Here is a 57,671-nt window from a genome sequence, read left to right on the forward strand (position 1 = left end):
CCATCGTTTGGTCTTGATTTGGATTCACGTTTATTGATGACTTCTGTCTCCACATAAATCGTGTCACCAGGGAAGACAGGATTCGTAAACTTAACGTATTCAAAACCAAGATTTCCGACTGTTGTTCCCAGGGTCGTATCGTTGACAGTAAGTCCCATCGCTGTTCCAAGGGTAAATAAGCTGTTTACTAAAGGTTTTCCGTACTGTGACTTGGCAGCATATTCTGCATCCAGATGCAATGGTGCCGGGTTCATGGTAAGGGTAGAGAACAAGACATTGTCATAGTCATAAATCGTGCGTCCTGTTTCATGTTTAAAAACTTGTCCGATTTCGTATTCTTCATAGTATAATCCAGCCATATATAACTCTCTCCTTTTTCAATATGCATTCTCTTTAATTAATTTGATCAATTTTATATCATGCCGAAAATACGGGCTCTTTCTACCACTTCCTGGGCAGTCTTCAAGTGGGCGATGTCAATGAAAGTATCTCGATAACGTACTGCTGATGTTCCTTCTGCCTCGGCCTTCTTCATCGCTTCGATTATTCCCTGTGAGAATTCAATTTCTTCACGGGATGGGGAGAAGATTTCGTTCAAAACTGGGACATGTGTGGGATAGATTGTCATGCATCCGGTGAAACCGAGTTGCTTGCTAAAAAGTGCATCCTCCCGAAATCCTTCGAAATCATCAATCTCAGTCCATACTCCTCCGATGACACCCTTAAGACCAGCCGCCCTTATATCAAGCACCCTCTTTGATCGCAAATATAGCGTTTCTGTACCTTCTTTCGTCCAAACAAATCCGACGTTACGTTGGATGTCTCCTCCCTTTGCGTTACCTGCGAATACCGCCTTTACCCTGTTGGATGCTTTACAAATATCGTAACAGTCTCGAATTCCTGCGGCCGTTTCTAAAAGTGGAATAATCTCAATCTTACCCTGTTGGAGTCCCCGCCTCTCCTCTAAGAACGACAGGATGGTGTCTACTTTCTTTATCTGCTCTACAGAATCTGCCTTAGGTATCACTACACCATCGAGGTGCTCATCAGTTATTGCCTCCAAATCAGCATTGTACAAATCTGTTTCAAGATCGTTAATTCGTACATAGACACATTGGTTTTGTTCCTTAAGTGTGCTAAAGCACTCCTTGATAATCTGCCTTGCTTCTTGTTTCTGATTAGGAGGTACCGCATCCTCCAAATCTAAAATTAAAGCATCTGCTTGATATTTTTTCGCTTTTAGAATCCAGTCACGCTTGTTTGCTGGTATAAATAACATTGAGCGAATCGGTTTCATTTTTCATTTCCCCTTTCAGTGTTTCAGTTTCGAAGTATTTTGGGTTCAAGGTTACGATATTACTAGACTTTTTAAACTAGTAAACTCAAAGCGCTTTCATTCTTGATTACCCGACTCCATTTAACTTTTTCCTCTAACATTTATTAATGCAAAATTCATGCCAACAAATATTACTAATAGAAACCTAATTTACTACTATCGAGAAATTTAAATTTAATGTTTTTTTACATTTTTGATGTATTTTCGCATGATAGTGAAGTTTTCCTAAAGAGGATTTAGTCTTAATCCAGCTTCCTACAAATGAATGGTGTCATATGTAAAATCATATAGATGCAAGCTATCACCTCCTTGAAATTTCCCTTAGGTTTCTACATATTCAATCAAAGGGTTCACTCTCCTTACTATTTTTAATAATTTCACTAACTACTTAATTCTTTTGCAATAAACGTGCCAAATTATAAAGCTCCATTTTCACTACAATTTTTTGAAATATTCATACAAAAAATGCAATACTCCATTTAATCTAATGTAAAGTTACATTAATAATGCAGAAATTGGTTCATCACCTAAATAAAGTGAGATAGCTAGAATTACTGGAATTTGACAGATAAACGGTTAGGAAATAATAAGAAAGAGATTGAAGAAAGAAACGATTAGATACATACGGGAGAATTGAACCAACTGAATAGCCATCGATTCCTGCTATTTATGCATCTTTTACATTAAATTGATGTGTTATTTGCTTTGTTTGTTAGAAATGTTGCTTGTTATAATAATAAATAAGCACGACTGTAGTTTTTTAATTACCACAACTCGTGCTTACTTTCTTCCTATCTATAAATCAATTAACGTGTGTAAACTGTATAAGAATCAAAGGATTCATCAGCTTTTTAGATCGCTTTATTACAATTTTCTCCATGGTATGATAACATGAAATCTTTGAAATAGAGTGCAGCTTTTGAAATAAAACCCTCTTTTTTATGAATTAAATAGATTGTTCTCCAAACATTAAAATCGGAAATCGGGATCCTCGCAACATGACTGACATTTTGGATAACTGAATCAGGAGCAAGTGCAACCCCCATGTTTGCTGCAACTAAACCGATAATACTATTAATTTCTAATCCATCATATGCAATATTTAAGTTTATATTTTTTTCTGAAAAATGTGTATCTATTAATTTTCTTAGTTCAGTATCAGAATTGTAATGAATAAAGTCCTCGTTCGTTAGGTCGCTCATTTTAATACTTTTCTTATTTACAAAATGATGATCCAACGAGGTAATTAATACAATTTTTTCTTTGAAAATTGGGTGATAGGCTAAATCGGAAAATGACTTAAATTGTGTTGCAAAGCCAAAATCAATTTCATTGGTTAATAAATCATTTACAATTACCTCTGCGTTATCTTCTCTTAATGTTATAGAATGACCAGGATTCGTCTTTTGAAAATCTATAAGTAACGTGGGAATATAGTGTAATCCAAGGCTATGCACAAATGAAATGGCAATATTTCCAGCATTGGGATGTACAAGTTCTTTTAAGTTTTCTTTTGAGATTTCTACTTGGTTTACAATTTTTTTTGCATCCTCTAAAAAAGCTTTACCGTATCTGTTTAATAAGATTTTTCTATTTTTTCTATCGAATAAAGGGACACCCAACTCACTTTCTAGTGATGTAATGGAACGACTTAAAGCGGATTGAGATAAGGATAGAATCTCAGAAGCCTTTGTCATATGTTCCTGCTCAGCAGCAACGATAAAGTAATGTAATTGTATGATATCCATTTTCTTCCCCCAGGTTCTTTTTAATATATTAATTAGTTATCACTATTTATTTATGCAAATAACGTGCCAAAATTAAATTTTAAAGAAAATTCAACACCTTAAAAAAGTCGGGCTTACTGTTTTGCTATTAGAAATTAGGTTGGAAAAGAAGGGGAGTAAAATAAGAATCCGTGATTTCTTATATTAAGATGGAAGCAACTAAGCAAGTAGCATTTCTTTAGAGGAGTTTACAGATGTAAACGTAATTGATGGTTTGTCCGTGGGATCAATAACAGTGCCATTTTTATCGACTTTTAAACTGCAGATCTTCCTGGTGAAATCTTTCACCTTAAGGTATGGTTTTGTCATCATCATTAATTATCCCTTAATCGCATCCTTTTTTACCGCTTATAAACGTGCATCGGTACCCCTCTCCCTTCTTTAATTTAAGCTGTGATGTAAATAAAAGAATCTTAGTTCGACAGCTAGACACTAAGATTCGGGATTTTGTAATTTTTTAAAGTATTACATTTTTAATGTGACTATACAAATCTATTTTTCTTATTTTCACAGTGGATGTTCTCGGAAATTGCTCCATGAAAATAATCTTATCCGGAACCTTATAGTCCTCGATTTTATTTTTAATAAAATCTTTTAGTTCTTCTTTGGAAATCTTTGATCCCGTACAAAGTCTAATACAGGCACAAGGTATGTCGCCCAATAGTAAATCTTTTAATCCGATAATCGCAACACCAGCAACATTAAGATGAGTGAGGAAAATTTCTCTTGTGGAAAAATATTGTAGGCCCCTTTTTTAATCACTTCATTTTTCCCACCAATTATGCGGATATACCCTGCTTCATCAGTAGTAGCCAAGTCCCCTGAATAAACCCAGCCATCTCTAAATAACTTCTCTTGTTTTTTCAGGCATAGCATAATATCTTTTCATAAGTCCAAAGCTGCGGCAAATTAATTCTCCAACCCCATCAACAATCGCACTTTATTTAATGGGCTGTAACAATTGCAAGATGGACGATATTTTTACGGGTGAGCATGGCACCTTTTGGCTTTCCTTATGTTCCTGAAGTAAGAGTATCGAAAAATGTCATTGTTACAATCACCTCTAACAACTCACAACATTTGTTTATAAAATGGTTTATTTATAATAATAGTACTTATTATTAACGTAGAGTTTCTTTATTTCACCATTTTGTACTAGATATTCCAAATGGGACAATGTTTCAGGAAACGCAAATCGAACTATGATCGACTCAGGTAAATGTCCAAACAATTCCATTGATATATCCAAAGCTGATATGCAATTGTTGGTTCCTTCTTGTTTATTCATTAAGATAGTTTTAACCAGTTCTAGCCTATGACCATGGTGATCAATTATCTCATCCACTCTTTTTTCAAGGTTGGTAATTAATTGCCTATGTCCAGGTAATGTTATAGCCGCCGGAAGACTTCGAATACTTCTTAAAGAAAAAAAGAAATCACTTAATGGGTTGGCAGCAGAGTTGGCAAGGAATGAAATATTAGGAGTAATTTCGGGCAAAACAAGGTCATTTGAAATAAAAACAGCTTCCTCCTCACACCAAAATGTCATTAAACCCTCAGTATGCCCCGGGGACCAAATCGTTTTAAAACGGTAATCTCCCAATTGGATTTCATCCCCATTTGATAATAGTGTAATATCTTTGGGATGTGGTGTGATGTTTAAATAACTACTTTTATAATGATTATCAAGATCCAACACAGCTTTTTCCGGCATACCATATTCCATAAAAAATTGCTTTAACTTTGATGGATAAGATTTATCAAGCCAATTTCGCTCTATAGTTTTTTTCTCTTTATCAAGCAACAGTACTGGGGCTCCGGTTATTTCTTGGAGCCAGCCTGCAGCCCCATAGTGATCAGGATGAAAATGAGTAACAATAATTTTTGATATATCATTGTAATCAATACGTAATTCTTCAAAGACTTTATACCAGGTTTTTTCACTTTGTTGATTATGAAAACCGCAATCCACTATACTCCAACCATCCTGCCCTTTAATAAAATAAATGTTAATAGCTTTAAGGGGAACAGGTATGTCTAAGGAAAGTTTGTATATATTGGGGTATACTTCTTCTATTAATTTTTGCATTTTTAATTCTCCAATCCTCGTTTAGAAAAAGATCCAATCCTGTTTAGGTTAGCTCTTTTCCCCTAAACAGAACTGGGAACAAATTATGAAATATCAACGATATCCTATGTTGCAACTCGGTCTTCCACTTCTTTTGCTTTTGTACCGTCGCTGATCATTGTTAAGCAAAACGGACAACCGCTTCCGGATCCTTATTGATTGCAACGATACCCTTGAGTTCGACATCCCTGCTAAATGCTGGATGGCACCTGAGATACCAATTGCAATAAAAAGGTCGCCTTGATTTGAACCTGAACATTTGGGACATCACCAGATCGTGATTCATCTTTCTCAAGTGGCTCGATATTATTTGGACGAATCGTCGCCAAAACAAGGCCTTTGACTTTCATTTTTTCAAATGTTTTCCCTGCGTAAATTGGAACTGTGAAAACTGCTTCTTCTCCATCCATTTCTAAATTTACCGCATCAGAAACTAAACCAGCCTCTAATTTAACTGCGATTCTTGGGGCTACATCTTTACCTTGGGCAGTATGTCCCATCACTATACCTGCCGGTTTTTCTACATCAAGCACTTGAAGCAATGCTTGTTGATATGCATCTGTTGTATAAACTTGCAAATCAGAATGTTCTACTTTAACAACACGATCTGCCCCATATTGAATCATCTTTTGAGCTTCTTCAACAATTTTTTCTCCAATTAATGCAGCAACTACCTCGCCGCCATCAACCGTTACATTACCAGCTAGAATAATATCAGCATTTTGATCTTTTAAATAAGTTGAAAGAATTTTGGCTGTCCCGTATTGATCTATCTCTTTTGTTCATAAAAACACGTCCCCTTATTAATTATATTCTATTTCGAAGATTCTAAAAAATTAATATAGTATTTTACTATATTAATTTTCTTTCCAACTTATAGGTTGGATCTAAAAGTCCTTTTATGGATGTTCTCATTGTAACATGCTTTATGACAATAAATTTATGCATATTTTACATCAAATTGATGTGTTATTTGCTTTGTTTATTTGATAGGACCATCGTTATAATAAAATGAAAGAAATGCAAAAATATTTCGACTTTAAAAGGGAGTGGGAAGATGGGATATTTAAAGATTGATAGAATAGGACCGGAGGGAGCTATTGTTAATGTTCAATTAGATCGCCCTGAAATGAGAAATGCATTTAACACTGAAATGGCTAGAGAAATTCTTGAGACATTTCAAAACCTAGCAAAATCACATGCAAGAGTGGTGATCGTTTCATCTACTAATTCAAAGGCATTTTGTTCAGGTGCTGATTTAATAGAACGAAATGGTATGACGGAAGAAGAGTGGAAGGAACAACATAAACTATTTGAAGAGGCATTCTATGCCATTTTCGATTTACCACAGCCAACGATCGCCGCAATTGATGGGTATGCTGTAGCCGGCGGTTTTGAGATGGCGCTCAATTGTGATTTTATCATTGCTACAAAAACTTCCACTTTCGGTCTTGCTGAAGCAACACGTGGTATTATGCCAGGTTGTGGTGGGACACGCCTTCTTTCAAAAAGGATTGGAGTACATTTAGCAAAGGAATGGATCTGTACTGGAAAGATGGTTTCTGCAATTGAAGGTAATCAAGCAGGTTTATTAAATCGATTAACAACTACTGATCATTTGCTAGAAGAAGCGACAAAACTTGCTGAATCCCTGGCAAAAAATGCTCCCATAGCTGTTCAGACGATAAAAAAGGCTATTGACGCTTTATACAAAATGGAAGAAAGTCAAGCCAGGGAGCAAGAAATCGTTTTCTACAACCGTTGTATCAATACTGAAGATCGCTTAGAAGGTGTAAGAGCCTTTGTTGAAAAACGTCCACCTGTATTTGTCGGAAGATAAGTTTTATCGAAATGTATAACTTGGCAATTATCTTTGATTAAATCACATAATTTTATATTGGAGGAGAGTTATAAAATGAGTACTAATGAATTACATGATGAACTACGTAAAAGTGTAAAATTTTTTTGCAAAAATTACCCAGATGAATATTGGAGAAAATTAGATGCAACAAATTCATATCCTACAGAATTTGTAGATGAATTGTCAAAAGCAGGCTTTTTAGCTGCATTAATTCCAGAGGAATATGGCGGATCGGGACTATCAATCGTAGAGGCCGCAATTATATTAGAAGAGATTAATCGCTCAGGTGGTAATGCCGGTGCATGTCATGCCCAAATGTACACGATGGAAACTATATTAAATCATGGATCAGTAGAGCAAAAGAAAAAATATTTACCTAAAATTGCAGATGGCTCTTTACGATTACAGGCGTTTGGCGTGACTGAGCCTAGCACTGGTACAGATACTACTCAATTAAAAACAACAGCTGTACGAAAAGGCGACAAATATATCGTAAATGGCCAAAAAGTATTTATCTCACGTGCTGAGCACTCAGATCTTATGCTTCTTCTTTGTCGCACAACACCACTTGATCAAGTACAAAAGAAAACAGAAGGTTTATCCGTACTATTAGTTGATCTTAAGGAAGCAGTTGGAAATGGTATTACAATCCGTCCAATTCGAACAATGATGAACCATGCATCTACAGAACTTTTCATCGAAGATTTGGAAGTACCTGTAGAAAACTTAATCGGTGAGGAAGGAAAAGGCTTCCGCTATATTTTAGACTCAATGAATCCAGAGCGCATCTTAATTGCATCTGAATGTATTGGAGATGGTTATTGGTTTATTGACCGTGCTACAAAGTATGCAAATGACCGAGTTGTCTTCAAACGCCCAATCGGACAAAACCAAGGTATTCAATTCCCTATTGCAAAAGCTTTTATCAACTTGGAAGCTGCAACCTTAATGAGAGATAAAGCAGCAAAATTATTTTCCGAAGGAAAACCATGTGGAAAAGAAGCAAATATGGCTAAACTACTTTGCGCAGATGCTTCATGGGAGGCTGCAAACGTTGCTCTTCAAACACACGGCGGCTTCGGTTTTGCTGAAGAATATGATGTAGAGCGGAAATTTAGAGAAACTAGATTATATCAAGTAGCACCTATTTCTACTAATCTCATTTTATCCTTTGTTGCAGAGCATGTTTTAGGTCTACCTAGATCTTACTAATAAAGATACTAAGAGATTATCAATCTTTTTAAAGTAAATAGTAGTACCCTTAATACTTAGTAAACTGAATCACTTAATATAAATTAAGCGAGAGCACCTAGAAACTCCCCCCAATTTTTATGTTCGCCCAACAGAAGCCGCAGGCTTACCCCAGCCAATAGTGGCTGCTTTCGCTTTTTATAAATTTTAAGAATAAAAACTTTCTAATTTGGAGGTGCACCTTGTTTATTCCACGTAACGTTGAAATTATTGAAGTTGGCCCAAGAGATGGATTACAAAATGAACCGGAACCTATTTCAACCGAATCGAAGAAGGAATTGATTCGTCAACTTTCCGAGACTGGAATCACGCGTATGGAAACGGCTGCTTTTGTAAGCCCGAAATGGGTTCCACAAATGGCTGATGCAAATGAAATTAGCCAATATTGTAATGAACTTGGGATTACGTATATAGCATTAACACCAAATCTAAAAGCACTTGAACGTGCAATTGAAGCCAAAGTACCTCAAATCGCTGTATTTATAGGTGCGAGTACAGCTTTCAACAAAAAAAATATTAATAAATCGACTGATGAGTCTCTTTTAGAAACTGAAAAGATGTTCGAGATTGCGAAAAAACACGGAATCTTTACAAGAGCTTACATCTCTATGTCCTTCTCTTGCCCTTACCAAGGTGAAGTTTCATTTGAAGAGCTGGATTATGTTTGCAAACGTTTCGTAGAGTTAGAGGCAGACGAAATTGATGTTGGTGATACAAATGGGATGGCCAACCCCAAAATAGTCTATGAAAAATTTTCCAAATTAAAAAATCTTTATCAGGACGCAGTCTTTGTTGGCCATTTCCATGATACAAGAAAAATGGCACTTGCGAACACGTTAGCTGCGATGAATGCCGGAATTGACAAGTATGATAGTTCAATCGGTGGGCTTGGCGGTTGTCCGTTTTCACCTGGAGCAACAGGTAACCTGGCGACAGAGGATATTGCTCTAATGCTCTCTGAAATGGGAGTGGAAACGGGTGTAAGTATGGAAAAAATAAATAAAATTGTTCCATATGCAAAATCACTATCAAGTCGTGTTAAATAAAAATTAGCATTGTTAATGTTTACTTAAATGGTAACTTTGTATCATTTTTTAAGAACAAGGTCAGGAGTAACATACTCCTGACCTTTTCCGTTGTGCCACAGATGTGGAATTGTACAAGTGCACCACTTCCTTATTCGCACCCTGCAATGCTTCAAATGTTTTTTTGATAATATGTTCTCTTGACTGTGTTAAAACTTGAATTGTTACATCATCCGGAATCAAATTCTCTTCAATTAATCTACGTATAGAAACAAATTCGGTTTCCGAAGAAGCTGGAAAACCTACTTCGATTTCCTTGAAACCCACTTGTAAAAGCAACTGAAAATATTCTAACTTTTCCCCTAGACTCATCGGCACAATCAAAGCCAGATTTCCATCGCGAAGATCCACACTACACCAGGGAGGAGCTTCTGTAATATACCCCTTCTCTGTCCATTTAAAGCTTTGCACCGGGTGCATAAAGTACCCTCTAGAATACTAATCAATATTTTTCATCCTAATAACCACCTTTTCATTTATATTTGTTAATTTATTTAAGAAATAAAAAAGCCCCGTCTCTAAAAAATATAGAGACGAGGCATTGCTCGCGGTACCACTATAATTGATTAATAATAATATTAACCCACTCATTTTCGGTGGCAATCTCCACCTATCTTCATAACGGTAGAAACCGACACCCCCTACTGTTCACGTTCAGGGAGTAGCTCTCGGATGAGTTCAAAGGTTATAACTACCGATTCTCACCAACCATCTGCTCTCTGACAAGTTTATGAATCCTTTTACTATTTCCAATCGTTTCTTATTAATATTCAATTAAATATTTAATTAAACATGAAGTTATATCCAAAAACTCCATTTGTCAATATTGAATCTACTGAAAATATAGATTACTGTAGACTTTAAAATAACTCTAATATTCAATTCATTCAATTGGAAAACAAGGGCTGAGGAATTACTTGCCGTTGCTCACACTGATTTTCTAGAACAGTTACAATATAAATTTAAAAATGTAACATTCTATTAGAAAGGTTTAAATAAAAGAAAGGTATCTTTCTTCATTTTTACTTCAACTGGAATAATCTCATCTTTGTCTTTTCCTTCTTTAATCGCCGCTGCTGCTTTTTGTTGGCTTGCCAGAGCAAAAAGGTCCTGCTCCTCCCTTGAAATTCCATATCTCTCCGCTACGTATCAGCCGTCATTCCCATTCCAATGTCGCACCAAGTTTCCATTGGCTGTTGGCCGTTTTCCAAATTGGAATCTATTATATACGGGTTTCCTTCTCCAAACCTTGAATTACGTAGATACATAGGTGCACTGCTCATGTTTTCTACACCACCCGCAACAATTATTTCTGCCTGCTTTGTAATTTAATTATTGCACGCCTGAGGCTACCGCTTGCATACCGAAACCGCATAGGCGATTGATGGTAAAAGCTGTTGCACTATCAGGAATGCCGGCACGAATCGCGGCTACTCTAGCCACATTCAAAGACTCTGTGGCTTGTTTTACTTCACCCATAACCACTTCATCTACCATTTCATTTGATATGACAGATCTTCGTATCGCCTCTTTAATAACTATAGCTGCACGATTTCTAAGTTTACTTCTTTTAGTGACCCGCCGAACTTTCCGATTGCAGTTCTAACCTCAGATACAATAACTACGTTTTCCATACCTTTCCCTCCCTTTAGCTATCACAGTAAAAATAGACTGTACCTTGCCGCTCTTCCTTCTTAATGAAACCAGTAGATTCCATATAAGTTAGATTTGTAATCGTTTGTAAAAATGGAGCTGCACTGTAGCGATCCGTTATTTCTTTATTGCCATAGACATTTTGAGAAATTTCATATGCAGTAATTCCTTCTTTAGGAATTAAGCCTTGAATCTGCTGCCATTTTTTAATATAATTAGCCCTTATTTCGGCAATTCGATTAGCAAGATTGCCAATCAGTTCTCCATGACCTGCCATAACGTACAATACGGATTTATTTTCAATACTCTTCAAGGACTCAAAATAATCATTTAAGGAATTTTCTCCTTCTTGTTCTGTTAGGACAATTGTATTAAAAGAATTTACTACATGATCCCCAACAAACAAAATTTGCTGCTCTTGGTTATAAAAACAAAAGTGATCAGGAGTATGACCCGGGGTCCATATGCTTTCAAGTACGAGATCTCCAGCCTGAATTTTCGAATGGTCTTCGAACAAGATGTCGGGCTCAAAGTCGTAATCCTCCAGGCTACGCTGAAAAACTTTTACAGGGACCTTGGGTCCTCCATGCATTCGTAAAAACGAAAATATCGGATTCAGGTTCGAATTTAAAAAATAGGACTGGATTTTTTTTAACTCAATAAAACTTCTTCTAGACAATAATACAGACGCACCAAACTGCTCTTTAAACCACCCTGCTAATCCCCCATGATCCGGATGTGCATGTGTCAGAACGACCTTTTCCACAGGTGTATCATCCGATAAAATTTTTGTCCACACCGCCTTGGCTTCCTCGGTGTTAAAACCCGTATCGATAATTGTATAACCGTTTTGACCTTTAATTAAATAACAATTGACTTCATTCATACCCATCGGAAATGGAATTTTAACTTGATATACTTTATCCGTAATTTTATTCAACATTTCAAGCGACACCTCTCTAAAATTAACGAATTTGCTTTTTTTCTTTTAAATATTTATTTTCAATTTTTGTTTCAATCTGTTGGAGTAAATTCTTGTCTCTCTTAATTTCTATAATATTTTCTAATACCAATTGATTAAAATTGCTGGGTTTCCTTTTTAATCTAACCATATTACCCTCCCTTTCATAATTCCAGTTAAAAAAATTTCTTATTTAATTCAATGCAATAATTGTGCCAAAATAAAAAGAGAGTAAACTCTCTATCTTATTTAAATTATTCTGAATATTAATGCGATAAATCATTACTTTGATGTAAAATTACATCTACCTGATGCACACAAAAAATATGAATCAAACTCATTACTAACTAACAGACTGTATTTTTGTTCATTTTGAATCCATCCCTAGGGCCAACTGTGGTACAAACGCCGGGAATGAAAATACGGTGATCATATCTAATTGGTATAAAAAATAAAAGGAACACAGAGTTAATACTGTGAACCTTTTTCAAAATGAATCCAACCCTCTCTACTTCGTTAGTGCGGAATAGCCTTTTATTCCGCCCCATGCGCCACAGCACATCGCATTTTCAAATCAATTACTTTAATTTCTTAGATTACACCTTTGGGTAAAGCTTCGTCTCCAATTGCACTTATAAAGTAAAGGCTTACAAATTTATCGAATTTCCACACCCTCTCTATTAATAATCTAGAATGTCCTAGAAAAAGGACTATGTAAATGTTTATTATTAGAAAACCTAAAAATTTTCAAAAAATTTTTACACTTGGTAAATAGGGATAATTGGTACCCTAAAATTTAGACATTTTTAAATTCGACCCACCATGAAGTTAATCCAATCAAGGAAGGCTTCAGTTGTCATTTCTACCCGTGACAAGTCCTTTTGAAAGTAATTACATAGCCATTGAAAATGAATCTTGTATTCCTCAATCGTTCTTGGAGCTAAACCTTCATTATTCTTGAACCACATGAACCTTTCAAACATTTCAACCATTGTGAACGACTCTGTGACCTTTCTCGTTGAAGCAACTCTTCCGTGTTTTCTCATTCCTTTACGCATACAAAAAACCTCCAAATTTAATATTTGAAGGCTCTGAACACACACAGTTTTGGCTTCACGGTCTCACACAGTTTCGTTCAAAATGAACAAAAGACTGTGGGGGTGAAAAATTATGTAAAGGATTGAAAATGTTAATTTGGCGGGACTGTGTGAGAATCGAACTCACCAGACCTGGCACGCAGGTCTCAAGCAGTTTTGAAGACTGTGGAGGACACCAGTACCCCATTCAGCCCCGTAATTATTATCTTAAAAAAGGTAACTACTATTTGTAATCATATTACAATGGAATATAGTATTTATCAATAGAGTTGGCCCTTTTGTCATTTTTTCGACAACTTTTGCATCCCCTATAGATGAAGATTCCACCTAGTAAATAAAGCGATTACTTGTCTTTTACCTTGATTACAGACTATAATAAGTAGATGAAAATAGTAATATGTAGGTGATATTAATGCAGCTAACGGGTTGGTTTCTCTGGTTTATTTTACTATGGATTTTTGCCTTTGCTGGTGCTATGGCGATTGGCGGATTTTTTATGTTCCGTAAGTTCTTAAAGAAAATGCCCAAAGAAGATGGCAAATCTGTGATGGACTGGGAAGAATACTATGTGAATCAAACGCGTCATCTATGGAGTGAGGAAGAAAAAACACTTCTAGAAGATTTGGTCAGTCCTGTTCCAGAGCTTTTCCGTGATGTTGCCAGGCATAAAATAGCCGGGAAGATCGGCGAGCTAGCACTTAATGAAAAGGTATCTGTAATTACTGAAGACCTCGTCATCCGCGGTTATATCCAGGCAACGCCAAAAAGAGATCATAAATTTTTACGAAAAAAGCTTTTTGAAAACCGTATTGATGTGGCTCCTTACGAGCACTTATTCTAAACCGTCTATTTGGCGGTTTTTTATTATCCATTCCAATAACAGTTTTGCAAAATGAGTGCTTTTCCTTAAATCCGTATGACCGTGTGGTCTTCATTAGATTCATGATGACAATTTCTAGAATTTAGTTCGGGCTTTTGATCATCATCGCGTTTATGATGACCTTTTCTCTGGCATAATTCCGTACATTTGGTCATCATCACCTTCATGATGACAATTTTCCTGGAATGATCCCGTACTTTTTTGTCATCATCTCCTTCATGATGACAAATTCAACAAATTATTTGTTTACTATTGGTCATCATCCACTATATCCTGACATTTTTCCCAAATTTTCTTCATAACCCCAACCCACCAACAAAATCCCATAAAAAAACACCGATCCAAAAAGAATCAGTGTTCCATACGTGAAATGCCATGAAGCTGCTTATATAGCTTTTTATAATCCAAATACATCGCAATCCGCCAAGGGACAATCATACTAAACGCAAGTAGGAAGAACATTCCGCTTAGTTCACCAAAATCAATCGTGGTGCTTAAAATGGATTTTAAGCCAAGTCTAACGACTAGTAATCCAACTAAAATATAAATAAATGCTTTCGAGCGTTTCAGATATATGTCATTATCACGTATTTCAAATTTAGAGGTTTTTATAAGCAAGATGGAAAAAAGCATCCCCACCATTATTACCTCACCTATTTCTAGTGCAGTTAATCGAAATTGTGGTACCACATACATTAATGCCCCGCTCGACATAAAAACCGGAGGCAGAATGATCTTTAATGCATTTGTAGGTTTCTTTGCAGCTTTCATGCGGACAAATAAAGCAAGTATCCCCATAAAAACCGCTCCTATTGAAGAAACAACAACGAAGTTCATAGGTTACAACCCCTATTTCCTAATTAAGAATTCGAAATACAAAATGAGAAATTCAGATTTTACTATAATAATTCCATGCATAATTATAAATTTTAATGTTTACAGGTATTAGAAACCTGTAAAGCCGCCAAACATACCAGAGAAAATCGTGATGATTTTTGTCATCCAGTCAAAGAAGAGAACAAAGCCCATGACAATCATGATCCAGCCACCGATTTTAACAATTTTCCCACTATTTTTGCGGATCCATTTCATTCTACCAACAAAAAAGGATAGAATTAAGAACGGAATTGCGAATCCAAGTGAGTAGGCAGTCATGTATAAAACACCTGATCCAGGATTAGATGCAGCAAGTAAAATAACCGAAGTTAGAATTGGACCCGTACATGGAGTCCATCCAGCAGCAAAAGCCATTCCAATTAGTATAGACCCAATAAAGCCTGAAGGTCTATGTTTAAATTCTAAACGGCGATCCTTCATCAGAAATTCTGGTTTAAAAATACCGACAATGATTAATCCAAAGAGAACAATGAAGATTGCGCCAAGCTGACGGATTAAATCTTTGTACTCCATGAAAAAGCGGCCAACAAACGATGTCCCAAAGCCTATGGCAATGAAAATTGCTGAAAATCCAATAAGGAAAAAGATAGTATGTAATAGACTGCGCTTCTGTAGCATGGCATTTTCAGTTTTCAGTTCCCCTACAGACATCCCGGTGATATAAGAAAGAAATGCAGGGTAGAGCGGTAAACAGCATGGTGAGATAAAACTTAAAAACCCAGCGCCTAGGGCTAAAAATATATTTACATCCGTCATAATAACACTCCCAGTATAGTCGATACTGTTTCATTTTAACAAAACATTCCCCTAAAAGATAATGGTTAACATGAATATTTTGTGTCTCTAGAAGATTATTAAAATTAACGCTATGAAACATTCAGTGATTCTACCATTTTCCTACTTTATCTGGATATTTTCTTACAAAAACTTTGTATTTAATCCCATTTTAGGTTATACTAGTAAAACATTGGTAGCGAATTTCCTATCAATGTTTTGTTTTCTATTATTGGAGTTTCTCCGGAAAGGACCACGGCTGTGATCAAACAAGACCACATTACACTTATTGAAAAAAAGCGTGCTGAATTAATCCAAGTCGCGGTCACAAACGGCCTGACTTCCTCCATTGCTATTCGCTATAGTCAGGAATTAGACCATCTTTTAAATGAATATAATCGAAAGTATATAAAGAAAGCTCGCCAAGTGGCGAGTCTCTAACTCAAAAATCCTGGCAGATTGCCAGGATTTTTATTATAGATGAAGAAAGTATACGTTCTTGAACTTAGAATACTGTCCAGCTTCAGCACCCTAGCGGCTAGTGTCCTTCGCTCTCCGCCCTTCGATAAGTCAACATCGAATCGCCTACGGCTCTTCGTGTTTCCTTTATCTTGGTTGGAGCGCTCCACAAGGAACGCTCCGGCAGCAAAAGCTTCGCACGAAGGAAAAGCGTTAGCTTTTACGAGGAGGCCATACGCCGCTGACCAGGGTGCTTCCGCTTTTCTTAATGCATAGCATCCTCTAAGCGCTCGACTGCTCCATTTTGTAATAGGAACATTTTATGGTATAGTCCCCCAAGTGCTAATAGCTCTTGGTGTGTGCCTCTTTCTACAATTTCCCCCTGGTGCAAGACGAGAATTAAGTTTGCATCCTGGATTGTCGATAACCGGTGGGCGATGGCAATTGTCGTACGCCCTTTCCTCATTTTCTCAAGGGCTGTTTGAATGGCTTCTTCTGTTTCTGTATCGATATTGGCAGTAGCCTCATCAAGGACGAGAATTTTTGGATTCGCTGCAATCGTCCTTGCAAACGCAATTAATTGCCGCTGACCACTTGAAAAAGTAGAACCTCTCTCCACCACTTTATGATTATAGGAATCTTCCAGTTTTTCAATAAACGTATGCGCTTGAACAAATCGCGCAGCATCCTCCACTTGCTCATCTGTTAAATGATGATTATGCAGCGTGATATTGTCTCTTACGGTCCCATAAAACAAAAACGGATCTTGGAGGACAAGCCCCATTTTTTCTCGTAGTTCATCTTTGGAATAATGGCGAATCGATTGGCCATCAATTAAGATATCGCCCTTCTCATACTCATAAAACCGCATTAATAAATTGATGATCGAGCTTTTCCCACTCCCCGTATGTCCAACGAGTGCAACGGTTTCGCCAGGATGGGCAGTAAAGGATATATTCTTTAGTACATCTCGCTGTCCATCATAGGAAAAAGTTAAATTTTTAAATTCAATTCTACCCTCTTCAATTGATCGTGCACTATCTTCTCTTTGTCCAGGTGCCAATTCTTCTTTATCGAGAATCCTGAATACTCTTGCACCTGCCACAATCGCCTGTTGGTATAGGGATAATCTCATCATCATATTGTTCACCGGTTCAAAAAAACGTTCTAAGTAGTTAACAAAGGCGTATAAAACACCGATTTCAACTGGGCTGTCTAATGAGGTGATACCAAAATAATTTAATACAATGATTAAACCTAAAATGAAAATTAAGTCAACCGCTGGGCGAAGCAATAAGCCATCAATCTTTATATTCTTCATTCCCGAATTAAAGTGCTTTTCATTGATGTCTTCGAATTCCTGGCGAAGTCTTTTTTCTTGGCGGAATACCTGAATAATGCTCATTCCCTGAATGGATTCACTAAGCTTTGCATTTAATTGGCTTAATCTTTCCCGCATATCTAAATAGAAACGAGAACTAAATTTCCGATACAAACTCATGACGAGGAGAATTAACGGGATAAAAATAAGGCAGAACAGCGCCAGTTTAACATCTAGAATAAACATAGTTATAAAAATACCTGTCAGTAAAAATCCACTTTGGATAAAGGTCGAAAGGACGGTAACAAACATATCTTTAATCGCCTCGGTATCGTTTGTCACCCGTGAAACAATACTTCCTGCCGGCGTTTGATCAAAATACTTCAACCCTAGTGACTGTACCTTTGAAAAAATATCAATTCGAAGCTGTTGAATGATTTTTAAGGCAATCTCCTGAAACTTCACTAATTGAAAAAACATCAGAACCGATTTAATGATTTGAATTCCAAGAAAGCTCGCCCCAAGAATCACCAATGGTTCAACTACTAAGTTCCCCGGTGTTAAGTAATCATCAATAAAGATTTTCACTAACATCGGTCCTGCTAATTCCCCTAAAGTGGTTAACACCAGCAGACTGAACGCTAGGATTAATGTCTTTTTATGTGGTTTCGTATAGGAGAGCAGGCGATATAGAACATTTCTTTGCTCTTTTTCAGACAGCTTTGCGGTATCATCCATTTTAATGTCCTCCATGCTCTACCAACTCCTCTAGCTGCTGACGTAAATACATTTCCTTATACCAACCACCCGATGCCATCAACTCTTCATGTGTTCCTCTCTCAATGACCCCTCCATTATCAAGCACAAGAATTACGTTTGCGTGTTGGATGGCACTTAAGCGGTGCGAAGTAATAATCGTTGTTTTTCCTTCACGATTTTTTCTTAACGAGGAAAGAATCGCTTCCTCTGTTTTTGCATCAACGGCTGATAGTGAATCATCCAGGACTAACACTTCCGGATTCATCAACAGTGCACGTGCGATTGAAATCCTCTGTTTCTGACCGCCAGATAAGGAAACGCCCCGTTCGCCGACAAGTGTTTCGTACCCCTCAGTAAATTGAAGGATATCCTCGTGAATATAGGCTAATTTCGCAGCATTATAGATTTCTTCCCTAGGAGCCTTCGGATTAGTAAAGGCGATATTCTCAGCAATTGTCGCCGAAAATAAGAAATGATCCTGTGGAACATACCCAATGGCCTCTCGTAATTTCTCGAGCTTATATTCTTGCAGTTGATGACCGCCGAAGGAAATCCCACCCTGATAGTCCTCAAATTCACGAATAAGCAGCTTTAGCAGCGTTGTTTTTCCAGTACCTGTTTTTCCAACAATCCCGAGTGTTTCTCCTCTATTAATCGAAAATGAGATTTCCTTTAACATTGGCTCCTTTTCACCAGGGAAAGTGAATCTCTCTATCGCATAGTGGATACCACCGCTAGGTACCACGTCTAAAGCATCACTTTTGTCTGTGATATCAGATTTTTCTCGTAGCAATCCAGCAACACGATCATAGGAAGCACGACCACGTTCTACGATATTAAACAACCAGCCAAATGCCAACATCGGCCAAATTAATAGTCCTAAATAGGTGGTGAAGGAAATTAATTCACCAATGCTTAATTCCCCAGCTAAAACGTATTTAGAACCAAAGGTGATGGCCAAGAAAAACGAGATTCCCACGATAATAGAAATCGTAGGATCATAAAGTGAATCAATCTTTGCCACCACGATATTTTTTTGAACGACATCTTCTGATTGCTTTCTAAAATCCTCAATATCTTCTTTTTCCTGTCCAAACGTTTTAATTACCTTAATACCAGAAATACTTTCCTGTGTTTTATCATTCAAGTCAGAAAAGGCTTCTTGCGCTTTGTGAAAGGTACGATGCAGCATGGTACCAAACCAATTGGTAAGGACTGCCATAAAAGGCATGGGGATCAAGCAAATCAAAGTTAATTTCCAACTGATGGTAAGAGCCATTGCGAGGATTACCATCCCACCAGTAGAAAGTGAATCCACTAATGTTAAGACCCCCGCTCCAGCCGTCTGTTGGATGGCACTTAAATCATTTGTCGCATGTGCCATTAAATCGCCAGTTCTTCTTTTTTGATAAAACGATGGAGACATGTTGGTAAAGTGTTGGTATAAGCGATTCCTTAGCTGTCTGCTAAGCTTTACGGCCGAACCAAATATCATAATCCTCCAAAAATACCTTAAGACATACATTCCAAGACCTGCACCCACTAAAATGGCCATCCATTCAAACAGTAAGCTTTTTGTGAGTGTACCGTCGTTAATATGGTCGGCAATCACTCCAATCACCTTTGGTGGGACAAGTTGAAGCATTGCCACAAACAGCAAGATAAAAATTCCTGATAGGTATGCTTTTTTCTCTTGTTTAAAAAACCACCCTAACTCTAAAAATACTTTCATTTGTCGTTCCCCCGAAAAAACTCATTATTATTTTAAAAAATCATTCCATCACACCTGAAGATTTATTTTACCAAAAATTAATAAAATAATAAAGATTTAGACACTTATTACCTGCATAGAAAAAGCACCCATTGATATGAGTGCTTTTCCAAAAAGGTATGGATTATTTTGCTGTCTGTTTTTCAAGTTCTTCCATATAATAGGCAGCTTTTTCTTCTGATACTTTTCGTAATTCATCTACTTCAGCTTTGATTTCATTAGGTACATATTTTGCTCGATTTAAATAATTTACAACAACCGAATAATCCGTTTTTGCTGCATATAAGTCCGTCTCATTTGTGGTAGGATCCACATATGACTTTGCTTGAATTTCACTATTTTTGATAAAAGCTGATGCTAGGTAATAGAAATTCTTTTGTTCTTCCGTCTTTAACGTTATTGTATCTTGTAAAACAGCTTCATAATTTTTTTCTACCATTAAAGTAGTGAACTTTTGATCCTCTGCTGTTAGCTCTTTTTTCGTTTCACTATCTTTCGCAGCGTTTGTTCCCTCTTCTGTTTTCGTTTCTTTAGGGGTTGGCTTCGCTTCTTCCTTGTCCTGTGTACCACATGCCGTTAAAGCGAAAAGTAATACTAAAATAACTGATAAAACTTTTTTCATGCGTATTGCTCCTTTATCTATGTTCTTAATCTTAGCGTAACTAGTATGGACCTAATTATCCTATTTTTCAATAGAAAAACATAATAAGATTTTTCAAAAAACTTACCTTTCTACACAAAAAAACCACTTTTTCTTCAATAGATAAAAGTGGTTTTCGGTCATATTTATTTGCCTTGCTGTTTATTCATAGCAGACATCATCTGGTTGATCTTCTTTTGAGAAGGCTTCATACCCATTTGCATCATCATCATTTTTAACATTTGTTCATTGATTGGTGGATTTTTCTTTAAATAGCTCATCATATATTTACGAGCAATGAAAAATCCTAGAGCCACACCAGCTGCTAATGCTAGTATAACAACTAGAATCCATAAACCTGTACTCATTAAACTTCCTCCTTCATGTTGTCTATCATACAGTGTACTAAATAAAATGAGATTATACAATATTCACTTTTAAAGATTAGACATATTTTCTTTCTTTAATAGGCTTTAACCAGCCAAATCTTTGCTGTTCGAGGTCTAAGGCCATAAAGGAAGATTCACATTTTCTAAGCACTTCAAAGAAAATCGTTTCTGCTTCATAGCTCCCTGTTGCCTCTACCGTGATTAAATCCTGGAATACCCTCAATTTCGCTGTACTTAGTTTTCCACTTAACTCTATCGAGTATGTACCATGTTCCGCACGAAAACCCTTCTTTTTTCCAAGTTGCTTTTGAATTAATTGATGGATTTTTAATACTTCTAATGATTTTGTTATATAAGAAATTTGCTTGTTTGTAATAAATTTCAATTCACCTTCAGCTTTGTCATGTTCCAGAAAAAGCCGAAAAAACATACTCTCTCTTCCGAAGTAATGGGCGGCAAATTCATCTTCTATCAAATAAAGCTGATAATTTCTCACCACGATCTCTCCTTCGTTGATACCCTTTCTATCAATTATAAGGTAATCGCTAGCAAAACATTTGTCTTATACTGGCAAAAAAAATCACTAATATTGTCGAATTCATAAGATTCCCACAAATATTATTATATCTTACTTATTATTGGAATGTAACGAATCACTTAAATCATTCATCCAATGTTCAATTTTAAAAAACAAAAAGAGAACGGCATCGAGCCGTTCCCTTTGAGATATTCTCTTTATTATTGAAGAAGTGCCTTCACGCGTGCAACAACATTGTTAACACTGAAGCCGTATTCTTCCATAATTTTTTCTCCTGGTGCAGATGCGCCAAATGTATCAATCGCTAATACATCGCCTTCATCACCAGTATATTTGTGCCAGCCCATTGAAGAAGCCACTTCAATACCAAGACGCTTTTTCACATTCTTTGGAAGTACCGTGTTTTTGTATTCTTGTGATTGTTGTTCAAAGCGATCCCATGATGGCATGCTGACAACAGAAACATGAATTCCTTCACCCGCTAAAGCCTTTTGTGCCTCAACAGCTAGACTAACCTCTGAACCACTTGCTAGGATTAATGCGTCCGGAGTTTCTCTTTCAGAAGGAGAAACCACATAAGCACCTTTTGATACACCTTCGTATGCATTTTTATCAGTATCTTTTAGTGTCGGTAAATCCTGACGAGTTAATATTAGAGCAGTTGGTTTGTTTGTAGATTCAACAGCAAGCTTCCATGCAGCAGAAGTCTCATTACCATCAGCTGGACGAATAATAGAAAGACCTGGCATTGCACGTAGTGCAGCAAGTTGTTCAACAGGCTCATGTGTTGGACCATCTTCCCCAACAGCAATACTATCATGCGTAAATACATACGTAACAGGCAATCCCATAATTGAAGCTAGACGGATTGAAGGACGCAGGTAGTCAGAGAACACAAAGAATGTTCCTCCAAAAATTTTCACGCCGCCATGTAGGGCGATCCCATTCATCGCTGCACCCATTGCAAATTCACGGACACCGAACCAGATATTCTTGGCATCGTAGTTGCCTGGCGCGTAATCACCGGTACCTTTGATCATGGTTTTATTAGAACCAGCAAGGTCAGCAGATCCACCAATAAAGATAGGTAGATTTTTCGCAATACCGTTTAGGGCTTCACCTGATGAAGCACGGCTTGCTAGGGCTTTGCCTTCGCTATATACAGGAATGTCTTTATCCCAGCCATTAGGCAATTCATTTCTTAATGCTGCTTCTAATTGATTCGCTAATTCTGGATATTCATTTTTATATTGTGCAAATAAGTCGTTCCATTCTTTTTCCTTCTTTGCACCATTTTCACCGATTAGGTTTTTGAAGTTTTCGTAAACTTCATTTGGTACATGGAAATCCTCTTCAAATGTCCATTTATATGCTTCTTTTGTAAGCTTTAACTCATCTGCTCCAAGCGGAGAGCCATGGACACCAGAAGTTCCCGCACGGTTTGGAGAACCATAGCCAATCACAGTTCTAACTTCAATCATCGTTGGACGATCAAGATCAGTTTTAGCTTCTTCTAGCGCTTTAGCGATTTCTTCTAAATTATTGCCGTCTTCTACGCGAACATATTGCCAGCCGTATGATAAGAAGCGGTCCTTAACACTTTCAGAGAAGGATTTATTTAAGTCACCATCTAGAGATATATCATTGGAATCGTATAAAACCACTAATCGTCCTAGTTTTAAATGTCCAGCAAGTGATGCTGCCTCAGCTGAAACACCTTCCATTAAATCTCCATCACCACAAATACTATATGTATAATGGTTTACAATCTCAAAATTATCTTTATTGTAGACACTAGCTGTATGACGTTCAGCCATTGCCATACCAACAGCCATTGCAATCCCTTGTCCAAGTGGACCGGTTGTTGCTTCTACTCCGTCTGTATGACCAAACTCAGGATGTCCTGGAGTTTTACTTCCCCATTGGCGGAATTGTTTCAAGTCATCCATCGATAAGTCATAACCAGATAAATGAAGCATGCTGTATAGTAAAGCAGATCCGTGTCCTGCAGATAAAACAAAACGGTCACGGTTAAACCACTTTGGATTTTTTGGATTTTGGTTCATAAAACGTGACCATAACGTGTAGGTCATTGGTGCGGCACCCATTGGCATTCCTGGATGTCCTGAATTTGCTTTTTCGATCATATCAATCGATAGCGTACGAATAGCGGTTACGGACAATTCATCAATTGTTTCAAACATATACAAATCACTCCTGTTTCAAAAGGATAATAATAACACCCTTAATATTATAGTTCTCTTTAGGTTAATTCAACAATTAATTTGATTACTAAACAAATTATCTTACTTTCATTTTCTTAGTTTGACACAGATACTGAAACAATATGTAAAAAGGAAAAACAAAAGTTTTCCCTAAATTCAATGAAGATTGTATTTCTTTCTATCTTTTATTTTTTTCGGTGTTACATCATTTCCCTCTGGATCAATGATTGTTGTATTTGTTAATGTATCCAGCATAGAACTCCGAAAAATAGTCAAATATTCACTTCTTAATTTTGACTGTTCTTTCGCTTCAGCTTCTGATAAACCAGATGCTTTGGCTTTTCTGGCTAATTCATTTATTCTAGCCATTTTTTCTTTTGAGAGCACGAAGAACACTCCTTTCAAATAATACTGCAAGCACTGATTTTACTAAAAAAAAGACCATCTGACAAGGCAAATGGTCTACTGCTCTTCTGATTGAATCGATTCTTGCGATTCTTGAAATCGTCTATGAACAGTTGCTTTTGAGATATTATACCCAAAACCCCTTAAGGTTGCAGCAATTTCTGAAAAAGTTAACTTATTTTTGCGAAGTCGGATAATCTCATCAATGGGAACTTCAATTTTCTCACGTCCTGAATTCCATTCGAGATTTTTCAAGTTCTTTTCTGGCTTATAACCCTGTGCAACAGCTCGTTTCATTCCACGTTTAATTTTAATATTATGAAGCTTTCGCTGGTATTCTTCCACCATTGAGACTATTTTCAATACCATGGAATCACTTTCTGACAATTGTAATTCACCATTATGAGAAATACTATAAAGCTTTACCCCTTCTTTTAAAATACAATGCAAAAGTGCAATCTTTGCATTTCCTCTTCCTAAACGTGTTTCATCTTGGATTAACACTGCCTGTACTATATTTTCTTTCAATAAATCTAATAACTCTAGTATGCCATCCCGTTCAAGTTCATAACCGCTTGCTTGCTCTCGAATAATAGAAACTACATTGAAGTGATATTGACTAGCAAGCTGTGTTAGTTCCTCTTCTTGACGCTTTAATGATGTTTCCTGGGTTTCTTTGGTCGTACTCACCCGACAATAAATGATTGCATTCACCATTTGACTATTATTCACCCGCAGCACTTGCATATTCAGTTACAGCACCAGATTCATAGGTAACTGGAATAATGATTTCTTCCCCAGGATAAATTCTATCCCCATCTATTTTGTTATGTTGTTTTACCCAGCTGATAAATTCGTTATTGGAATATGTATGCTTGTCAGAATATTGTTTAGAAAGATGCCAAAGTGAATCGCCTTCTGAAACCGTTATGGTTAGAAACTTCTCTTCGACATTAGAATTAAAACGTATTGATAGGATAAATGCTAACGTACAACTTAAGAAAATTAGTAGGATCGCATAAGAGTATTTGTCCCATATTTTTTTCATATTAATAACCCCTTTTCGGAATGTATGTTCGTTTATATTTTTTATTATAATCCGAACATTTGTTTGTTGTCAACAATAATTCGAACTTATGTTTGTATAAAAAATACGAACATGCTATAATAAACGTAAATATTATATAGGGTGAGAGGTGTATCTTATTATGACTAAAATATCAAAGCGACAGCAGGATATCCTTGATTTTATTAAAGGGGAAGTAAAGAAAAAAGGCTATCCGCCTTCCGTTAGGGAAATAGGCGAAGCAGTTGGACTTGCCTCAAGTTCTACCGTACATGGTCATTTAGCACGTTTGGAAAGTAAAGGACTGATTAGACGGGACCCAACCAAACCAAGAGCAATCGAAATACTAGAATCAAACGCAATGGCAAACATCCCCAGAAACAATGTTGTTAATGTGCCTATTGTTGGTAAAGTTACTGCCGGAGTACCTATTACGGCCATTGAAAATGTTGAAGAGTTTTTCCCATTGCCTGAAAGTCTAGCACCAGCTGATGAACAAGTCTTTATGCTCGAAATCATGGGCGAGAGTATGATAGAGGCTGGAATTCTTGATGGAGATTATGTAATTGTGAGACAGCAGCAAACCGCAAATAATGGAGATATCGTTGTTGCGATGACCGAAGAAGATGAAGCAACCTGTAAGAGATTTTTCAAAGAAAAAGATTTTATTCGCTTACAGCCAGAAAACTCGACAATGGATCCAATTATCCTAAGGAATGTATCTATTCTTGGAAAAGTTATTGGGGTTTATCGTCATATACATTAATAAGAGAAGAGCAGAGGGTTACTTCTGCTCTATTTTTATGTTTATTTTTGGAATAATATACAAATTTGTGTATATTTACTCATTCCAACTAGTTTCCACTATTAGTATAATGGTATTACACCATGATTTACCTTAGGTCCAAAAATCAAGGCTTAAGGAGAGTGGAAAAAAGTGTTGAAGGACATTATTTTCTCAATGGTTATTGGTGGCTCTGTAGGGATAATTGGACACATTAGAAAGCATGGGAAATTAATCATGCCGCGAAAAACAAAAAAGTTTATCTATCTTGGTTTTCTCGAAGAAATGCTTCTAGGCTCAGTTGCTTCGATTCTTGTCATGATTTATACAACACCGAATTCATTTGTTGAGACAATTTTTCTATCGGTTCTTGCAGGGATTAGCGGCGATTTCATTCTCACTAGATTTAAGCTACTAAATGAAAACAATCAAAAATAATACAAAAATAACCCAGTCTGGAAATATCCACACTGGGTCTCTTATTTTAGTACATGCTCATATATTGATCGCGTTCCCATTGATGAACTGTCGTACGGAACATATCCCACTCAATCTCTTTTGCTTCGGTAAAGTGCTCTACGATGTGTTCTCCTAAACCAGATAGAATAACCTCATCAGACTTTAACTGCTCTAATGCTTGAGCTAGTGTTGCTGGAAGATCAATGATTCCTTCTGCAATTCTTTCTGCTTTGCTCATCACGTAAATATTACGATCAACTGGAGCAGGAGGAGTCATTTTATTAATAATACCATCTAAACCAGCTTTTAATAGGACTGCCATTGCTAAATATGGATTAGCAGCTGGGTCAACACTTCTTACTTCTACACGTGTACTTAATCCACGTGAAGATGGAATACGGATTAATGGTGAACGATTTCTTGCAGACCAAGCAACGTAGCATGGCGCTTCATAGCCAGGTACTAGACGCTTATATGAATTTACAGTTGGATTTGTTACCGCTGTAAAGTTTGGAGAGTGCATCAGGATTCCTGCAATGAATTGACGGGCGGTATCGCTCATTTCTAGGTCGCCGGTTGGGTCGTAGAATGCATTTACGCCGTTATTAAATAATGAAAGGTTCATGTGCATTCCAGATCCATTTACTCCGAATAACGGTTTTGGCATGAACGTTGCATGTAAACCATGCTTACGAGCAATGGTTTTTACTACTAATTTGAATGTTTGAATTTGGTCACAAGCAGTTAATGCATCTGCATATTTGAAATCAATTTCATGTTGTCCTGGTGCTACTTCATGGTGAGAAGCTTCAATTTCAAAGCCCATTTCTTCTAACTCTAGTACGATATCACGGCGACAGTTTTCACCTAAATCAGTTGGAGCTAAATCGAAATATCCGCCTTGGTCGTTTAGTTCTAGTGTTGGTTCACCTTTTTCATCCAATTTAAATAAGAAGAATTCAGGCTCTGGTCCTAAGTTAAAGTCTGTAAATCCTAGTTCTTCCATTTCTCTTAATACTCTTCGTAGATTATTTCGCGGATCACCATCAAAAGGTTTTCCTTCTGCAGTATAGATATCACAGATTAAACGCGCTACTTTTCCTTTTTCAGCTGTCCATGGGAACACTACCCATGTATTCAAATCTGGATAAAGATACATATCAGATTCTTCAATACGCACAAAACCTTCGATAGAAGAACCGTCAAACATCATTTTATTATCAAGAGCTTTTTCTAACTGACTTACAGGAATCTCAACGTTTTTAATCGTTCCTAAGATATCAGTGAATTGTAAACGAATAAATTTTACATTATCTTCTAATGCTAACCTCTTAATATCTTCTCTTGTAAACTTCGCCATCCTTATTACCTCCAATTATTTTAGTGGAAAAATCGCGACATATCTCCTTGTCTCAAAGACGAACGATTGAACCTGCCTGCTTGTTGTAACTCGTGACGGAGCATATTTCGTAACTGTTCGTCTGTTAACTCCTGCTTGGCTTGTTCAGCCTGTTGCTGGATTACACTAGATTGTTGAACTTTGACCAGGAATAGCTGTTTTATCCCAGCCATATTCACACCTTGATCAATTAAATCCTTAATTTCTAATAGTCTATCAATATCATTTAAACTAAACAGCCTTCTATTCCCATCTGTTCTTGCTGGAGAAATCAATTGATGCTCTTCATAATATCGGATTTGTCTTGCAGACAACTCTGTCAGCTGCATAACAGCACCTATTGGGAATAGAGGCATTGAGCGGCGAATTTCTTTTCCACTCACTTAAATTTCTCCTCTCCATTTACGAATTTATATCGTTATTATATTGCGCGTTAGAAAAGATGTCAATCCTATGTAAGGTAATCTAACATGGTTTTTACAAAATAAAAAAAAGGACAACTACTTTCGTTATCCTTTGCATTTAAGTCTAATTTAATTCTATTAATTTTTTGTCAATTAACGAGTCAACTGCTATACAAACAGCCATTTTGACATGTGCATAGGTTAGCCCGCCTTGTACATAAGCAACATATGGCGGTCTGATCGGTCCATCCGCTGTCAGTTCAATGCTCGCACCCTGAATAAAAGTTCCTGCGGCCATGATTACATCATCCTCATAACCAGGCATATAGGCCGGGTAGGCAGTAACATGTGAATTAATGGGTGATGCGTATTGGATTGCTTGGCAAAAGGTAATCATTTTTTCCTTATCATCAAATTGAACAGATTGGATTAAATCCGTTCGATTGGCATCCCATTTTGGTGAGGAATTCATCCCTAGTTTTTCAAGAAACGCTGCCGTAAACACAGCACCTTTTAACGCTTGGCCTACTACATGCGGTGCTAAGAAGAATCCTTGATACATTTCTTGAAGACTGTATAAGGAAGCGCCTGCCTCAGCCCCGATACCCGGCGATGTCATCCGATAAGAACAGGCTTCAACAAATTGCTTTTTCCCAACAATATAGCCGCCGGTTTTAACCAATCCGCCACCGGGATTTTTTATAAGTGAACCGGCCATCAAATCAGCTCCAACATGACAGGGCTCAAATTCCTCCACGAATTCGCCATAACAGTTATCCACAAAAACCACTACATCCTCTTTGATTTCTTTTACAAACGAAATCATTTCTTTGATTTCTGCAATGGTAAACGATGGACGAGTTGCATACCCTTTAGAACGTTGTATCCCAATCATTCTCGTATTGGGTTTTATTTTGGCTGCAACAAGCTGCCAATTAATCGTCCCTTCATTCGTCAGTTCCACACTATCATAAGAAATGCCAAATTCTTTTAAAGAGCCCACACCATTACCCCGAATCCCAACAATTTCCTCAAGGGTATCGTATGGTTTTCCAGTAATATAAAGAAGTTCATCCCCTGGACGGAGGATCCCGAATAACGCTATCGATATCGCATGCGTCCCAGAGATGATTTGTGGTCGAACAAGCCCTGCTTCTGCCCCGAATACATCTGCATAAATACGCTCCAATGTATCTCTCCCGATATCGTCATACCCATACCCTGTGGAAGGGAAAAAGTGAGAATCACTCACTCTATGCTGTTGAAAGCTTTTCAATACTCGAAATTGATTCGTTTCTACTCTTTCGTCTATTGCTTTGTGTACAACGGAAATCTGTTGTTCTACTCCACCTACGATCGGTTGAAGCTTTTCCCCATTTTTTAACTGTTGAAACATGCTGTTACTCCATTCTAGTTTTGTATTTCTGTAATTGGCCCGAGATCTGCTGATCTGGAAGCGAAAAGCCTCTACATTGATAGAGCTCTTTTTCTTCATCAAAGAGTAGTTCTCTTACAATCGTCTCATTTTTTAATTGCGCAATCAATTTTCCCTCTGTTGATGGAATACCGACTTGGTATTGGTCCATCATTTCAATCATTACTTTTTCTATCTTACGTTTCAATTCATTGCGGTCCTCTTTGTCATAGGCACTAACGAAGATAAGAGGGCTATCTGTCGTTGGTACAAAGTCAGGATGTTGAATATCCCTTTTATTATAAACGGTTATTTGTGGTATGTCTTTCACTTCCAAATCCTCAAGCAACTTATTAACCGTTTTTTCATGCTGAAAATAGTCCTCATTCGACATATCGACCACATGCAGCAGAAGGTCAGCTTCTTTTACTTCTTCCAGTGTCGAACGAAATGCAGCAATAAGCGCTGTTGGCAGGTCTTGAATGAATCCAACTGTATCTGTAATTAAGGTTTGAAATCCACTTGGTAAAACCAACTTTCTTGTCATCGGGTCCAATGTAGCGAACAATTGATTTTCCTCAAAGGAATCCGCTTCAGATAAGCGATTAAAGAGTGTTGATTTACCTGCATTCGTATAGCCAACAATCGCAATTTGGAATGTTTTATTTTTCTTCCTTCTTTCGCGGTAACGATCTCGATGTTGAACAATAACTGAAAGTTGGCTCTTAATATCATCAAGTCTTCGCCGGATATGACGTCGATCTGATTCAAGTTTTGTTTCCCCAGGTCCTCTTGTCCCAATACCTGCTCCCAGCCTCGATAACGCCGTCCCTTGGCCAGCAAGACGCGGTAATAAGTATTGAAGCTGTGCCAATTCTACCTGCAGCTTACCCTCTTTCGACCTAGCTCTTTGTGCAAAAATATCTAAAATCAGTTGAGTTCGATCGATAATTCGGGCATTTAATTCGGAAGATAGATTTCGTTTTTGGCTTGGTGATAATTCATCGTTAAAAATAACTAAGTCTGCTTCGACCTCGTCTACAAGCGCTTTTAGTTCTTCTACTTTCCCTTTTCCTATGTATAGCGCCGAGTGGATCCTTTCTCGCTTTTGAACAACAGTCATTAGTACTTCACCCTTAGCGGTTTCTGTTAAGGATGCAAGCTCTTCCATCGAATAGTGGAAGCGACGGTCATCTATAGTTTGCGTCTGGCAGCCAACTAAGATTGCTTTTTCTAAGCTTGTTTCTTGGTCCATACCAACACCTGCTTTCATAAATTTCCTTACCTTATCATACCAAAAAAAATCTCAACACCATAATTTCAGCCTTTTCTAAGCACATAAGAATATCGGCGTCCGATATGTCCGCCGATTTTTCTGTGCAAATTAATCTTCTTCGAAAATTAAATCATTACTTCGAAGTGTCATTAATTCATGTCGATCAAAGCTGTTCTGCAATAACAGCCGCATCGCTTGTGCGCGAATCGACTTTTCAATAATGTTTCGAACATAGCGGCCATTTGAAAAGCTATTTGGGCTAAGGACAGCTTTCACCCAAATTAAATGATCTTTCAGCTTTTTTTCCGCCTCATGACTCAAACTATATTCTCTTTCGTCGAGCATTCGGCTGGAAATTTCCATCAATTGATCAATCGTATAATTGGGAAAGTCGATGACTAACGGAAAACGGGAATGAAGCCCCGGATTTAAGGTTAAAAAATAATCCATCTCACGGGAATACCCAGCAAGTATAAGAATAAATTCATGCTGTTTATCCTCCATATGCTTAACAAGTGTATCAATCGCCTCTTTCCCAAAATCCTTTTCCCCGCCACGCCCTAATGAGTAGGCTTCATCAATAAACAAAATTCCACCTTGGGCTTTTTTGATTAACTCCCTAGTTTTCTGAGCAGTATGACCAATGTATTCGCCAACAAGGTCAGCCCGTTCCGCCTCAATTAAGTGTCCCTTAGAAAGAACATTCATCTTTAAAAAGAGCTTACCAATCAACCTGGCAACGGTTGTTTTCCCGGTCCCAGGATTGCCCTTAAACATCATATGAAGTGCCTGCTTTCTCGCCTTCATCCCCACTTCTTCCCGTTTTTTATTAACAAAAATCCAAGCATAAATTTCCTTTATCATTCGTTTCATTTCATCCATACCGACTAATGCCCCGAGCTCGTCTTCGATTTCCTTTAATGCCGCGTGCTCCGGGGGAATTACCTTTGGAACAACTTGAGGGACTGGCAGCTCTTTCGTCAATGACTTCCTCTTTTGCGAGTTGAGGGATACACTGATTTGTCCATTGCTTTTCATGCGAATCGGTTGATCCAAAGCCTTCACCTCTCATTTCAACAAACCTATACTCCTTCATTTATGTGTATTCATGCAACTATCATTTCATTATAAAAATAAAAAAAGAGCCCATGGATTTCATGGACTCGTTTAGGTGAAAACTTATTGGGCATCTAAGTCAAGCTGAACATTTCTTTGCGGAGCAAAGGTTGAAATGGCGTGCTTGTAAACCAGCTGCTGTTTTCCTTCTGATTCAAATAGAACGGTAAAATTATCAAAGCCCTTAATTTGGCCTCTTAATTGAAAACCATTTAATAAGAACACCGTCACATGTGTATTATCCTTACGACATTGGTTTAAAAATTGGTCCTGAATATTGATGGTGGTTTTCATTTTAAATATCCTCCTCTTTTATCTCTACTACTATGTATTCGATTTTACTTGTAGCTTTCCTTCAACGTAATGAGAAATTTCGGTTATTTTTTTTGACAAATCTAAGGCATTTGATAAGTCAAACCACTCTACGCCCATTTTGTTCCGGAACCAGGTTAGTTGTCTTTTTGCATAGCGTCGTGAATTTTGTTTTAAATTTTCAACCGCTTCACTTAAGCTAACCTTCCCATCAAGATAATCATAAATTTCCTTGTAGCCAATAGCTTGTATGGATTGGCAATCTCGAATGCCCTGCTTGTGTAGTTGGCTGACTTCCTCAAGAAGTCCTGCTGACACCATCAGCTCCACACGAGTGTTAATCCGCTCATATAGCTTTTCCCGCTCCATGGTTAAGCCAATAAGTGCTGTTTCATAAAGAAGGTCAGGCTGCTGATTATTTTGATGTTCACTCATTATCTTACCAGTACAATGATAAATTTCAAGTGCCCTTATTACCCTTCTAACATTATTGGGGTGAATTTGCCTTGCACTTTCTGGATCTATCTTCGTTAATTCATCGTGCAGCGCCTCATACCCAATTTCCATAGCCCGCTCTTCTAGCTGTAAACGAAGTTTCTCATCTGCCGGTGCGTCAGAAAACTGGTAATCATATATTACTGACTGGATATACAGCCCAGTCCCGCCAACAATGATCGGAAGCTTACCTTTCGAAGTAATTTCAGCTATTTTCGCTCGGACAAGCTGCTGGAATTCAGCGACCGAAAAGCTTTCCTCTGGCTCTTTAATATCAATTAAATGGTGGGGAATCCCTTCCATTTCCTCGATTTTTATTTTGGCAGTCCCGATATCCATTCCACGATAGATCTGCATGGAATCACCGCTGATAATTTCGCCATTATACTGTTTAGCCAGTTCAATACTTAACTTTGTTTTCCCAACAGCGGTCGGACCGATAATGACTAGTAATTTTTGTTTTGAATCCACTTTTTTCACACTGCCCTTTTTTCATTTTTCCGTGATGGTGGGACCATGTCACACCTATATCCTAACACAAATTTAAAAAGCAGTTGAACATCAAACTAGTATAAACAACTATTATCTTTTCTATGCATGACCGAGATGGGATTATCCAACTTTTATCGAAAAAATGGTAAATACTTCTTGTAACGTTACATTTACGATAACGTTTTTACATTCCGATAACGTTTCCTTTACAAACAGCCTTTTACCCCCAAGTTCATGGTAGGCTTAATCGTAGCTTATTTTGTAGAAAGATAACACGTCAAAGGGCGTTGCGTCGAAAAATAGTGAAATTAGGTGAAATAGATGTTTTCAAATTTTGAAATTGGAATCGATTTAGGAACAGCAAATATATTAGTTTATAGTAAAAACAAAGGAATCGCTGTCAATGAACCTTCAGTAGTGGCCATTGACACAGATACAAAAAAGGTCGTCGCTTTTGGTATGGAAGCAAAAGAAATGATTGGAAAAACTCCTGAGAAAATTATTGCGATCCGTCCATTAAAGGATGGAGTGATTGCCGATTACGACCTTACGACCGAACTTTTAAGGCATATCATGCACAAGGCATCAAAAAAAATCGGCTTTGCGGTTCGTAAGCCAAATGTTGTAATTTGTACACCTTCTGGCTCAACAAGCGTTGAAAGAAGAGCGATTCAGGATGCTGTGAGAAATGCTGGTGCAAAAAAAATCCAGTTAATCGAAGAACCAGTGGCAGCTGCGATTGGCGCAGGGTTGCCTGTGGATGAGCCGGTTGCGAATGTGGTAGTTGACCTTGGCGGTGGTAATACAGAGGTGGCGATTATTTCTTTTGGAGGCGTAGTTGCCTGCCATTCGATAAAAATTGGCGGAGATCGTTTGGATGAAGAAATCATTCAATATGTCCGTAAGGAATACAATGTATTAATTGGTGAGCGGACAGCTGAAAATATCAAAATGGAAATTGGCTATGCCCTTGTGGACCACGAAGAGCTTACGAAGGATGTACGCGGTCGTGACCTTGTTACTGGGCTGCCAAAAACTGTCACTCTCTCATCCTATGAAATTAGAAATGCGTTAAAAGAATCATTATCTCATATTTTAGAAGCGATCCGTGCCACACTTGAGGATTGCCCGGCAGAACTAAGCGGAGACATTGTTGACCGTGGTGTCATCTTAACGGGTGGAGGCGCATTAATGAAGGGTATGGAAGAGTGGCTAAGCAAAGAGATTTTCGTGCCTGTACAGTTAGCTGAAAATCCGCTCGAATCCGTAGCAATGGGGACAGGACAAGCCCTTAAATATATGCATAAAGTCCAGGCAGCTGTGAAGTAAACTGAAAAAAAGAGTGCTATTTGCACTCTTTTTGCTATTTAATCAGCTTTTTAAGTCACTCTGTGCTACTGCATTGACCCAAATGCTTTTTCTGAATGGACTTCGGTCACTCCAACACAATTTGTCTATATATCACTTTGTCGTTTTCTCATATTATTGAAGTAAAAGAATACCGGAAGTGGAATGATAATAAAGCCTAGGCTTTTAATGATTTGGTTTTTGGCTCTTTCTCTTGTTCGGTTCTTTTCATCCGCTACAGCCTGATCAAATTTTGCACGAATTTCTTCGTCTGTTAATTTTTTACTATCTTCAACCGGAACTTCTTTCCTGTCATGATAAATCTGCTTATAATCTTCAAAGCTTTGATAATAACTTGGTGGACTTACTAAATCTGCCGCAGCCATAAAAATTGAGATCCCTCCGCCAATTACCATCATAAGTGTTGCAAAAAGAACTAAATACGTATAAAGATGACGTATCACAGCTTCATCCCCCATTTCTTTATTTTTCGTAGCGTTAACGATTGCAAATATAACTAAAATAATAATGACTACAGGTAAAAATGTAACTAATAAACTAAATCCTATCATCAGCCCACCCCCCATCACAAAATATCCATTAATCTTTATAGTGTAATTTTACACTATTATACTAACTAATAGTAGTACCCCAATTAAATATTTTTAACATTTTTACAAAAAAAGAGTGCTCTCTTTTAAAAGAAAGCACTCTACATGACCCGTTTAAACATCTTCTCCATCTCGTAGGTAGAATAATGAACAATAATCGGTCTTCCGTGCGGACAGGTGAACGGATCTGATGCTTGTCTCAAATCATCGAGTAATGCCTGAATTTCATCATTGCGCAGATGACGATTCGCTTTAATCGATGCTTTACAACTCATCATGATTGCCGCTTCCTCACGAAGCTTTTTAATATCGACTTTTTTCATTGTAAGAAGCTGCTCAATCATTTCTTCGATAATTTGCTTTTCTTCGCCTTTTGGGAACCATTGTGGATGAGAGCGAACGATATAGCTGTTAAGTCCAAATTCCTCAAGGAAAACCCCAACCTTCTCCAATTCGAGAAGATTTTCATTGATTTTTAGATATTCATCGGTAGAATAGTCCAGTGTGATCGGAACCAATAATTCCTGGAGTTCCGCATGAACCTGACCGACCTTTTCACGAAAATATTCATACTTCAGTCTTTCTTGTGCAGCATGCTGGTCAATAATATATAAACCATTTTCATTTTGCGCAAAGATATAGGTACCATGCATTTGACCAATTGGATATAACCTTGGGATCCGACTTTCCTTTTGGTCGTCTTCAGTGGCTATCATAGTTTCGCGCTCTGTCTCATTCATCTCAACTTCTGGACGAATGAATTCCCAATTATTTGTAAAGGTTTCTTCTTCAACTAGCGCAGAGGTCCTTGGTTCCACATTTGCCTCAAGAGCCTTCCCTGTTTCTTGAACAATATCTGAAATCATAGGACGCTCCCACTCCAAAAATTCTTTCTTCATTGGAAGAGTTTGATTGGTTCGCTCATCAAGAAGTAATGTGGTCTGCTCTGACTTAGGAATCTCTTTTTTCTCTTGTGTATAGGCACTTGGAATCAAGATCTTCGATTTAAAAGCGTTTTTAATGATTTCCGTCACCAATTCATTTAGTTCAGCCTCTTTACTGATACGAACTTCCATTTTGGTTGGATGGACATTGACATCCACCAATAATGGATCCATTTCAATATTGAGCAGTACAATTGGGAACCTGCCAATCGGAAGTAATGTATGATACCCTTCTTGGATTGCTTTAGCTAAGGCGTAATTTTTTATAAAACGGCCATTGATCATGGTAGATATATAGTTTCTCGATGCTCTTGTAACTTCGGGCATTGAGGCATATCCAGAAATCTTGTAATCAAGTGAATTCCCCGTAATCGGAACAAGCTGTTTAGCAATCGCCATTCCGTAGATAGAAGCCAGTACTTGGCGAACATCACCATTTCCGGTCGTTTGCAGCAGCTTACGCTCATTATGAATTAAGCGGAAGGCTACCTCTGGATGAGAAAGCGCGAGCCGATTCACTACATCGGTAATATTCCCTAGCTCTGTATGGATGGTTTTCATATATTTTAACCGTGCTGGTGTGTTATAAAATAAATCGGTAATCGAAATATCTGTCCCACGTCTGCTCGAGGCTTTCTCAAAAACTTCCACTTTGCCGCCTTCAATCAACACTCGATTACCTGCACCTTCACCGGTTGAGGTTTTCATCTCCAGCCTTGAAACAGAAGCAACAGAAGGCAGGGCTTCTCCTCGAAAACCTAGTGTACGAATACGGAATAGGTCATTTTCATTCTTGATTTTACTAGTCGCATGCCGTTGGAAGGCGAGTAAGACGTCCTCTTCTTCAATTCCATTCCCATTATCCGTGATTCGAATTTTTGCCAATCCAGCTTCTTCAACTTCAATTTCAATCACTGTGCTGCCAGCATCAATCGCGTTCTCCACTAACTCTTTTACAACCGAAGCAGGTCGTTCGACTACTTCTCCGGCTGCAATTTTATTGGATAGGGCATCATCTAATTGGATTATCTTACCCATACCATTCACCTCCTAGCTTTTCAACTTTTTTTGAAGCTCGTACAACAGATTAATCGCTTGAAGCGGTGTTATATCTAGAAGATCAAGTTCTCTCATTTTATCTATAACTTTCTTCTCTTTAGACGACAATTCTTGCTTCTTCGCATCCTTGGGTTCATCAAAGAAAGACAGCTGTGCAGGCTGCTCCTTTATTTCCTTCACTTCCGTTTTCACAGATACAGGTTGTACCCCAGGTTTTTCAAGTGCGGATAAAATTTCATTGGCTCGATGAATTAATTCTTTCGGAAGTTCAGCCAATTGCGCCACATGAATTCCATAGGACTTATCGGTTGGTCCGTCTTTTATTTTATGAAGAAAGACGAGCTTTCCGTTATGTTCGATTGCACTAACATGAATGTTCGTTAATTTCTCAAGCTCTTTATCCAGGACGGTTAATTCATGGTAGTGCGTGGAAAACAGTGTTTTCGCCCCGATATGCTTATGAATGTATTCAATAATCGCCTGTGCCAGAGCCATACCGTCATAGGTTGATGTACCGCGTCCAATTTCATCAAATAGGATCAAGCTATTTTGTGTAGCATTTGTAAGAGCATTCCTTGCTTCCAGCATTTCGACCATAAACGTACTTTGGCCAGATATCAAATCATCCGCTGCTCCAATTCTAGTAAAGACCTGGTCAAAAATCGGCAACACCGCTTCATCTGCTGGTACATAACAGCCAATTTGAGCAAGTATTGCAGTCAAAGCAATTTGACGCATATAGGTACTTTTACCACTCATGTTTGGTCCAGTAATCAGAAGAACTTCTCGCTCATTGTCCATAAAGCAGTCGTTAGCTACATATTCTTGTGCATTAAGTACTTTTTCGACAACAGGATGTCTGCCTTCGTTTAGGACCATTTTTCGATCGGTTGAAAATGTCGGTTTCACATAGCGCCGCTCTTCACTCACTTGAGCAAAACATTGGAGCACATCTAACTCGCTCACTGCTTTTGCCGCTGCCTGCAGACGTGGGATATGTTCTTTAACAATCTCACGGATTTCAGTAAATAAGTTATATTCTAGTTCGCCGCCATTTTCTTCCGCTTGTAAAATTAACGCTTCTTTTTCTTTTAAATCAGGTGTGATAAAGCGTTCGGCATTCGATAAGGTTTGTTTTCGTTCATATTGACCTTCTGTTAAATGGTGCAGGTTTGCACGAGTAACTTCAATAAAATAACCAAATACTCGGTTATATCCTACCTTCAAGGATTTAATCCCTGTCTTTTCACGCTCCTCGCGCTCTAGCTGGGCAATCCAGGTTTTCCCGTTTCGGCTGGCATCTCGGTATTGGTCTAACTGGGCATTATACCCGTCACGAATGATATTACCTTCTTTTATCGATAAAGGTGGATTATCAATGATGGCTTGCTCTAATAAATCTGTAACTTCCTCGCAAGGATCAAGTGATTCTGCAATTTTATTGACTTCTTCATTCTCCATCCCCTGAAGAATTTGTTTTAAAAAAGGAATTTGCATTAATGATCGCTTTAACTGAACAAGATCACGGGCATTGACATTGCCAAAAGCAACACGCCCTGCAAGCCTCTCTAAGTCATAGACTTCAGTCAGCTTTTCGCGAAGTTCCTGCCGTTCAAAATAGTTGTTCTTCAATACTTCTACTATCGTTTGCCGCTGCTCAATTTCCTCACGTGAAATGAGTGGACGATCAATCCATGTTTTCAACATCCTGCCGCCCATCGCCGTCATCGTTTCATCTAAGAGCCAAAGTAAGGAGCCTTTCTTCCCTTTTGAACGAATTGTCTCAGTCAATTCAAGATTTCGTTTAGAATAGTAATCAATTTTCATATAGTGATGAATTTGATAGGTTGTCACAGGTTGAAGATGATCAAGACTTCGCTTTTGTGAACGGTATAAATAATTAAAAAGCCTTGCTGTCGTTTGTTTTAATTTATCTTGATTGAGATTGTCGAGAAGATGAGAAAATTTCATTTCTACTGAACTATTATCTTCAATTGAAATCGCGAGAACATCACGTTCGCGCAGTTTCTTTTGCAAGTCACCGTCAAAGTTATTTGCGACGACAACTTCCTTCGAGCTTAATACTGCAATTTCATTTAATACTTCGTCAAAATTAGAAGAAAGTTGGGTTACCTTGCTTTCACCTGTTGATAGGTCCGTATAGGCAAATCCGAAAGTACGGTCTTCAAAACATGAAATGGAGGCGATATAGTTATTTTCTTTATCTGATAATGACTTTCCATCCATTACCGTTCCCGGTGTGATGAGTTGGACTACTTCCCGTCTAACCATGCCTTTTGTTTGTTTTGCGTCCTCCATTTGCTCACATATCGCAATTTTATAGCCTTTTGAAACCAACTGTTCAATATAATTAGGCGCAGCATGATATGGTACACCACACATGGGAATCCTATCCTCACTGCCGCCTTCCCGGCTAGTTAAGGTTATCTCCAATTCTTGTGATGCTTTGATCGCATCATCAAAAAACATTTCATAAAAATCTCCAAGGCGAAAAAATAAAAAGGCATCTTGATAGTCTGCCTTAACGGTTAAGTATTGTTGTATCATCGGCGTATAACCAGCCATAATGACCCCCACATTTTTAATTATTTCGAGTATCTTCGACAAACTATTATATCATAAATCGTGTAGACTTGATTAGGTAGAATTTTCTTTGGGGCGTATTAGGGTAGGAATAGTCTAGGATATGTATAAATAGAATGAAAGTAAAAAGAGGTGTTAGTTGATGGGATGGTTTGGCGGCAAATACGAGGAATACGATTTTGAAATGTTTTCAGACAGCCATTTTATCATTATCGCCCTTCTATTTGTAGTCTCTGTTGCTATTTTTAAATTTAGAAAAAATTTAAAAGGTAAAAAATGGAGATTTACTGAGATTGGAATCGCCATTTCATTGATCTTGATAGAATCCAGTTATCATTTTTGGATGTATGTAAATGGAATGTGGGATGTCAGCCATGCTATTCCCTTAGAATTATGCAGTATCAGCTTAATTTTATCGGTTATTTTATTGTTAACGCGAAAAAGGATTATCTATGAAATTTTATTATTTACAGCTTTATTGGGTGCATCACAAGCATTATTTACCCCATTGTTAAATTTTGATTTCCCGCATTTTCGCTTTTTCCACTTCTTCTATACCCATTTAATGATGATCTGGGTGGTCCTATATTTTACATGGATCCATGGCTATCGGCCAACGATCGTATCAGTCGTAAAACTATTTGTTTTCTTGAATGTTTTAATGCCCGTAATCATGCTAATAAATAAGGCTGTTGATGGTAATTATATGTTTTTAAGCCATAAACCTAAAAGTCCAAGCTTGTTGGATCTATTAGGCCCGTATCCCTGGTACATCCTTTCAATGGAGTTTTTATTAATCACCTTAAGTCTGATCGTTTGGTTGATATTTAGAGACAAAAGACGCAAAGGTTAATTTTTATTGACCTTTTTCGTTTAACTATTTATAATAAGTAAGGTTCCTAATAAAAGTGTCCCGATAGCTCAGCAGGATAGAGCAACAGTTTCCTAAACTGTAGGTCGGAGGTTCGAATCCTCTTCGGGACGTACGAGAAACCTTGCCAATTCAACCTTTGTAGGATGTGCGGCAAGGTTTTTTATTTTATTTAATTCTGCATTGCCGCAAATGTGCCGCAAATGAAAAAATCGCGATGGTTCTTGGTTGGAAAACCATTTGTGTTTTATTATCTATAGTAGAGTTCTACTCACATTAATAAAAATTTGTCGTAAATAGTGATAACAAAAACCCTATAAACAGCGTTATATCAACGCTTCTAGGGTTTTATTATTTTTATTCTGCTTTGTAGAATTTTGTATCAGCAGTTTTTTAAACTAGCGTATTGCTTTTTAGTAAAGTAGCATTTCTTCTTTTTTTAAAAAATTCAATAACTTGACCCGGCAAATTCTTTTGTTTTTTCAATTTGAACCCAATGACGGCAAGCTGGGGAGACATGAAGCTGTGCATTTGGTAATGCAAGCGCTAATTTGTAACTTGTGTCTTGTAATAGGATGACACGATCATCTCTTCCATGGATTAATAAAACAGGAAAATTGATTTTTTCAAGTAGATCAATAGATAGAGCCATGTCACTAACATGTTGTTGTCTTGTTTCAGGAAACATCGATGAAAATCATTCTTGGAGACCTTCTTGCATACTTGATTTAAAACGCATTTTTACTAAGTCATCATTTTTCGGCCATCGATTGGTCGAAAGCAAAATATCGACACTAAAATTCGGTTAACTGCAAATGCTGCATCCTGTACTGTTATTCCTTTTTCCCCAACTTTTCAAACAATCTCTTAATCTCTTGATAGGTTTCCTGACCGCAGGCGTCTCTACCAATTTCATCACAGGTACTGGATTAAGAAAATGCATGCCAATCACTTGAGAAGGATGGTTGGTGCAGTTGCCAAGTTCAGTGATACTTAACCCAGATGTATTGGAGGCAAAGTTTGTATTCGGTCTGCATAACGTATCAAGCCTTTGGAGCAATGATTTCTTACTCTCCATGTTTTCAATGATCGCTTCAATGACAATATCCGCTAGTTCCTCAATATGAATCGTTCCATGAATGCGTCCGAGTGTTCGGTCAGCTTCCCTCGCTGGAAAGTTTTCCTTTTTCAACCGAACGGTTTAAATTGGGCTTGATGTTATGTATTCCTTTTTATAAAAATTTTCCTTAACATTTTGCAGAATCACTGAATACCCCGCGACAGCAGCTGTTTAAGCAATTCCATTCCCAATTGTTCCTTCACCGATTACGCCAATGATCTTTTCCATGAAACGATCTCTTACTTATTTACTTATTGTTTGTATAATTTATCCCGCATTAACGGGCAAGTATGATCCCTACTGATGGAGGTTTCACTTTATAGCGCTTCCACAATCATGGCGGCCGCTGGTCCACCACCCGCGCAAAGAGAGGCACAGCCATATTTAGAACCGCGACGCTGCATTTCATAGATTAACGTTGTTAACAATCTGGCTCCCGTACAGCCAACAGGGTGACCTAATGAAATACCGGAACCATTTGCATTCACTTGATCCATCGGAATATTTAGTTCACGATTGACAGCTAAAAATTGGGCCGCAAAAGCTTCATTGATTTCCCAATAATCAATCTCATTCATTTGCAAGCCGGCAAATTGTAAGGCTTTATGAACAGCTGGAACAACTCCAATTCCCATTCTTTTCGGATCGACTGCAGCGGACGCGGAAGAGACAATTCTAGCTAACGGCTTTAATCCAAGCTCAATTGCCCTTTCCTTAGCCATTAGGATGACAGCTGCTCCACCGTCATTGAGACTAGAAGCATTTCCGGCTGTTACAGTTCCATCCTTTTTAAAGGCAGGCCGTAATTTGGACAACGATTCCATGCTCGTGGTTGGATTTGGATGTTCATCTTGGTCAATTGTTTTCGTTACTCGTTTCATCTTCACTTCAACAGGGGCAATCTCTTGTTTAAATGTTTTATTTTGAGTGGCATTACAGGCTCTCTGATGACTAATGACTGCCAGTTCGTCTTGTTCTTCGCGGCTTATCTGATACTCCTCGGCAAGTGTTTCTGCCGTTACGCCCATGTGATAATCATTGAAAGCATCTATTAAAGCATCATTTAGTAAAGAGTCTACAATTGAACTGTCCCCCATCTTCAAACCCCCGCGAACCTTTGGTAACAGATAAGGAACATTTGTCATACTCTCATACCCAACCGCTGCTCCAATATCAATCTTGCCAAGCATAATATTTTGGACGACGATTTCAACGGCACGCAAGGAAGAAGGACACTGCTGATTAATCGTGGAAGCGACCGTCTCTACAGAACACCCGGCCCCTAATGCGACTTGGCGGGCTGTATTGCCTTTACAACCTGCTTGGTATATATGGCCTCCCACCACTTCTTCAATTTGATTTGCTTCAATCCCCGCAGCTTCAACCGCTGCTATTAAAGCGTGTACTCCTAAGTCCACTGCAGTTAAATCTTTAAACGCTCCGAAATAATCACCGATTGGGGTTCTTTTTGCACTAACAATAACCGCTTCACGCATGGCTAATTCCTCCATTTGATAAGAATGCGAATCTATTCATTTTTTAAATAATAGAAGGTTTATGTATTTTTTTTTCTGGTTGATATTGGTCTCTCAATACATTCTTTTGGATTTTCCCGATCGATGTCCTTTGGAAATCCTCAATAAATTTAAAAATTTGCGGGATTTTAAAATAGGATAATCTTTCTTCGCAGTATGATTTTATTTCCTGTTCTGAAAGACTATATCCTTCCTTCAATTTAATAAAAGCGGCAACGGTCTCTTCTCTTAAATGATCAGGGACAGCAATAACAGCACAGTCCTCAACACTTGAATGATCTCGAATAATATTTTCTACCTCTAGTGAAGATATATTTTCTCCGGCACGCTTAATCATATCTTTGTTACGATCGACAAACCAAATATATCCATTTTTTTGATAATAGCCATTATCCCCTGTGTAAAGCCATCCATCTCGTAAGGTTTCCTTCGTTGCTTCCGGATTTTTATAATACCCTCTCATTAACGATGGTGATTTGATAATGATTTCTCCCACTTGGTTTGGTCCCAATTCGGTTCCATTTTCATCGATAACCTTTACCTCATGCCCTAAAGCTGGCTTCCCGATAGGGACGATTCCTGTGCGTTCATCCATGATTCTTTTTTCATAAATAGGTGTTACAATCGAGGTTGTGATTGATTCTGTCATGCCATACCATTGATACAGTTTAATACCAAAGCGAGCTTCAAACTCTTCTAATTCATTAAAAGTAACAAATAGACCGTAACCAGCTTTTTTAAGGGTATGTTCTTTTTCATTTGGATGATCATCTGTTTGTAAAAGCATTTTAATGACCGTTGCTACAAAACTTGAAACTGTTGGTTGGTATCTTTGAACATCATCCCAAAATGTGGATGAACTAAATCGTTTCAGTAGAACGATTGAACAACCCGCAACTAAAGAAGCCATCGTCGTATAATACTGTGAATTAACATGAAATAAAGGTAGAAAAATTAAATAACGGTCAAATGGTGTTAGCCACTGGTTTCGCACAGAAGTTTCTCCTGCAAAAATGTAATTTTCGTGTGTAATTTCAGCGCCCTTAGGTTTTGAAGTGGTTCCAGACGTGTACATTAAACAACACACATTTTTTGAACTAACATCATTCACATGAGAACTTGCAGGAAATTTGCTTAAATAAGTTAACCAATTTTCCGTAATCACATCGGTAAATAACAGATTACTTGAATCAACTAACTCTTTTATTTTTCCTTGAAAAAGTTCTTGATCTCCGATAAAACCAGCAGCATCTGAATGATTGATAAAATACTCAATTTCATAAGCGGTCGAGGCAGTATTAATCGGGACAAGCACAGCCCCAATTGCCCCACAACCAAACCAAAAATAATAAAATTCTGGGGAATTACTGAGTAAAACGGCAACCTTATCACCTTTTTTTATACCTTTTGCTTTAAGATAATTCCCTGTTTGATTAACCCGAAGTAGTAGCTCTTCATACGATATACATTGATCTTGATAATAGAGAAATATTTTCTTTGGGTGTAATTCAGTTTTTTCTTTAATAACCTCGTATATTGTTTTATCTCCTGTAATTAGCATGCTAGCTTCCCCCAATCCAAATTATTTTTTTATTCCTTATTTTCAGAAATTAATAGATACGTAACTACCAAGATTTCAACTGATATTTCGCTAGCTTTTCATATAAAACAGACCGGCTAATTCCTAACACTTTTGCTGCTTTTGTTTTATTTCCTTGAGTCTGTTGTAATGCTCTCATGATCATTTGCTGTTCCGTTAGTTGACGTGCATCCTCAAGAATGACATTTCTTTTCCCTGTAAAAAATCCATTGATTTCTTCCGAATTTTCCGAACTCATTTCCAATACGTCATGCCTGGCATTTTGAATATGCTTTGGTAAGTCCTCTACCTCAATAATTCGTTTATCCGTAAAAGTCATGGCACTTTCAATCACATTCTTCAATTCTCTTATATTACCTGGCCAACTATAGTAAGTAAAAATATCCTCTACAGCTGGGTCCATTCCAATAATGCTGGTTCCAAGAAACTTATTTAATTCCTTCATAAACCTTTTTGTAAGTACCATAATATCTTTTCTTCTTTCTCTAAGAGCGGGAATATCAATGGTTACAACGTTTAAGCGATAGTACAAGTCTTCTCTAAACTTGCCATTTTTGATCATTAATTCTAAATTTCGGTGAGTAGCGGCAATAATTCGTACATCCACATGAATTTGTTTAATGCCTCCTACTCTGTAAAATCCCCTATCCTGGAATACTCTTAATAATTTTGCTTGAAGTGGAGGTGCCATATCACCTATTTCGTCTAGAAAGAGTGTTCCTCCATTTGCTAAGTCAAACTTACCGATTTTCCCTCCTTTTTCTGCTCCCGTAAATGCACCTTGTTCGTAACCAAAAAATTCCGATTCAAGTAAATGTTCAGGAATGGCAGCACAGTTAACTGAGACAAATGGATAATCCTTGCGATCACTTGCATTATGGATGGCCTGTGCAAACAGTTCTTTTCCAGTACCGCTTTCCCCTCTTATGAGGATCGTTGAACGTCCTTTTGCAGCTTTTAAAGCATACCGAAGTGTTTTTTTCATACCTAAGTCTTCTGTAATAATTTTTTCAAACGAAATCAATGATTTATTTGATTTTTTTTCTTCCTCATTTTTATCTTTTTGTTTATTTAAACTCTCATATTGTCGAATTAACCCGAGGATTTCAGCCATTTTATTTGATAGGTCATAGTGCCTCATTTTTTCTCGTGCTTCGTTAATTCCATTGTACATAATCCTGCTTATAGCCCCAATAATATTACCATCCTCAAAAACAGGAATATTCTGGATAATACATAGAACCCCATTAAACTCTACTACTCTGCTAAGGTCAGCAACTCCAGACTCTAGAACTTTTTCCAAATTTAATATCGGTATAACTTCTTTTATAGGTTTACCTAGCCCCTTTTCATTTTCGACATTAAACAAATATGGAATTTTATGATTTAAAAAAATTATTTTTCCATGCTCATTTACAATAGCAATACCATCGTATAGTTGTTCGATAATTGCATCAAGCATATTTTGCCATCTTTTTATATTCTTCGTTTGTTTTATTTCTTTCAAAAGTAAATCATTTTGAAAAACAGTATTACCTTCTGTGAAAATAGGTAATGAGGAGTGTAACAATGGCTTATTAACTTTTGAATAATCCTTATCTAGAAGATAAAGAATGCCATCATCCATGATTATTATGTTTTTTTCTTCGTTCAATTTAAAGGCACCTAGAAAATTTAAAAAGATTGCTTTTTCTAGTTGGCTCTTTGTCCAATTTGTTTTTCTTGCATGACTAATTATGTCCTTCATTTTAATTAATCCTAGTAATTGTTTTTTATCTTCAAGGATGATAAAAGAGCAAACTTTATAGTCAACTAGATATTCCTTCACATCATCATATTTCATATCATAGACAGAAGAACCTTGAAATTCATTTACATAGCCCTCTATCTTCGTATCAAGAGAAATATTTGCCAAGAGTACTTGATAAAGTACTTCTCTGTTAAACACACCAAATAATTGTTTATTATCATCTAATACCGGAACCACTTCGTAATCGCTTTCATTTAAGAGGCTAATTGCCTTATAGAAACTATCTGACTTCTTTAGATAAGATCGTGAAATGATATTTTCTAAAATTTTTAAGCCCTCCCTTTTAACAGAGAATACTATAGAATAACACTTATTGCCAATATTCTGACTTTTAATTATACAATAATAACATATTCTTCTAAAAAAAGATAAAAGACCTCTGGTCAACACCCAATTTTGAACACACATCTTATCATAAATTTTTCATATCATTTCTGCTATATGTATTGGGATTGTATATTGTTACTTTATTATATATGCAAATTTCTTGCCAACACCATAAAGAGTACTATCCCATTATTTTTCGATTTTTAAACATTTCTTCTCGTAAACATTTTGTCCTGAAATACATACAATTGTCCGTATTTCAGGACAATCAATTTTATCAATGTACATAAAATAAAATGGTACGGGTGCCAATCTCTCAATGATAGCACCCTCACCTTAATATTTTTTACATCTATTTCGCTGCTGGTTCTAACTCATAATTTACTTTTTCAATCTTTCCATTAAATTGAAATTCTCCTTCTTTGCTGTAATTTTTACTAACTGGAGAAAGTCGGTCTCTACCAACATCAAGCCCTTCGTTGGAAACGATTTTATCTAAAAGATTGTTCATTTGAACTGTGCCTACCTGTTCGTCATCAATATACAAAGTTCCGATTCCTTCACTCTGACCCGTCACCTTAAATTCAAATGTAATTGTTGAAGGACCTGTTGGAACTTTCTTCTTTGATTCAATTCGGAAGACCTCTTCCATATTATTGTATTCATAGACTGCGCGTTTATTTTTTATATAAATTGTGTACCCGCTTGTATGATTTCCGTGTGCAACCAAAACGCCTTCACTTTTTTGTTTAGTATCAATAGGAATCGTAATGGTATATGATTTATTCATAATTTTTGGTGCAACCGAAGCGCCAATATGAGCCATACCATGATAATAAGTAAAGGAATTGCGAGCTGTAATAGCATTTGGATTTTTCGAAGCTTCTAAATTCAACTCTTGAACCGTTCTATTTTCAAGTGGCCATGCAGAAAAGTGCCACCTTGAATTAAAATCATATTTTCATCATAGTAATCTTGATGGGACTTGGTTGGTGTTTGCTGATCTTGAATAGCTGTTGTATTCAATGAGATGGAGGATCTGGATAGTGAACAACAGCTTTTTTTCTACTGACAATAAAACCACCCCCTGCTTTGGTTTAATTTAGAAATTTTAAAATAACAATTCAAAATTGTTTTAATACGTTGGGTTCTATGAAAAGGTAGAGAAAAAAAATAGATTTTCATATTACTTTAATCTATGTATCTCCTCTACCTCATTTTCATTTAGTTCGTATTTTTACTAGGTTGCCTTATTGAAAGTATCTTTCCCATTACCTCTCCTAAAACTTCGGTTGGATTTTCAATGCTGCTTTTTTCTCGCCAAGCAACATGATTATCTGGCCGTACAAGAATAGCACCATATACAGAAATTTCTGATAAATTTTCCCAATAACCTGTTGGGTCAGCATATTCACCTTCATACCCTATCTGAACATGTTTAATTTTGGTCCCTAGATTTTCAGATATTTCTTTTGCTGCTTCATTCCATCCTTTTGCGGAAGGTCCAGTTATAAGGAGAAACCCACCTTTTTCAACGAGATCAAGAGTCGAAATCCGCTGATTTTTATATTCAATCCAAGCATGGGGCAGTCTGTGTCCAGGAAGAGTGGTTGGGTGATAAATACTTCCAATCGGATCTATTTCTGGCGGTTCAGTATTCTCAGCAACTAGAGCGCCTTGATCATAGGAGAACCCTAATTCAATATTATGTGCTTGAAATTCAATCCGTTGAGTTTTAAAAACTTCCGCTGCTCTTGCTCGGATTGAAGCTCCCTGCTCAGTCTGAGCAAAGTAAGCCTCAAGTGCAGCATTTTGAGCTTCTTTTGGTAATCCTGGCATCAACCCAACACCCATATTAAGAAGCGCGTGATTCATAAATGAAAATAGTGCCCAATCTACATTCCTTCCTCCGATTTTACGGCGTTCTGGTTCGTACGAATCTAGTAACTCTTCAGAAGCCTGGCCTTTAAGAACGGCTGCAAGTTTCCAGGTGAGATTATGGGCATCTTGGAAAGCAGTATTGAGACCAAGTCCAGTAGTTGGCGGGTGACGGTGGGCTGCATCTCCTGCTAAGAAGATTCGATTAACACGATATTTTTCTGCTAAAACAGCTTCAATAAACCAATGACTAATCCTAACGATCTCAGGCTCTAATTCAGGGATTCTCAAGACTTCACGAAGTAGCGGTATAACAGAATCATTATCGAATTTTTCAGGGTCATCTGGTCGTATCCCATTATGCAGCACCCATTCCTCTGATTGAGGACCCCAGGTTGGTCCTACTGGTACAAGGCCACAAAGCGCTCCCTCAGGACTAGGAAGGAATGTAATGAGGTTAGGTGAATCACCCATCCATTTTGACAGGTCAGCTTTAAAATAGACACTAACCATATCGACTAAACCTGTAGGCCCTTCCATCTTAACCCCTAGTTTCGGGCCTACTGATTTACCACCATCTGCAGCGATCATATACTTAGCACGAACACTGATTTTTTCATTTGTTTTTCGATTTAGGATGGTAGCTGTAACGGCTTCTTGATCCTGATTCCATTCGACTAATTCATGATGAAATAATAATTTTCCTGGTGCCCGTTCCTCTGCAACTTGACGTAATAGTGGTTCAAGTCGAAGTTGTGGTAAATTCGTACTTGGGGTTGGACTGTCTGTGGTATATCTTTCACTGAGCTCTCCTCCTCCAAATGCGTCTAGTTCATAAAAGTTCTTTCCTTCATAGTCCTTTGTGCCGCCAATAGATGAGCGATAATGAACCTGGGACATATATTTCATAGGTGTACCGTGTTCATAAAGCAAATCGGCGATTCCATGCTGTCTCATGATTTCCATTGTTCTTTGGTTTTGGTAGTGTCCTTTAGGTAAGTGGGAAGTCCCTTCATGACGTTCAATAAGTAAATGATCAATTCCTAAATCAGATAGAAAAATAGAAGAGGAAAGACCACAGCCTCCGCCTCCAACAATTAATACAGGAACCTCTAAATTCATAAGACAACTCCTTAATAGATTATTTAATGAAAATAGATAGAAGAGTGTATTTTAAACCAATTAGTTGTTTATTATCACTGTAAATATTATTAGATTGGAACATTAAAAAATGTAGTCCTGTCCTAAACCATAAATCCGCTTTGTCTCCTTGAACACATGTTCTATTACATTAGGCTCAAACAATGAACCTACTACAATGAAAGAAGTGTTACTTAAAAATGCAACATTGGCCATGACTCTTTTACCGTTTTGTTCAAGCAGCTAAAGCAAACATTCTGTTTAATGGATGTTTATCTGAAGCTTCTTCTACTTCTAGATCACATGAACAATACTTTCCAGATGAAAACTATAGTTAAATAATAGTATGTTCTTCAGTAAAGAAAAATTTAGTCTTTGATAAATCTACGAACTTACTTTCATCTTCTTTAAGGAGTTTGTTTGCAGCCCGCCCTTCTGGGGTAGCTAAAGCCATATTTAATTCTTCTAGGCTATCCCACCAAACTTCTGCAATGCCATCATAACTTGTTACTTCTTCATCACGAGATTGTAGAAATATATTATTATTTCCTTGAAGCGTATGACTCTGTATATAACGACGCATCCTCATAGCCTCTGCACACTCTGAGACAAGTTTCGCATGATCTTCTAACCAATATTTATAAAATTCTTCTAAAGTAATTTCAGGTTTTTTCTTGGCTAAAGCTACCATTTTAATCATCGAGTTACCTCCTAGAATATTATGAAATTGGAACATTAAAAAATGCAGTCCTGTCCTAAACCATAAATCCGCTTTGTCTCCTTGAACACACGTTCTATTACATTAGGCTCAAACAATGAACCTACTACAATGAAAGAAGTGTTACTTAAAAATGCAACATTGGCCATGACTCTATTACCCGTTTTGTTCAAGCAGCTAAAGCAAAAATTCTGTTTAATGGATGTTTATCTGAAGCTTCTTCTACTTCTGGATCACATGAACAATACCTTCCAGTAATGAAAACTATAGTTAAATAATAGTATGTTCTTCAGTAAAGAAAAATTTAGTCTTTGATAAATCTACGAACTTACTTTCATCTTCTTTAAGGAGTTTGTTTGCAGCCCGCCCTTCTGGGGTAGCTAAAGCCATATTTAATTCTTCTAGGCTATCCCACCAAACTTCTGCAATGCCATCATAACTTGTTACTTCTTCATCACGAGATTGTAGAAATATATTATTATTTCCTTGAAGCGTATGACTAAGTATATAACGACGCATCCTCATAGCCTCTGCACACTCTGAGACAAGTTTCGCATGATCTAAGGCATAATATTGTTTAATTAACTCTAAGTTTATAGCGCTCACCGTTTTCATAGACTTTTCCCTCACCTTAATTATTTTGCAACAAAGGTGTTTCTTTTCTTCCGAGGATATTGATTAGGGCGTTAGTCAACGTCTCATTAGGGTTCTCGACTGCAACTTTAGTCCGCCATGCCACATGATTGTCTGGACGTACTAGAATAGCACCTTCTTCAGAGATTTCACATACTTCCTTCCATTGGCCAGTTGAGTCAATGTAATCAGCGTTATTGCCGATGCTGATACATTTGATGTTAATTCCTAGTGCATTTTTAATTTTTTTAACGGCATCAGACCATGCTGCAGAAGATTGACAAGTGATTAACACAAACTCACCCGTCGCACCAACAAGGTCGAGAGTCGAAATTTGCTTATCCCCCTTTTCAATCCATGCATGTGGTAGTCGGTGACCAGGACGTGTGGTTGGTTGATATTTATTGCCCATTGGGTCTGATTCAGGCGGAGTTGTTCCATCCTTTATGAGAGAGCCATCCTCGTAGTAAAAACCTAACTCCAAGTCATGAGCTTGATATTCAATCCGCTGGGTATGGAATACTTCAGCGGCACGAGCACGGATTGAAGCACCTTGTGGAGTATCTGCGAAATAGTTCTCAATCGCTTTCTCTTGTGCCTCTTTAGGCATACCTGGTAATAAACCCATTCCGATCGCATGAAGAGGATGATTCATAAAAGTAAATAGTGCCCAATCTACATTTCTTTTTCCAACACTTCTACGTTCTACTTCGTATGAATCTAATAGTTCCTCGGAAGCCTCTCCTTTAATTACTGCGGCAAGTTTCCATGTAAGATTATGAGTATCCTGGAATGCTGTATTTAAGCCGAGTCCTGTTGTTGGTGGATGGCGATGAGCGGCATCCCCCGCTAGGAAAATTCGACCAACACGATAGCGATCGGCTAACACACCCTCAACAAACCAGTGACTCACTTTAAGAACTTCTGGTTGTTCGGAAATTCTTAAGACATCCTTTAGCACAGCACTTGCCGATTCTTCATTAAAATTATCTGGATCGTCAGGTCTAATACCATGAACAAGTACCCACTCCTCTGATTTTGGACCCCAAGTTGGTCCTGCTGCAAATAGACCACTTAAACCGCCTTCAGGGCTTGGCAAGAACGTGAGCAATGCTTCCATGTCGCCCATATACTTTGAGAGATCCGCTTTGAAATAAATATTAACCATGTCCACTAAATTTTTTGGACCTTCTAACTTCACTCCAAGCTTAGGGCCTACTGTTTTCCCACCATCAGCCGCAATCATATATTGAGAACGTACTGTGAATTTTTCTTTTGTTGCCCGATTTAAAATTGTAGCTGTAACTCCACTCTCGTCTTGATTAAAATCGACTAGTTCATGATTAAATAAAACTTTTCCTTGGGCTCTTTCTTCGGCAATTTGGCGTAAAACTGGCTCAAGTCTAATTTGTGGAAGGTTTCCACTTCTAGTAGGGCTATCTTTTTCATACTGCTCACGAAGCAAGCCACCGCCAAAGGCATCTATTTCATAAAAATTACGCCCTTCATACGGCTTATCTCCGCCAAGAGATGAGCGAAAGTGAACTTTTCCCATATGTTTCGCTGGAGTTCCAATTTCATAGATTCGCTCAGCTACCCCATGCTGTTTCAAAATCTCCATTGTTCTTTGGTTTAAATAATGTCCTTTTGGTACCGGTGACGTACCCGGATGCCGTTCAACAAGCAAATGATCGATGCCTAAATCTGAAAGGAAGAAAGAGGAGGAAAGACCTCCTCCGCCTCCCCCAACAATTAGTACTGGAACGGTAACTTCCATAAAAACTCTCACTCCTTTAATTGATCAATATACAAACCTATCATTTTAATCAGTCAATTTTATTTCTTTTGCAGGCAAACCTATTTATCGAATACCAATCACTGAAATATTTTTATATTATGAATTTTCAGTCTTTAAATCGCAATTAACTTAGCTGAAACTTATTTTTTTGTCTCTGACAGCTTCTCTTTCAACCTCCATGTAGATTTTCCAACTCTATTAACTGTATTAGAGTGTAAGAAAAAATCATAATGATATTGAGTTTAATAAACCACCATCTACAGGTATGGCTACTGCATTTATATAATCTGAAAGATCACTAGCTAGGAAAAGTGAAGCTTTAGCAATATCTGCGGGTTTTCCCGTTCTACCACTTGCTTTATTAATCGCATTAATAGCTTCTGGATTTTCAAACACATCTTTAACCATGGGTGTTTCAATTAATCCTGGGCAAATCGAATTGCATCGTATCCCTTTAAGCTTATAATCTGCAGCTATTTGTTTAGTAAAACCGACTACAGCATGTTTGGAGGATGTGTAAGCAATTCCTCCACCACCACCAGTTAGACCTGCACCTGAAGCAATATTGATGATGCTTCCTTTCCCTTTGTTGATCATGTGTGGCAGCACAGCTTTAGTCATTAAGAATAATCCTTTTACATTGATGTTCATTGATAGATCCCAAAGTTCTTCTGATGTTTCTAAAATTGGGGCATAACGATCAAATACACCTGCTGTATTACATAATATATCTATTTGACCAAATTTCTTAATGGCAGCATCTACCAAGTTAGTGATATCTTCTTTATTCAGGACATCGACTTTTAGAGCAAGAGTATTCTTCTGATTTGGTGACAATTCTTCAGCAAGTTTACTTACATTTTCACCATTTATATCAGCAAGAACCACTTTAGCCCCCTCTTTTGAGAAAATCGCAGCCTGTTCTCTTCCAATACCTGATCCTGCACCTGTGATAATTGCTACTTTTCCATCTAAAATTCCCATAAAAAAACCCCCTTTTTGAATTTTCAGTATTTTAATTAGACTCTTTCAATCGGTAATTTTAAGCAAATACTGGTGACAAATCCACATAGATTCGTTGTTCTTTAATCATTCCGTTTTCAATTTCATTGATGGCCGCTGCCTTGACAACAATCTGTTGGTTATCTTTTCGGCTATATATCACGTCACACTCTAAGAAAATGAGATCTTCTTCCACTTCCCAAACATTTGTAAGAACATGACGAATACCGTTTACACTGCTCACAATACCGCCTAATGCACTACTAATTCCCTCACGTCCGTTTATCGTCTCTGAATTGAATTTTAATACAGCGTTTTCAGAGAAATATTCCATTGATTCATCCAACTTATTAGAATCTAATAAAGCGTAATACCGTTTGATTAATTCTTGATTTTTATCACTTACTGTTTTCATAGATTACACACTCCCATTTTTATGAATAGTTTTTAATAATGACTTTTCTGTAACCGATTACAGTTGAAAGTTTAGCAATTAATCTTTTTAAATATTAATTTGGCCATATCCATTAGGTTGTCTTTTTTATAAAAACATGCCGAGGTTGGCTACTCCTAGGACGCTCTGGTCAGAATAAATCATTCGAGAGGCAATTTTCCAATCTCCATTTTCTTTTCTAATCACATCGACACGTTCCCCTGATAATTCTTCACTATAAGAATCTGAGGCTCTGTTACGTCTAAATAAGAAATAGCTTCGCACTTGGTATTCATCCTTTTGAGTGCATGGTTGGATGAAAATATTGTTTATAAAATGTCTTTGCCTTGTAGCAGGGTTTTCTGTCCATGCAGTATCCTGATAGAGGCGGTCAACACGGAAGGTAAGGGACTTTTTTGTTTCTTGTAAAAACCCTTTATCAACAAAGGCGGAACTAGTTCCCCGCTCCGGCGTTATACGCATTGGCATTTGGTAATCAATATCATCGGAGAGCAAGTCTAACCATTCTTTATATCTGAAATGATTCAACAAATATACTTCATGATATAGAAAATTTCTTATTTCATTTTGTATTTCTAAAGAAACATTTAAGGATTGTTTTAATACATCATTACTCATTTGTGTGCCTCCTCTTCAATTAAACTTCCTTCCGTAATCCGGTCAAACCATGCATCATGTAGTGACCGAAATAAAGTATCATTGAAAGTCATAGGATAGGCAATACCAGGCCCTGGGAAATTTTTATCCTGCTCAATTCGCCCCATTCCCATTAGGTAATTTAATACATTATTGTAGTTTAATTCCTTATCTTGGGTCATAATCCCTTTACTGGCTTGTATAACACGATTCCATATCTCTGTATCGTCAGTTTCAAATGTCCCGGAAACCCCGAAGCTTCCAATGTAAGCATTATAGGCTTCTTCTTTATATTCTTGTGGAGCCGCTTTATCAATCATAAACCAAGACCAAACTTCGACTTTTTCCGGTCCTAATGGCCTCCACACTCTGAAAGTCGTATAATTATAGGCCTTTCCTTCATCAACCTTACTAAGTGGGAGGAAGCTAATATTTAGAAACGACAGCGTTGGAAAAATACTTCCAATAAAAACCGTTGTCTTCTCTAACATCTCATATTGCTGAGGAGTCAAGTTTTTTTCAAACATCGGCCACATAGACTCTGGAAGTCCTCGGAATGGAAGCACCTTTTGAGTGTCTTCATCGACAACGATCATAATCCCATGCCCTCCTCCACAATCGACCTGGTATCCAAGCCCCGGAAACATCGGATCTGGTGGGGCAATGCCCATATCCAAAGCTGATTTATGGGCTGTTTTAGAATGATAGGTATCTCCTATAAAGTTTTCGAGTGTCATTTTCCAATTACCTGGACATTCCCAACGTTGCGGAGGTCCCACAACTTCCAATCCACCATCACTTTTTCCAAGCATAATATCCAAATACCATTTCATATCTCCAAGGTTTTCTTCTAACGATTCGGCATTTGGGTCCAAATTACCGAAAATCATGCCTTGGTAGCTCTCTACCTTCGCAACAGGACGTAATCCCCAATCACCTTTATCCAATTCTTCTCCATATATCTTATTTCCTAACGTCACTCCAACAAGAGATCCCTCACTATTAAAGGACCAACCATGGTAAGGACAGGTGAATGTTTTTTGATTTCCAGAATCCGATATACATAATTGGGTACCTCGATGTGGACAAGAATTAAGGAAAGCCTTGACCTCTCCTGATTTTGTTCGTGTAACCAAGATTGGATCATTTACGATCCAACGTGTGACATAGTCACCTGGATTAGACACTTCTGATTCATGAGCTAAGAAATGCCAGGTTTTAGCAAATACCTTTTCTTCTTCTAATTTATATATTTCTGGATTCATGAACACCCATTGTGGAAGTAATCCCTGATCTAGTTTTTGTTTTAAGTCACTTAACTGTTTGTTACCTAAACCATAATCACTTAAATTATTCTTAGTCATAGTCCTTTCATCCTCCTCATACTTGAGTCTCTTTTATATCAAATGACTACCATCCCAATGTATACGGTGCTGTAAAGAATACTTTTGCACTAAGGTGCTTGAACTTCCATACTCCATCGACTTTCACATAGTCTTCATCATACTCAGCACATACCCACAACTTGTTATCCGGTTGTGTAGTCATAGGAGCCAAAAACTTCCAATTTCCTTGTGCCTCGTTTCCATTTACCTTTATAATAGGATTCCCTACATTATGTTGTGAAAAGAGGATACTAGGTGAGTGGGTGTTGTGAAAGAGATCCCATATTTCTCTGTGTCCCTTGGCAACTCCAAACGGACCTCCGTCCCAAATTCCATCCTCTGTAAAAATCGCAACGATTCTATCCGCATTATGCTGGTCATCACAAGCAGCACAATATTCATACTTGAGCTGCTCAATTGCCTCGATGTCCTCCAAATAGCCTAGGCGTTTTTCCAATGATTGCAGTCTTTCTTCAATACTCATTTTTGTCCCCTTTCATAGTTTTTATATTGTAAAATTTCATGACCACTTTGATGGATACAATGATGTAGCAATTATTCCGCGAATGTTGCCCACTAAGCCGTTCAAAGTTGTACTAAATCACTAAGTACTCATTAGGTCTTGTCATAAAAGTGATTAATGTCTACCTTCATCCATCCACTTAGAAAAGTCTGCCTTGAAATAAATACTTAACAAACAACATCATTTTATTAATAATTCAACCAATTCTGGACTGTAGTTAATGAATGCTCAAACCTCCATCA

At 37.5% G+C, this 57,671-nt stretch carries 57 protein-coding genes, 2 tRNA genes, 3 pseudogenes and 1 other annotated feature (1 of these 63 running past the window's edge); of the genes and pseudogenes, 10 read left to right on the forward strand and 52 right to left on the reverse strand.

Annotated features, from left to right (window positions below; all coding sequences use genetic code 11):
- The 7 genes and pseudogenes from BLR86_RS01485 to BLR86_RS01515 all read right to left on the reverse strand — a co-directional run.
- A partial coding sequence (locus BLR86_RS01485; RefSeq protein ID WP_090757876.1) for a MaoC family dehydratase occupies positions 1-359 on the reverse strand: 359 nt, incomplete at its 3' end.
- 53 nt (positions 360-412) lie between these two features.
- Positions 413-1,297, reverse strand: coding sequence for an HpcH/HpaI aldolase/citrate lyase family protein (locus tag BLR86_RS01490; RefSeq protein ID WP_090757877.1), 885 nt, complete (start codon positions 1,295-1,297; stop codon positions 413-415).
- Positions 1,298-2,187: 890 nt separating this feature from the next.
- Complete coding sequence (locus tag BLR86_RS01495; RefSeq protein ID WP_090757878.1) at positions 2,188-3,084, reverse strand: LysR family transcriptional regulator; 897 nt, start codon at positions 3,082-3,084, stop codon at positions 2,188-2,190.
- Between the two features lie 496 nt (positions 3,085-3,580).
- A complete protein-coding gene (locus BLR86_RS01500; protein WP_254782200.1) occupies positions 3,581-3,784 on the reverse strand; it encodes an AMP-binding enzyme in 204 nt (67 codons plus the stop codon).
- A gap of 11 nt (positions 3,785-3,795) precedes the next feature.
- Complete coding sequence (locus tag BLR86_RS26360) at positions 3,796-3,939, reverse strand: hypothetical protein (protein WP_217642350.1); 144 nt, start codon at positions 3,937-3,939, stop codon at positions 3,796-3,798.
- 280 nt (positions 3,940-4,219) lie between these two features.
- Positions 4,220-5,212 carry an MBL fold metallo-hydrolase gene (locus BLR86_RS01510; protein ID WP_090757881.1) on the reverse strand — a complete coding sequence of 331 codons (993 nt, stop codon included), beginning with the start codon at positions 5,210-5,212 and terminating at the stop codon, positions 4,220-4,222.
- A 172-nt stretch (positions 5,213-5,384) separates the two neighbouring features.
- Positions 5,385-6,024 (reverse strand): annotated as a pseudogene (locus BLR86_RS01515) (hypothetical protein); the annotation flags it as partial.
- A gap of 284 nt (positions 6,025-6,308) precedes the next feature.
- Between BLR86_RS01515 and BLR86_RS01520 the strand changes: the two are divergent.
- From BLR86_RS01520 to BLR86_RS01530, 3 genes are all read left to right on the forward strand, one after another.
- On the forward strand, positions 6,309-7,091 hold the full coding sequence (locus BLR86_RS01520; RefSeq protein WP_090757882.1) for an enoyl-CoA hydratase/isomerase family protein: 783 nt from the start codon (positions 6,309-6,311) through the stop codon (positions 7,089-7,091).
- Positions 7,092-7,166: 75 nt separating this feature from the next.
- Complete coding sequence (locus BLR86_RS01525; RefSeq protein ID WP_090757883.1) at positions 7,167-8,324, forward strand: acyl-CoA dehydrogenase family protein; 1,158 nt, start codon at positions 7,167-7,169, stop codon at positions 8,322-8,324.
- 221 nt (positions 8,325-8,545) lie between these two features.
- Positions 8,546-9,409, forward strand: a complete 864-nt coding sequence (locus tag BLR86_RS01530; RefSeq protein WP_090757884.1) for a hydroxymethylglutaryl-CoA lyase — start codon at positions 8,546-8,548, stop codon at positions 9,407-9,409.
- Between the two features lie 84 nt (positions 9,410-9,493).
- Here BLR86_RS01530 and BLR86_RS01535 read toward each other — a convergent pair.
- The 8 genes and pseudogenes from BLR86_RS01535 to BLR86_RS25885 form a co-directional block, all read right to left on the reverse strand.
- Positions 9,494-9,868: pseudogene (locus tag BLR86_RS01535) on the reverse strand (2-isopropylmalate synthase); the annotation flags it as partial.
- Positions 9,869-9,974: 106 nt separating this feature from the next.
- Positions 9,975-10,214: a binding site (T-box leader), on the reverse strand.
- A 215-nt stretch (positions 10,215-10,429) separates the two neighbouring features.
- Positions 10,430-10,576, reverse strand: coding sequence for a thiolase family protein (locus BLR86_RS26555; protein ID WP_368086745.1), 147 nt, complete (start codon positions 10,574-10,576; stop codon positions 10,430-10,432).
- Positions 10,577-10,590: 14 nt separating this feature from the next.
- Positions 10,591-10,731 (reverse strand): hypothetical protein, encoded by a 141-nt coding sequence (locus BLR86_RS26560; protein ID WP_254782201.1) that lies wholly within the window; start codon positions 10,729-10,731, stop codon positions 10,591-10,593.
- A 49-nt stretch (positions 10,732-10,780) separates the two neighbouring features.
- Positions 10,781-10,990, reverse strand: a complete 210-nt coding sequence (locus tag BLR86_RS26565) for a thiolase family protein (protein ID WP_368086746.1) — start codon at positions 10,988-10,990, stop codon at positions 10,781-10,783.
- A 106-nt stretch (positions 10,991-11,096) separates the two neighbouring features.
- Positions 11,097-12,044, reverse strand: a complete 948-nt coding sequence (locus BLR86_RS01545) for an MBL fold metallo-hydrolase (RefSeq protein ID WP_090757885.1) — start codon at positions 12,042-12,044, stop codon at positions 11,097-11,099.
- A gap of 22 nt (positions 12,045-12,066) precedes the next feature.
- Complete coding sequence (locus BLR86_RS25565) at positions 12,067-12,213, reverse strand: FbpB family small basic protein (protein ID WP_139185554.1); 147 nt, start codon at positions 12,211-12,213, stop codon at positions 12,067-12,069.
- A gap of 655 nt (positions 12,214-12,868) precedes the next feature.
- Positions 12,869-13,120, reverse strand: coding sequence for a hypothetical protein (locus BLR86_RS01550; RefSeq protein WP_090757886.1), 252 nt, complete (start codon positions 13,118-13,120; stop codon positions 12,869-12,871).
- Positions 13,121-13,257: 137 nt separating this feature from the next.
- Positions 13,258-13,354 (reverse strand) — tRNA-Sec (locus BLR86_RS25885).
- Positions 13,355-13,571: 217 nt separating this feature from the next.
- Between BLR86_RS25885 and BLR86_RS01555 the strand changes: the two genes are divergently transcribed.
- On the forward strand, positions 13,572-14,000 hold the full coding sequence (locus BLR86_RS01555; RefSeq protein WP_090757887.1) for a DUF2621 domain-containing protein: 429 nt from the start codon (positions 13,572-13,574) through the stop codon (positions 13,998-14,000).
- A gap of 390 nt (positions 14,001-14,390) precedes the next feature.
- Here BLR86_RS01555 and BLR86_RS01560 read toward each other — a convergent pair whose 3' ends face one another.
- Together BLR86_RS01560 and BLR86_RS01565 are read right to left on the reverse strand one after the other, a co-directional pair.
- Positions 14,391-14,876 carry a CcdC family protein gene (locus BLR86_RS01560; protein WP_090757888.1) on the reverse strand — a complete coding sequence of 162 codons (486 nt, stop codon included), beginning with the start codon at positions 14,874-14,876 and terminating at the stop codon, positions 14,391-14,393.
- Positions 14,877-14,984: 108 nt separating this feature from the next.
- Positions 14,985-15,692 carry a cytochrome c biogenesis CcdA family protein gene (locus BLR86_RS01565; protein ID WP_090757889.1) on the reverse strand — a complete coding sequence of 236 codons (708 nt, stop codon included), beginning with the start codon at positions 15,690-15,692 and terminating at the stop codon, positions 14,985-14,987.
- A gap of 279 nt (positions 15,693-15,971) precedes the next feature.
- Between BLR86_RS01565 and BLR86_RS01570 the strand changes: the two genes are divergently transcribed.
- Positions 15,972-16,151: an aspartyl-phosphate phosphatase Spo0E family protein gene (locus BLR86_RS01570; RefSeq protein WP_090757890.1), complete on the forward strand. Its 180-nt coding sequence runs from the start codon at positions 15,972-15,974 to the stop codon at positions 16,149-16,151.
- 283 nt (positions 16,152-16,434) lie between these two features.
- Here BLR86_RS01570 and BLR86_RS01580 read toward each other — a convergent pair whose 3' ends face one another.
- The 9 genes from BLR86_RS01580 to BLR86_RS01620 form a co-directional block, all read right to left on the reverse strand.
- Positions 16,435-18,228: an ABC transporter ATP-binding protein gene (locus BLR86_RS01580; RefSeq protein ID WP_090758229.1), complete on the reverse strand. Its 1,794-nt coding sequence runs from the start codon at positions 18,226-18,228 to the stop codon at positions 16,435-16,437.
- 1 nt (position 18,229) lies between these two features.
- Entirely contained in the window at positions 18,230-19,981 is a 1,752-nt protein-coding gene (locus BLR86_RS01585) for an ABC transporter ATP-binding protein (RefSeq protein ID WP_090757892.1), read from the reverse strand.
- A 163-nt stretch (positions 19,982-20,144) separates the two neighbouring features.
- On the reverse strand, positions 20,145-20,642 hold the full coding sequence (locus BLR86_RS01590; RefSeq protein ID WP_090757893.1) for a hypothetical protein: 498 nt from the start codon (positions 20,640-20,642) through the stop codon (positions 20,145-20,147).
- A 164-nt stretch (positions 20,643-20,806) separates the two neighbouring features.
- Positions 20,807-21,028, reverse strand: a complete 222-nt coding sequence (locus BLR86_RS01595; protein WP_090757894.1) for a YneF family protein — start codon at positions 21,026-21,028, stop codon at positions 20,807-20,809.
- 76 nt (positions 21,029-21,104) lie between these two features.
- On the reverse strand, positions 21,105-21,545 hold the full coding sequence (sirA, locus tag BLR86_RS01600) for a sporulation inhibitor of replication protein SirA (protein WP_090757895.1): 441 nt from the start codon (positions 21,543-21,545) through the stop codon (positions 21,105-21,107).
- 242 nt (positions 21,546-21,787) lie between these two features.
- Complete coding sequence (gene tkt, locus BLR86_RS01605; RefSeq protein ID WP_090757896.1) at positions 21,788-23,791, reverse strand: transketolase; 2,004 nt, start codon at positions 23,789-23,791, stop codon at positions 21,788-21,790.
- Between the two features lie 177 nt (positions 23,792-23,968).
- Complete coding sequence (locus tag BLR86_RS01610) at positions 23,969-24,199, reverse strand: DUF896 domain-containing protein (RefSeq protein WP_090757897.1); 231 nt, start codon at positions 24,197-24,199, stop codon at positions 23,969-23,971.
- A gap of 75 nt (positions 24,200-24,274) precedes the next feature.
- Positions 24,275-24,931, reverse strand: a complete 657-nt coding sequence (locus BLR86_RS01615; RefSeq protein WP_090758230.1) for a YneB family resolvase-like protein — start codon at positions 24,929-24,931, stop codon at positions 24,275-24,277.
- Positions 24,932-24,941: 10 nt separating this feature from the next.
- Positions 24,942-25,265 (reverse strand): cell division suppressor protein YneA, encoded by a 324-nt coding sequence (locus BLR86_RS01620; protein ID WP_090757898.1) that lies wholly within the window; start codon positions 25,263-25,265, stop codon positions 24,942-24,944.
- 160 nt (positions 25,266-25,425) lie between these two features.
- Here BLR86_RS01620 and lexA point away from each other — a divergent pair, with 160 nt between their 5' ends.
- Positions 25,426-26,049 (forward strand): transcriptional repressor LexA, encoded by a 624-nt coding sequence (gene lexA, locus BLR86_RS01625; protein ID WP_090757899.1) that lies wholly within the window; start codon positions 25,426-25,428, stop codon positions 26,047-26,049.
- Between the two features lie 171 nt (positions 26,050-26,220).
- Positions 26,221-26,505, forward strand: a complete 285-nt coding sequence (locus BLR86_RS01630; protein WP_090757900.1) for a DUF4257 domain-containing protein — start codon at positions 26,221-26,223, stop codon at positions 26,503-26,505.
- A 46-nt stretch (positions 26,506-26,551) separates the two neighbouring features.
- Here BLR86_RS01630 and glnA read toward each other — a convergent pair whose 3' ends face one another.
- The 7 genes from glnA to miaA all read right to left on the reverse strand — a co-directional run bounded on the left by glnA (position 26,552) and on the right by miaA (position 33,413).
- Positions 26,552-27,886, reverse strand: a complete 1,335-nt coding sequence (gene glnA, locus BLR86_RS01635; protein WP_090757901.1) for a type I glutamate--ammonia ligase — start codon at positions 27,884-27,886, stop codon at positions 26,552-26,554.
- A 20-nt stretch (positions 27,887-27,906) separates the two neighbouring features.
- Positions 27,907-28,308, reverse strand: coding sequence for a MerR family transcriptional regulator (locus BLR86_RS01640; RefSeq protein WP_090757902.1), 402 nt, complete (start codon positions 28,306-28,308; stop codon positions 27,907-27,909).
- Positions 28,309-28,453: 145 nt separating this feature from the next.
- Entirely contained in the window at positions 28,454-29,725 is a 1,272-nt protein-coding gene (locus BLR86_RS01645; RefSeq protein WP_090757903.1) for a methionine gamma-lyase family protein, read from the reverse strand.
- 4 nt (positions 29,726-29,729) lie between these two features.
- A complete protein-coding gene (gene hflX, locus BLR86_RS01650) occupies positions 29,730-30,998 on the reverse strand; it encodes a GTPase HflX (RefSeq protein ID WP_090758232.1) in 1,269 nt (422 codons plus the stop codon).
- 129 nt (positions 30,999-31,127) lie between these two features.
- Positions 31,128-32,075 carry a stage V sporulation protein K gene (gene spoVK / locus BLR86_RS01655; protein WP_090757904.1) on the reverse strand — a complete coding sequence of 316 codons (948 nt, stop codon included), beginning with the start codon at positions 32,073-32,075 and terminating at the stop codon, positions 31,128-31,130.
- A 123-nt stretch (positions 32,076-32,198) separates the two neighbouring features.
- On the reverse strand, positions 32,199-32,429 hold the full coding sequence (gene hfq, locus BLR86_RS01660) for an RNA chaperone Hfq (protein ID WP_034672853.1): 231 nt from the start codon (positions 32,427-32,429) through the stop codon (positions 32,199-32,201).
- Positions 32,430-32,459: 30 nt separating this feature from the next.
- The gene (gene miaA / locus BLR86_RS01665; RefSeq protein WP_090758233.1) at positions 32,460-33,413 is read right to left on the reverse strand and encodes a tRNA (adenosine(37)-N6)-dimethylallyltransferase MiaA; all 954 of its coding nucleotides are present in this window, start codon (positions 33,411-33,413) and stop codon (positions 32,460-32,462) included.
- Between the two features lie 342 nt (positions 33,414-33,755).
- Between miaA and mreBH the strand changes: the two genes are divergently transcribed.
- The gene (gene mreBH / locus BLR86_RS01670) at positions 33,756-34,763 is read left to right on the forward strand and encodes a rod-share determining protein MreBH (RefSeq protein WP_090757905.1); all 1,008 of its coding nucleotides are present in this window, start codon (positions 33,756-33,758) and stop codon (positions 34,761-34,763) included.
- A 125-nt stretch (positions 34,764-34,888) separates the two neighbouring features.
- On the opposite strand, the gene BLR86_RS01675 is transcribed toward mreBH, so the two are convergent.
- The 3 genes from BLR86_RS01675 to mutS all read right to left on the reverse strand — a co-directional run bounded on the left by BLR86_RS01675 (position 34,889) and on the right by mutS (position 39,981).
- The gene (locus BLR86_RS01675; protein ID WP_090757906.1) at positions 34,889-35,353 is read right to left on the reverse strand and encodes a hypothetical protein; all 465 of its coding nucleotides are present in this window, start codon (positions 35,351-35,353) and stop codon (positions 34,889-34,891) included.
- Between the two features lie 140 nt (positions 35,354-35,493).
- The gene (gene mutL, locus BLR86_RS01680; RefSeq protein ID WP_090757907.1) at positions 35,494-37,374 is read right to left on the reverse strand and encodes a DNA mismatch repair endonuclease MutL; all 1,881 of its coding nucleotides are present in this window, start codon (positions 37,372-37,374) and stop codon (positions 35,494-35,496) included.
- Between the two features lie 12 nt (positions 37,375-37,386).
- Entirely contained in the window at positions 37,387-39,981 is a 2,595-nt protein-coding gene (gene mutS, locus BLR86_RS01685; RefSeq protein WP_175492758.1) for a DNA mismatch repair protein MutS, read from the reverse strand.
- Positions 39,982-40,141: 160 nt separating this feature from the next.
- Between mutS and BLR86_RS01690 the strand changes: the two genes are divergently transcribed.
- Positions 40,142-40,852, forward strand: coding sequence for a YwaF family protein (locus BLR86_RS01690; RefSeq protein ID WP_090757908.1), 711 nt, complete (start codon positions 40,142-40,144; stop codon positions 40,850-40,852).
- A gap of 57 nt (positions 40,853-40,909) precedes the next feature.
- Positions 40,910-40,983: transfer RNA gene (locus BLR86_RS01695), tRNA-Arg, on the forward strand.
- Between the two features lie 335 nt (positions 40,984-41,318).
- On the opposite strand, the gene BLR86_RS01700 is transcribed toward BLR86_RS01695, so the two are convergent.
- The 16 genes and pseudogenes from BLR86_RS01700 to BLR86_RS01775 form a co-directional block, all read right to left on the reverse strand.
- Positions 41,319-41,558 carry an alpha/beta fold hydrolase gene (locus BLR86_RS01700; RefSeq protein WP_090757909.1) on the reverse strand — a complete coding sequence of 80 codons (240 nt, stop codon included), beginning with the start codon at positions 41,556-41,558 and terminating at the stop codon, positions 41,319-41,321.
- 117 nt (positions 41,559-41,675) lie between these two features.
- A complete protein-coding gene (locus tag BLR86_RS01705) occupies positions 41,676-42,062 on the reverse strand; it encodes a 3-hydroxyacyl-CoA dehydrogenase family protein (protein ID WP_090757910.1) in 387 nt (128 codons plus the stop codon).
- A gap of 245 nt (positions 42,063-42,307) precedes the next feature.
- Positions 42,308-43,486, reverse strand: coding sequence for a thiolase family protein (locus tag BLR86_RS01710; protein WP_090757911.1), 1,179 nt, complete (start codon positions 43,484-43,486; stop codon positions 42,308-42,310).
- Positions 43,487-43,529: 43 nt separating this feature from the next.
- Positions 43,530-45,086 carry a class I adenylate-forming enzyme family protein gene (locus BLR86_RS01715; RefSeq protein ID WP_090757912.1) on the reverse strand — a complete coding sequence of 519 codons (1,557 nt, stop codon included), beginning with the start codon at positions 45,084-45,086 and terminating at the stop codon, positions 43,530-43,532.
- Between the two features lie 64 nt (positions 45,087-45,150).
- Positions 45,151-47,112, reverse strand: coding sequence for a sigma 54-interacting transcriptional regulator (locus BLR86_RS01720; RefSeq protein ID WP_175492759.1), 1,962 nt, complete (start codon positions 47,110-47,112; stop codon positions 45,151-45,153).
- A gap of 502 nt (positions 47,113-47,614) precedes the next feature.
- Positions 47,615-48,157, reverse strand: a complete 543-nt coding sequence (locus tag BLR86_RS01725) for a LamG domain-containing protein (protein WP_090757914.1) — start codon at positions 48,155-48,157, stop codon at positions 47,615-47,617.
- A 329-nt stretch (positions 48,158-48,486) separates the two neighbouring features.
- A complete protein-coding gene (locus tag BLR86_RS01730; RefSeq protein ID WP_090757915.1) occupies positions 48,487-50,262 on the reverse strand; it encodes an FAD-dependent monooxygenase in 1,776 nt (591 codons plus the stop codon).
- Between the two features lie 352 nt (positions 50,263-50,614).
- On the reverse strand, positions 50,615-50,980 hold the full coding sequence (locus BLR86_RS01735; protein ID WP_175492760.1) for an EthD domain-containing protein: 366 nt from the start codon (positions 50,978-50,980) through the stop codon (positions 50,615-50,617).
- Between the two features lie 288 nt (positions 50,981-51,268).
- On the reverse strand, positions 51,269-51,613 hold the full coding sequence (locus tag BLR86_RS01740) for an EthD domain-containing protein (protein ID WP_090757917.1): 345 nt from the start codon (positions 51,611-51,613) through the stop codon (positions 51,269-51,271).
- 16 nt (positions 51,614-51,629) lie between these two features.
- A complete protein-coding gene (locus BLR86_RS01745; RefSeq protein WP_090757918.1) occupies positions 51,630-53,408 on the reverse strand; it encodes an FAD-dependent monooxygenase in 1,779 nt (592 codons plus the stop codon).
- 246 nt (positions 53,409-53,654) lie between these two features.
- Positions 53,655-54,413 (reverse strand): SDR family NAD(P)-dependent oxidoreductase, encoded by a 759-nt coding sequence (locus BLR86_RS01750; RefSeq protein WP_090757919.1) that lies wholly within the window; start codon positions 54,411-54,413, stop codon positions 53,655-53,657.
- Positions 54,414-54,471: 58 nt separating this feature from the next.
- The gene (locus BLR86_RS01755; RefSeq protein WP_090757920.1) at positions 54,472-54,846 is read right to left on the reverse strand and encodes a nuclear transport factor 2 family protein; all 375 of its coding nucleotides are present in this window, start codon (positions 54,844-54,846) and stop codon (positions 54,472-54,474) included.
- 126 nt (positions 54,847-54,972) lie between these two features.
- Positions 54,973-55,503, reverse strand: coding sequence for a 3-phenylpropionate/cinnamic acid dioxygenase subunit beta (locus BLR86_RS01760; protein ID WP_090757921.1), 531 nt, complete (start codon positions 55,501-55,503; stop codon positions 54,973-54,975).
- Entirely contained in the window at positions 55,500-56,885 is a 1,386-nt protein-coding gene (locus BLR86_RS01765) for an aromatic ring-hydroxylating oxygenase subunit alpha (RefSeq protein ID WP_090757922.1), read from the reverse strand. Before BLR86_RS01765 ends, BLR86_RS01760 begins: the two co-directional genes overlap by 4 nt.
- Before the next feature lie 46 nt (positions 56,886-56,931).
- The gene (locus tag BLR86_RS01770) at positions 56,932-57,390 is read right to left on the reverse strand and encodes a nuclear transport factor 2 family protein (RefSeq protein ID WP_090757923.1); all 459 of its coding nucleotides are present in this window, start codon (positions 57,388-57,390) and stop codon (positions 56,932-56,934) included.
- Between the two features lie 256 nt (positions 57,391-57,646).
- Positions 57,647-57,671, reverse strand: a pseudogene (locus BLR86_RS01775) (glucose 1-dehydrogenase) (it continues 734 nt past the right edge of the window).

The organism is Bacillus sp. OK048 (genome assembly GCF_900103525.1).
Taxonomy (GTDB): domain Bacteria; phylum Bacillota; class Bacilli; order Bacillales; family Cytobacillaceae; genus Neobacillus.

What these genes read in the sequence shown, in the direction of transcription:
- BLR86_RS01620 (WP_090757898.1), bottom strand. Translation starts at nt 25,265, where the DNA reads ATGAAAAAAATATGGGACAAATACTCTTATGCGATCCTACTAATTTTC.
- BLR86_RS01645 (WP_090757903.1), bottom strand. Translation starts at nt 29,725, where the DNA reads ATGTTTCAACAGTTAAAAAATGGGGAAAAGCTTCAACCGATCGTAGGT.
- mreBH (WP_090757905.1), top strand. Translation starts at nt 33,756, where the DNA reads ATGTTTTCAAATTTTGAAATTGGAATCGATTTAGGAACAGCAAATATA.
- BLR86_RS01565 (WP_090757889.1), bottom strand. Translation starts at nt 15,692, where the DNA reads ATGACGGATGTAAATATATTTTTAGCCCTAGGCGCTGGGTTTTTAAGT.
- BLR86_RS01550 (WP_090757886.1), bottom strand. Translation starts at nt 13,120, where the DNA reads ATGCGTAAAGGAATGAGAAAACACGGAAGAGTTGCTTCAACGAGAAAG.
- BLR86_RS01580 (WP_090758229.1), bottom strand. Translation starts at nt 18,228, where the DNA reads ATGGATGATACCGCAAAGCTGTCTGAAAAAGAGCAAAGAAATGTTCTA.
- mutL (WP_090757907.1), bottom strand. Translation starts at nt 37,374, where the DNA reads ATGGGTAAGATAATCCAATTAGATGATGCCCTATCCAATAAAATTGCA.
- BLR86_RS01715 (WP_090757912.1), bottom strand. Translation starts at nt 45,086, where the DNA reads ATGCTAATTACAGGAGATAAAACAATATACGAGGTTATTAAAGAAAAA.
- BLR86_RS01740 (WP_090757917.1), bottom strand. Translation starts at nt 51,613, where the DNA reads ATGAAAACGGTGAGCGCTATAAACTTAGAGTTAATTAAACAATATTAT.
- BLR86_RS01765 (WP_090757922.1), bottom strand. Translation starts at nt 56,885, where the DNA reads ATGACTAAGAATAATTTAAGTGATTATGGTTTAGGTAACAAACAGTTA.
- BLR86_RS01525 (WP_090757883.1), top strand. Translation starts at nt 7,167, where the DNA reads ATGAGTACTAATGAATTACATGATGAACTACGTAAAAGTGTAAAATTT.
- BLR86_RS01745 (WP_090757918.1), bottom strand. Translation starts at nt 53,408, where the DNA reads ATGGAAGTTACCGTTCCAGTACTAATTGTTGGGGGAGGCGGAGGAGGT.
- BLR86_RS01495 (WP_090757878.1), bottom strand. Translation starts at nt 3,084, where the DNA reads ATGGATATCATACAATTACATTACTTTATCGTTGCTGCTGAGCAGGAA.
- BLR86_RS01585 (WP_090757892.1), bottom strand. Translation starts at nt 19,981, where the DNA reads ATGAAAGTATTTTTAGAGTTAGGGTGGTTTTTTAAACAAGAGAAAAAA.
- BLR86_RS01755 (WP_090757920.1), bottom strand. Translation starts at nt 54,846, where the DNA reads ATGAAAACAGTAAGTGATAAAAATCAAGAATTAATCAAACGGTATTAC.
- BLR86_RS01510 (WP_090757881.1), bottom strand. Translation starts at nt 5,212, where the DNA reads ATGCAAAAATTAATAGAAGAAGTATACCCCAATATATACAAACTTTCC.
- BLR86_RS01590 (WP_090757893.1), bottom strand. Translation starts at nt 20,642, where the DNA reads ATGAAAAAAGTTTTATCAGTTATTTTAGTATTACTTTTCGCTTTAACG.
- BLR86_RS01545 (WP_090757885.1), bottom strand. Translation starts at nt 12,044, where the DNA reads ATGTTGAATAAAATTACGGATAAAGTATATCAAGTTAAAATTCCATTT.
- BLR86_RS01770 (WP_090757923.1), bottom strand. Translation starts at nt 57,390, where the DNA reads ATGAGTATTGAAGAAAGACTGCAATCATTGGAAAAACGCCTAGGCTAT.
- BLR86_RS01675 (WP_090757906.1), bottom strand. Translation starts at nt 35,353, where the DNA reads ATGATAGGATTTAGTTTATTAGTTACATTTTTACCTGTAGTCATTATT.
- BLR86_RS01555 (WP_090757887.1), top strand. Translation starts at nt 13,572, where the DNA reads ATGCAGCTAACGGGTTGGTTTCTCTGGTTTATTTTACTATGGATTTTT.
- BLR86_RS01490 (WP_090757877.1), bottom strand. Translation starts at nt 1,297, where the DNA reads ATGAAACCGATTCGCTCAATGTTATTTATACCAGCAAACAAGCGTGAC.
- BLR86_RS25565 (WP_139185554.1), bottom strand. Translation starts at nt 12,213, where the DNA reads ATGGTTAGATTAAAAAGGAAACCCAGCAATTTTAATCAATTGGTATTA.
- mutS (WP_175492758.1), bottom strand. Translation starts at nt 39,981, where the DNA reads ATGGCTGGTTATACGCCGATGATACAACAATACTTAACCGTTAAGGCA.
- BLR86_RS01735 (WP_175492760.1), bottom strand. Translation starts at nt 50,980, where the DNA reads ATGATTAAAATGGTAGCTTTAGCCAAGAAAAAACCTGAAATTACTTTA.
- hfq (WP_034672853.1), bottom strand. Translation starts at nt 32,429, where the DNA reads ATGAAAACCACCATCAATATTCAGGACCAATTTTTAAACCAATGTCGT.
- glnA (WP_090757901.1), bottom strand. Translation starts at nt 27,886, where the DNA reads ATGGCGAAGTTTACAAGAGAAGATATTAAGAGGTTAGCATTAGAAGAT.
- BLR86_RS01595 (WP_090757894.1), bottom strand. Translation starts at nt 21,028, where the DNA reads ATGAGTACAGGTTTATGGATTCTAGTTGTTATACTAGCATTAGCAGCT.
- lexA (WP_090757899.1), top strand. Translation starts at nt 25,426, where the DNA reads ATGACTAAAATATCAAAGCGACAGCAGGATATCCTTGATTTTATTAAA.
- BLR86_RS01690 (WP_090757908.1), top strand. Translation starts at nt 40,142, where the DNA reads ATGGGATGGTTTGGCGGCAAATACGAGGAATACGATTTTGAAATGTTT.
- tkt (WP_090757896.1), bottom strand. Translation starts at nt 23,791, where the DNA reads ATGTTTGAAACAATTGATGAATTGTCCGTAACCGCTATTCGTACGCTA.
- BLR86_RS01750 (WP_090757919.1), bottom strand. Translation starts at nt 54,413, where the DNA reads ATGGGAATTTTAGATGGAAAAGTAGCAATTATCACAGGTGCAGGATCA.
- BLR86_RS26560 (WP_254782201.1), bottom strand. Translation starts at nt 10,731, where the DNA reads ATGAGCAGTGCACCTATGTATCTACGTAATTCAAGGTTTGGAGAAGGA.
- BLR86_RS01760 (WP_090757921.1), bottom strand. Translation starts at nt 55,503, where the DNA reads ATGAGTAATGATGTATTAAAACAATCCTTAAATGTTTCTTTAGAAATA.
- BLR86_RS01710 (WP_090757911.1), bottom strand. Translation starts at nt 43,486, where the DNA reads ATGCGTGAAGCGGTTATTGTTAGTGCAAAAAGAACCCCAATCGGTGAT.
- BLR86_RS01560 (WP_090757888.1), bottom strand. Translation starts at nt 14,876, where the DNA reads ATGAACTTCGTTGTTGTTTCTTCAATAGGAGCGGTTTTTATGGGGATA.
- BLR86_RS01730 (WP_090757915.1), bottom strand. Translation starts at nt 50,262, where the DNA reads ATGAATTTAGAGGTTCCTGTATTAATTGTTGGAGGCGGAGGCTGTGGT.
- BLR86_RS01520 (WP_090757882.1), top strand. Translation starts at nt 6,309, where the DNA reads ATGGGATATTTAAAGATTGATAGAATAGGACCGGAGGGAGCTATTGTT.
- hflX (WP_090758232.1), bottom strand. Translation starts at nt 30,998, where the DNA reads ATGGACCAAGAAACAAGCTTAGAAAAAGCAATCTTAGTTGGCTGCCAG.
- BLR86_RS01700 (WP_090757909.1), bottom strand. Translation starts at nt 41,558, where the DNA reads ATGTTTCCTGAAACAAGACAACAACATGTTAGTGACATGGCTCTATCT.